Below are 55687 nucleotides of genomic sequence, written 5' to 3'. Positions count from 1 at the left end.
CCTGGAAGCCGCAGCCGATCACGGCCTGCCGGTGGCACGCTATGATCTGGCGGGCCTGCGCCGTGCGCTGGCCACGGCGCAGACTCATGGCGATCTGGGCCGCCTCGAAATCCGCATGAGTCGCGCCTATCTCGACTGGGCCAGCGACATGAGTGCGGGGGCGCTGATTCCGGCGCAGATCGACAAGACCATCGTGCGGGAAATCAGCCGCCCGGACCCGGTCCTGCTGCTGGACCGGATGGCCGCTGAACAGGATACGGCTGCAGTGCTGCGCAGTTTCATCCCGACCTCGGATGTCTATGTGCAGCTGATGAAGGCCCGTTTCGATCTTGAGGCAGAGATGGCATCGGGCGGCTGGGGAAATCCGGTTCCCAGCGGCCCTCTGGTCCCCGGCGATCAGGGCGAGCGGGTGGTCGCTTTGCGCGACCGTCTGATTGCGATGGGCTGGATGCGCCCGAATGCAACCGCCGTCTATGACCGCTCGTTGCAGGCGGCCGTGATGACCTTCCAGAAGGCGCATGGCTTGCCAGCTGATGGCGTCGCGGGCGGCGATACCCTGGCCGAGCTGAACAAAGGCCCCGAAGAGCGGATCAAATCGGTGCTGGTCGCCATGGAGCGCGAGCGCTGGCTGGATATCGACCGCACGGGCCGGATGATCTGGGTGAACCTGCCGGATTATTCGACCGAGATCATCGACGACGGGCGGGTGACCTTCCGCACCCGCTCGGTGATCGGGCGTGAGGATATGGATCGCCGCACCCCGGAATTTTCCGACATGATGGACCATATGGTCGTCAACCCGTCTTGGGGGGTGCCGCGCTCAATCATCGTGGGGGAATATCTGCCGCTTTTGCGCTCGAACCCCAATGCGGTCAGCCATATGCAGATCGTGGACAGGAATGGCCGCGTGGTCTCACGCGGGTCGGTGAATTTCGCCTCTTACACGGCGCGGACCTTCCCCTTTGGCATGCGCCAGCCGCCGGGCGACAATAACGCGCTTGGCAAGGTGAAGTTCATGTTCCCCAACAAGCACAATATCTATCTGCATGACACGCCCGCCAAGGCGCTGTTTGCCCATGACAAGCGCGCCTATAGCCACGGCTGCATCCGCCTTGCCGACCCCTTCGATTTTGCCCATGCACTGTTTCGCACCCAGTCGCCTGAGATTGAGGCCGAGTTCAATCAGACGCTGAAGGGCGGGCGCGAAACCCCGGTCAAGCTGCAGGTGAAAGTGCCGATCCATCTGGTCTATTTCACCGCCTATCCCGAGGGCAAAGGCGTCATGGGCTATCGCCGCGATGTCTATGGCCGCGACGCGAAACTGTGGTCGGCGCTGAGTGCCGAAGGGGTGGTCGCGCAATCGGTTTCGCAGTAGATATCTCTTTGGGCCGCCACATAATGGCGGGGCCCCAGGCGGTTTGGCCGGGGCGGTATCCGGGGATAACAGAGAGGCGCAGCGATGACCCATCACAGCATCGGTGAGATTGCAGCCGCACTTGGCGCAGAGGCGGCGGGCGATCTGTCGCTGACGGTCAGCGGCGCGGCAGAGCCGCATCTGGCAGGGCCTGCGCAACTGGCGCTGGCGATGGATCCGCGTTACGCCGCGAAGCTGGGCGAGGGCGCCGCTTTGGCCGCCGTTGTCTGGCCGGGGGCCGACTGGCAGGCTTTGGGCCTGAAGGCGGCGATCTTTGCGCCGCGCGGGCGACTTGCGATGGCGGGGCTGACGCAGATGCTGGATCCGGGGCCTGAAATTGCCCCGGGCGTTCACCCGATGGCGATTGTCGATCCGTCAGCGCAGATCGGGGCTGGGGCGCATATCGGGCCCTTCGTGGTGATCGGGCGCGGCGTGGTGGTCGGCGAGAATGCCCGGATCGCCAGCCATGTCTCGATTGCCGAGGGGGCGCAGATCGGCCCTGACGCGCTGATCCTGCAAGGCGCAAGGATCGGGGCGCGGGTTCGCATCGGGGCGCGGTTCATCTGCCAGCCCGGCGCGGTGATCGGCGCGGATGGGTTTTCCTTCGTCACGCCTGAGAAATCCGGCGTCGAAGAAATCCGCGAAACACTGGGCCAGCGCGATGTCCTGAATGCCCAAAGCTGGACCCGCATCCACTCGCTGGGCAGCGTGGCGATTGGCGATGATGTCGAGATCGGCGCGAATACGACGATTGATCGCGGCACCATCCGCGACACCTCTGTCGGGCGCGGCACCAAGCTCGATAACCTCGTTCATGTCGGCCATAACGTGCAGATCGGAGAGGATTCGCTGATCTGCGGCCAGGTGGGCATTGCGGGCTCGTCGAAGATCGGCAGCCGGGTTGTGCTGGCCGGGCAATGCGGCGTCAGCGACAATATCTTCGTTGGCGATGATGTGATCTGCGGCGGCGGCACCAAGATCTTCACCAATGCGCCTGCCGGGCGGGTGCTACTGGGCTATCCGGCGGTGAAGATGGAGAGCCATATCGAGATCCAGAAGTATCTGCGCCGCCTGCCGCGCCTGGCGGCCCGGGTCGCCGCGCTTGAGGCGCAGCTGATGCCGTCAGATGCTGCCCCCGATGGTGATGCAGACTGAGCGGCACCGCGTCATGAGCCTCACCGACCCCGTTCCGGATATCGCTGCAGAGGTGACCGCGATCCTTGCAGCCCAGGCGCTGGTTGACCCGTCGCAGGTGGATCCGGGGCAGACGCTGGATCAGCTGGGCCTCGACAGTCTTGGCCTGGTCGAGGCGGTATTTGCCATTGAGGAACGCTTTGACATCTCGGTGCCCTTCAACCCCAATGACCCGGGGGCGGCGGGGCCGGATGATCTGGATGTCTCTGATGTTGCAGGGATTATTCGCGGGGTGGAAGTGCTGGTGGCGGCGAAACAGGCCGCAAATCAGGCGGTGAGATGAGCCACCTGCCAACAGGCAACAGCCGCCGCGTGGTGATCACCGGCGCGGGCACGGTGAATGCGCTGGCCCATGATCTGCCGGGCACATATGCGGCGCTGGCGGCGGGGCGCTCGGGGATCGGCGCGCTGGAGTTCCGCGATGCAGACCGGCTTTCGATCAGGATCGGGGCGCAGATCCGCGGCTGGGAGGGCGCGGCGGATCTGACCCCGCAGCAGACCTCGCTTTACGATCCCTTCACCCGCTATGCGCTTGCCGCCGCCGCTGAGGCGCTGGCCATGGCGGGGACCGGCGCGGCGACGGGCGCTGGCGTGATCATCGGCTCGGCGGCGGGCGGCATCCAGACCTGGGAAGACAATTACCGCGCCGTCTATGCCGAGGGCAAAAACCGTGTGCCGCCTTTGACGGTGCCGCGTCTGATGATGAACGCGGCGGCCTCGCATATTGCGATGCGCCACGGGCTGCAGGGGCCTGCTTTCGCGGTGTCCTCGGCCTGCTCCAGCTCGAACCACGCGATTGGCCAGGCCTTCCGGCTGATCCGTGACGGCCATGCCGATGCCATGCTGGCGGGCGGGGCCGAGGCGATGCTGTGCTTCGGCGGCATCAAAGCCTGGGAGGGGTTGCGCGTTCTTTCGCCCGATGGCTGCCGTCCTTTTGCCGCCAGCCGCAACGGCATGGTGATGGGCGAGGGCGCCGCCGTCTTCATGCTGGAAGAGGCGGGCCGCGCAAAGGCGCGTGACGCCCGTGTGCTGGCCGAACTGGCAGGCTTTGGCATGACGGCGGATGCGGGTGATATTGTCGCGCCTTCGGTCCAGGGGGCGGCGGGCGCGATGCAGGCGGCGCTGCAAGAGGCGGGGCTGGGCCCGGGCGATATCGGCTATATCAACGCCCATGGCACTGGAACGCGGGTGAATGACCGCACCGAGGTTGCTGCGATCCGCGCGGTTTTTGGCGCGGATTCGGGGCGGCTGATGGTGTCCTCGACCAAGGCGATGCATGGCCATGCCATCGGTGCCACCGGCGCGCTGGAGCTGATCGCCTGCCTGATGGCGCTGGATCAGGGCATCATCGCGCCGACGATCAATTATGACGGGGCTGATCCCGAATGCGATCTGGACCACGTCCCGAATGAGGCACGCCGCGCCAGTATTGGCGCGGCGCTGTCGAATTCTTTCGCCTTTGGCGGGCTGAACGCGGTGCTGGCACTGCGTTCAGCCGACCAGGCTGCTGCCTGATTATTCTGCGGCGGCAGGGGCTGCGGGCGCTGCTGCGCGTGCGGCCGTGGCTGCGGCATCGGCCAGCTTGTTGGCCTCATGCATGGCGTCATAGCCTGCGGTGAAGCCCTTCAGCGAGACCGGCAGGTTCACTTTCTGATCGGGGGCCACGAAGGGCGAGATCGAGAAGGTCGCCGTCGCGCCTTTTTTGAAACCAGCGATTTCCTCGGCGGTGAAACCGATACGCGCCACGCAGCCGATCTGGGTGCAGACCGTGAAGGGATAGGCGCGCGGCTTGCCGGTATCGACGGTCAGCTGCATGCCCTCGGTCAGCAGGGTCTCCAGCGGTGCGATGAAATTCGCGCCGGCGACGGCCGGGCCGGGTGCGCCTTCGGGCAGGGTGAAGATTGCCAGTTCGGCAACCGGGCTGCCATCGGCGTCTTTCAGCAGTTGGTAAAGCTGGCAGGGATCGGCCTCAAGCCCGACCTTTTCGCAGCGCTGTTCCCAGGCCTCAAAGGTTGCTTTGGTATAGACCGAGCTTTCAGCCTGGCCACCGACATCCGAGCCCATCGACAGGTCAACCGCCGGAGCAGCAGGGGCCTCGGTGCTGGCCGGAGCCTCAGGGGCTGCTTCAGCAGTGGCGTCCTGGGCAAAAGCCGCAACCGGAGCGCCAAGCGCAACAACAAAAGCAAGAAGCGAGATACGCGATTTCAACATGTAGTCATGTCCTTTGAACGGTGACTGTAGCCGGTAGAAAATTGCCTGGCTGCCGGGGCGCTGCATAACATGCGAATTTGCCAGTGTCAGGTCTCATTTGCGCGATTGGCGGGCAGGCAAAGCCCGTCGGGCGGGGGATTGCCAATGCTGGCGGGCAGGCCTGGATCCAGGCGCGCCCAAAGCCAAAGAGGACCAGGCCCCGCACAGCAAGAGCACTGGCCCCGCGCAGGGGCGGCATTCGCACCAGGCTAAAGCAAGTCAGATGCCAGTAAGAGGTGCCGGTAAGAAGGAAAGTGCGAGGTGACGACAGCGGCTAAAAAGGATGCGCCAGGAAAAGGATGTGCCAGGAAAAGGATCCGGGCAAAAAATAAAGGGCCGGAGCAACCGGCCCTTTATTTGCCTTCCCGGCATATCCAGGACTGGCTTATTGTTTTTTGCTCCCTGTCGGACTGGCCGACTTCACATTCAGGGACGCTATGCAGCTTTCTGACTTGCGTCAACAGGAAAACTGTTACGCCACGGCGTTCTGCGCAGAGAAAACATTCCGCTTGCCGGGTTTTTCAGCAAATGCCGAATGCCCTGCTGCGGCGCCGCCGGAAGGCTGTTTTTCAGGTATTTCGGATACCGGATTTCTGGTGCTCTTGCAGGGGCCTGGCGCTGTGACGCCGGGCAGGGTGGCGGGCCGGGCAGGGTGATGGGCCGGGCAGGGTGATGGGCACGGCATGTGGCGGGCAGGGCGGGGTGGCGGGCCTGCCCGGGGCAGCTCAAAGCCCCGCGCAGACCCTTTCGCAGGGCTGGCATCGCGGCGCGAAATCTTTATGGTCGCCACAACAGATTGCAGACCGATGAACAGGAGTATCCGGTGACCGGACAAAGCCCTCCCCCCCCGCCGCCCCCCGTTCCGCCCGTGCCCGCAGCCAGCGCCGCAGGCGATGCTCTGGCGGATCGGATCATGCTGGGCGGCGGCGGCGAGGGCTATGCGCAGGCGCAGTCGCTTTTGCTGAAATATGGCAACCGCCACGGGCTGATCGCGGGCGCGACCGGCACCGGCAAAACGGTGACGCTGCAGGTGCTGGCCGAGGGCTTTGCCGCCGCCGGGGTTCCGGTATTCCTGTCGGATATCAAAGGCGATCTTTCGGGGATCTGCGAGCCTGGCGATCCGACCGCAAAGACCCATACAGCCTTTGCCAGCCGCGCTGAGACCATCGGCGTTGATCTGGTCTATCGCGCCTTCCCGGTGCTGTTCTGGGATCTTTTCGGCGAGCGCGGCCATCCGGTGCGCACCACCATCGCCGAGATGGGGCCGCTGCTTTTGTCCAGGCTGCTGGAGCTTAGCGAGGTGCAGGAGGGGGTGATGAATGTCGCCTTCCGGCTGGCCGATACCGAGAAGCTGGCGCTTTTGGATCTGAAGGATCTGAGGGCGCTTCTGACCTTCATGGCCGCCAATTCGGAACGGATTTCGGCGGAATACGGGCTGGTTTCCTCGCAATCAATTGGCGCGATCCAGCGCCGTCTGCTGGTCCTGGAAAACGAGGGCGCGGAAAAACTGTTCGGAGAGCCCGCGCTGGAGCTGGCCGATCTGATGACGGTTGCGCCCGATGGCACCGGGCGGATCTCGATCCTGGTGGCGGATAAGCTGATCAACAGCACGCGCCTCTATGCGACCTTCCTTTTGTGGCTGCTGTCCGAGCTGTTCGAGACCCTGCCCGAGGTCGGTGATCCCGAAAAGCCAAAGCTGGTTTTCTTCTTCGACGAGGCGCATCTTCTGTTCAATGACGCGCCCAAAGCCCTGATCTCGCGGATCGAGCAGGTGGCGCGGCTGATCCGCTCGAAAGGGGTGGGCGTCTATTTTATCACGCAAAATCCGGCAGATGTGCCGGATACGGTGCTGGGACAGCTGGGCAATCGGGTGCAGCATGCGCTGCGCGCCTTTACCGCCAAAGACCAGGCCGATCTGGCCCGCGCCGCCCGCACCTATCGCGCCAATCCGCGTTTTGGCATCGAAGAGGCGATCCGTGAGGTCGGCACGGGGGAGGCGGTGACCTCGCTGCTTGAGGCCAAAGGCGTGCCCGGCATGGCCGAGCGCACCCTGGTCCGCCCGCCCTTCAGCCGCCTTGGCGTTGCATCCGAGGCGGGCCGGGCCGCAGCCTTCGCGGCCTCGCCTTTCGCGGGCAAATATGACACCGAAATCGACCGCGAAAGCGCGTTTGAGATCCTGCGCGACCGCGCCGACAAGGCCGCCGCCGAAGCGCAGCGCCAGGAAGAGGCCGCCGCGCCTCAGGCCGATCCGGCAGAGGATGACGGCTTCAGCCGGGGCAGGCGCTATGGCGGTGAGAATTCATCGCGGCGCTATGAGGCACCAAAGGCTCCGGCCCCGAAAAAGCGTGCTGGCTCGTCGTCGCGCTCAGATTCGGTGACCGATGCTTTCGCCAAGAGTTTCGCGCGGCAGCTGGGCACCAAAGGCGGCCAGGCGGTGGTGCGCGGCATTCTTGGCACGCTGTTTGGAAAGCGCTGATTTTAGGTGACAGATGACCGTCGCGGGCAGACAGCTGCCTGCGGCGGGTCTTAGCCCTTTTTGGCCAGCGGATGGTGGTTCAGCACCAGCTCTTTCATCTCATCTTCCAGCACATGGGTGTAGATTTCCGTCGTGCCCAGATCGGCATGGCCCAAAAGCGTCTGGATCACCCGCAGATCAGCGCCGCCCGCCAGCAGATGCGTTGCAAAAGCATGGCGCAGCACATGCGGCGTGACTTTGGCAGGCGAGATCCCCGCCTTTACCGCCAGCGCCTTGACCATCACGAAAAAGCTTTGCCGGGTGATATGCCCCTCTGAGCCGCCGCCGGGAAACAGCGCCTTTGGCGCGGGGCCAGAACCGGGCCGGATCGCCGCCAGTTTGGCATCCAGCGCCGCAAGCCAGTCGGCCACCGCTGCCCGCGCCGGGGGGGACAGCGGCACAAGCCGCTCTTTGTTGCCTTTGCCGCGCACGAGGATCATCGCCGGATCGCCCCGCACCGCCGCCTGGGGCAGGGTGACCAGCTCTGTCACCCGCATGCCGGTGGCGTATAACAGCTCCATCATCGCGGTGTTGCGAAGGCGGTCTTCCTGGCTGCGCCCATGCTGGCGCGCCGCGTCCAGAAGGCGCAGGATCTCATCTTGCGAAAGGGTTTTCGGCAGCGACTGGCTTTTGCCGGGGCCAGAGATGCGCAGGGCGGGATTGTCCTTGCGCCAGCCCTCTTCAAAGGCGAAGCGAAACAGCTGCCGCAAAGAGGAAAGGCGGCGGGCGCGGGTGGCTTTTGACAGGCCCTGGGCGTCGCAAAAGACCAGATAGGCCTCAACCTCTTCGCGCCCGAGGGTGGCAATGTCATGGCCCCGGTCGGCGGCCCATTCGGCGAAATCCTTCAGATCGCGGCCATAGGCCAGGCTGGTGTTTCGCGCTGCCCCCGTCTCGGCGGCGATGGCGTCAAGAAAGGTCGAGATCCAGCGCCAGGTCGTCTGCTGCGCGGCAGAGACGGGCTTTGCCTCTTTTTCCTGGCTGCGGGGCCGGGTGCTGCGCGGCATGATCAGCCCCGCCGTTCCAGGATCATCAGCTCCAGCGCGGTGCGGCGGGCGACATTTTCCAGCCTGACCTTGCGCAAAAGCGAAAGGCCACGGGTGACGCCATTCGGATTGCCCTCAACGCCGCGCTGAATATCTTCGATCGACAATAACAGCGCCTCGCCCAGCCGCATGCCGCCGATCAGCATCTGCGCCTCATCGGAAAGCACCGGGTCAAGGAAGGCGGGCGCAATGGCGCGGCCCATCGCATCAGGCGGGCGCAGCCCCTCGATCTGGCCAAGCGCCAGGCCTGCGAGGAAGCGCTCGGTCTCATCGGTGGGGGTATGGCTGCGGGCGATCTGTTCGAACTGCGGCGAGAGCAGCCCGATGCGGAAGGCCAGGGGCGCGGCATCAGGTGGCAGATCAAGGGCAGCAAGGGCCGGGCCGTAAAGCACGGCAAAGGGCACTTCCAGCTCTGCCTCCTGCATCCGCGTCCAGGCGGCGGGCAGGGCGGCGGCGATACGGGCAGGATCCTGCGACTGCATGGCGGCGTCAAAGGCCTGGAAGGCGCGAACCCGCTCCCAGACACTGCCCGAGGCGGCCGGGTCACGCTCGGTATAAAGGCCCAGGAGCACATTCGGCGCGATGGTGCCGGCGCGGGTCAGACGCTCGGCGGCCTCGATCTGCGCCTTCCAGCCCGCCTGGGGGCCGATCTCGGCATAGGCGAAGGCGATGGGCAGGCGCCCGGTCGGGATGGTCTCGCCAATGGCCTCGTATAGTTTCCAGTCGAGCGGCGTCACCGGATTGGGCGGCGGCGGCACGGTATCGGCCTCGAAGAGATCGGGGTCGAGGAAGCGCGACAAAAGCGCGGTCTGGCCCTTGTCGACATCGCCCAGCGTCTCGGCGCTGGTCAGGGTCAGGGCGGCGGTGTCCCAGTCGCCGCCACGGGCCAGGCAAAAGACGCGGGCAGGCAGGGTGGGCGCAAGGCCGGGGGCTTTTTGCATCCGCTCGCAGGCTTTGTCTTCGCGCCCGGTCAGGATCGCAATATCGAAGGCGCGGCGAAACAGATCGGGCGTGTCATCGCCCGCAATGTCGATCAGCGCCGCCGCCTGTTCAAGGCCGCCGATCAGCAGAAGCTTGTCGATCCGCGCCTGCAAAAGCCGCCCCTTGCCGCCGCTGTCGGCGGGAGGATCGGCCTCGGCCAGCAGCATGGTCAGAAACAGCTGGCGCAGCGCGGGCAGGCTTTCCATCCGGTCGCGGATGATGGCGCGTGAAATCTCATCGGTCAGGCCATTGCCCCAGAGATTGCGCGGCAGGCCCGAGACATTGGGCGTAATCAGCCCGACCGCATCCCGCGAAAACCCGTCAAGCGGCGTCGAGGCCACTTCAACCGGCAACGCACCACCGCTGGTGATAGGGGGCTCTGCGGGCTTTGCGGGTGCGGATGTGCTGCGTGCAGCGCCGGGCCCGCTGACCGATTGCGAAAGCCAGTCAATCGCCGACATCGGATCATCGCCTGCGGCCTGCGCCGGGCCTGGCAAGCCCAGATGCAGGGCCACAGCCAGGCCTGCGGCCAGCGCGGTTCCATGCGGGCTGACGCGCCGCCTATAGCGCCTGAGCGCGTGTTCAGTTGGCATCCAGCGTCACCGGCCGCGTTACCTCGGTGGGTTCGGGGGTCATATCAACAAGATAAGCATAACCGGCCAGCGCTGCGAAGCCCAGAATTGCCAGCAAGAGCACCGTTTTGAAGATCCGCCCCATGGTCCTGTCCTTTGTAACTGCTCTGCCAGCCTGGCATGGTAATTGCTTTTGTTGCGGGGGAGATTTGCACGCCTCCGCATTTGTTTGGCCCCCGAACGGATGATTTTCCTGCCGTCTCGCCTGCCCTGGGGCTGAATATATATGGCTTTTCGCCTAAGATCACGCCATTGAGGCACGAAAAGCGCGGCTGTTTTCCTGATCCATGCCGCGTTCACGCGATGGTGAAGGCCGCGATGGTGAAGGCGATGTACCGACTGAAGAAGACCGTTGCCATGGTCGGCATGATGGGGGCGGGGAAAACCGCCGTCGGCACCCAGCTGGCAAAGCTGCTGAAGGTGCCTTTCGTTGATTCGGATGAAGAAATCGTCAAAGCCGCCGATCGCAGCATCGCCGAGATTTTCGAACGCGATGGCGAGGCGTTTTTCCGCGACCGCGAATTTGAGGTGATCGGGCGTCTGCTGCGTGCGCGCCCGGCCATTCTCTCGACGGGGGGCGGGGCCTTTCTGGCCCCCCGCAACCGCGAGCAGATCGCGGGCCATGGCGTCTCGGTCTGGCTGCGGGCCGAGCCAGAGCTGCTGTGGCAAAGGGTGCGCCACAAGACGACGCGGCCGCTTTTGCGCACCGCCAATCCGCGCCAGACCCTGCTGGACCTGCACGCCGCCCGCGAGCCCGCCTATAGCCTGGCGGATCTGGCGGTGGATACGGCGGCGGAATACTCGGTCGAGCAAATGGCGATCCGGGTCGCCGAGGCGCTGAAATCGCGCGCAGACGTGTTGGAAGAGGTCTGAGGAAAATGTTGAATATTGTGCCGGTCAATCTGGGCGAACGCTCGTATGAGGTGCGGATCGGCTTTGGCCTGATCGAGACCGCCGGTGCAGCAATCCTGCCCTTGCTGCGCAGAAAAAAAGTGGCGATTGTCACCGACCACACGGTGGCGGCGCTGCATCTGGAACGGCTGCTTGCTGGCTTAAGCGCCGAAGGCATTGAGGCGACACATCTTTCCCTGCCGCCGGGCGAGGGCACCAAGTCCTGGCCGCATCTGTCGCAAACCGTGGAATGGCTGCTTGAACAAAAGGTCGAGCGCAAGGATGTGGTGATCGCATTCGGCGGTGGCGTGATTGGTGACCTGGTGGGCTTCGCTGCGTCCATTCTGCGGCGCGGCGTTCGATTTGTGCAAATCCCGACCTCGCTGCTGGCCCAGGTTGACAGTTCTGTCGGCGGAAAAACCGGGATCAATTCGCCCCATGGCAAGAACCTGGTCGGCGCCTTTCATCAGCCCTCGCTGGTGCTGGCGGATGTCGGTGTTCTCGACACGCTGACGCCGCGGGACTTCCTCGCGGGCTATGGCGAGGTGGTGAAATACGGCCTGCTGGGCGATCCTTTGTTCTTCGAATGGCTTGAGGCTGAGGGGCCGGAGCTGGCCCGCACCGATGGCGATCTGACCCGGCGCAAGGCCGCGCGGCTGCGGGCGGTCACCCGCTCGGTCGAGATGAAGGCGGGGATCGTCGAGCGCGATGAGACCGAAGAGGGCGAGCGGGCGCTTCTGAACCTGGGCCATACCTTCTGCCATGCGCTGGAAAGTGCCACCGGCTATTCCGACCGGCTTTTGCATGGTGAGGGCGTGGCGATCGGCTGTGCGCTGGCTTTTGAACTGTCGCAGCGTCTGGGCCTTTGCGCGCAAGAGGCCCCCAGCCGGGTGCGGGCGCATCTGAAGGCGATGGGCATGAAAACCGATCTGGCTGACATAAAGGGCGATCTGCCCGATGCGGCGGGGCTGTTGCAGCTGATGGGGCAGGACAAAAAGGTTGTCGATGGCAAGCTGCGCTTTATCCTGGCACGGGGCATCGGTGAGGCCTTTGTCTCGGGCGATGTGCCCGGGGATGCGGTACTGGCGGTGCTGAATGAGGCCCTTGCGCGACGCTGAGGCGGCGCCGCGGACTGCTCCGCGCTAAAGGGGGCGGGGATGGCTTTACCCCGGCCCCTTTGGCGTTCTATATTTGCAGACATATCGACCTGACCGCTGTGGACTGCCATGACCGATGCCGCTTCTGACACTGTGACCGACACCATCCGGCTGGGCTATATCGCCGCCGGCCCCGAGGGTGAGACCGATCTTTTGCTGCGTGCGGTGTCGGATCGGCTGATCGCAGCCGGGCTGTCGCTGGCGGGCACGGTGCAGATCAACACGCTGCAACCGGGCCGCAGCAAAAGCGATATGGATCTGTTTTTGCTGCCCCAGGGGCCGCAGATCCGCATCAGCCTGGACCGGGGTGACGCGGCCAAAGGCTGTCGCCTTGACACCTCGGCGCTGGAAGAGGCGGCAGTGATCGTCGCGCAGCGCCTTGAAGCGGCCGATGTGCTGATGGTCAATAAATTCGGCAAGCAAGAGGCCGATGGTCATGGGCTGGCCGACAGCGTGGCTGCGGCATTGACCGATGGAAAACCCGTGCTCTGCGGCATGGCGGACCATTTTCTTGAGGGCTTTCTGAACTACGCCTCTGGCCATGCGACAGAGCTGCCGCGTGACGCCGATCAGGTCTTTGACTGGGTGCTGACAGGGCATCGCGCAAGGCTGGCTGGCTGAGCTGACAGCGGGCCAGCAGCTGCAAAATTGCTGCCATTGACAGGGTTTGATTCTCAACTGGAGGTTTCCATCTGAGAACTGGCATGGTATGATGCGGCTATGAAAACAAAACACCATGACCAGGCCACCCGTATGACCCAGGCGTTGCGCGATGGCGGCGTCAGGGTGACGCGCCAGCGCGAGGCGCTGCTGCGGGTGCTAAGCGAATCGGCAGACCATCCCGATGCGACCGAGCTGCATCGCCGCGCCCAGCTGATCGACAACACCGTCTCTCTGGCCACCGTTTACCGGACCTTAACGGTGCTGGAGCGTGAGGGCGTGATCCATCGTCATTCCTTTGAAAATGGCTCGTCGCGCTTTGAGGTGGCGGCCCCTGGCCATCACGATCACATCGTCGATCTCGACAGCGGTGATATCATCGAGTTTCACAGCGAAAAGATTGAGGAATTACAGCGCCGTATCGCGGCTGAGATGGGCTATGAGATCGTCCATCACCGGCTGGAGCTTTACTGCCGCAAGGTCTGAGCGCCGGGTCGTAAACAGCGCTTCGCATGATGTCTGGCGCAACCTCTTTTGAACAAAAAAGCCGGGCGCAGGCCCGGCTTTGTTAATTTTAAGGATCTTCGCGGCGCAGGTGGCCCATATCAGAGCCTTGCCGTCAGAGCTTTGCCTTGCCTGAACACCAGGGCTGCGCGGCGCTCCAGGCGGCCATCTCGGCGCGTTTGTCAGACTTGCGGAACGGGCCCCAGTCGCGGCCGATGCCCTGATTTCCGGCACCCGCAACCACACCATCACGCGCCACGCTTTTTGAGAAGATCTCAACGGCGCAGGTCAGGTTCTCGCCACCATCTTTCAGCGCGGCTGCCGATTTCGCGTTGCAGTCATGGGCGGCGGCGGTGCGCGGCGAGATCTGCATCAGACCGATATAGCGCCCGCCCGCGCCCGAGGCTTTGGGGTTCCAGGTGCTTTCATGCTTGGCCACCGCATGCATCATGCCAACCCAGAAGGCGCGGCGCTGTTCAAGCGGGGCGGCCTCATAGGCGGGGCACCAGGTTTTGATATCTGCAGGCACCCGGGCCGACAGCAGCGCGTCTTTCTCAGACACCGCCTGCAGGGCCTCATAGGTCCATTCTTTAGAGCCAGAATACTGTTCCCAGCCCATGGATGAGCGGGAGATGAAGCTCTCGGCCGGGACTGCTTTCGCGCTTTCTTTGGCCCCCACACATGCGCCGAGGGAAAGTGCGGCTGTCAGCGCCACAAGGACGCGCAGACCCAGTCTGGAGTTACTCATGCTTTCTTGCCTTCAATGGCCTCGGGACAATGCCGAACGGGCAAACCTGGCTAATCGACCGTGCGCCAATTAGCGGCGATCGGGTGCGATGGCCAGTTCTGTGCAAATAAACAGGCGAAATCTCGCCACCCGGGATTGCAGCAACCAGGCGGGGTTTTGCCAAATGGGGCGAAAAAGTGGCTTCTCCCGGCGGGCAGGGGCGCTTTGGCGGCGATAATCCGGGGCTTGCGCATCGGATCGCGCGGCGCAGAGGGGGGCGGCTCTTGCTCTGGGCGGCTCTGCGGCCTAAGAACCAGTGAAATCCGCCAGCTGCATCCCGGGCCGTCCGCCGGGCGTCTGTGCGGAAGGATTTTGCCGTTGCGACCCATTTCTGCCAGCATCGAAGGTATAGCATGCTTGACCTGACCTATACGCCGCCCGCCCCCAAAGTCATCGCCGGTGCGAAACATGACTGGGAGCTGGTGATCGGCATGGAAATCCACGCCCAGGTCGCCTCGAATGCGAAGCTTTTCTCGGGTGCCTCGACCACTTTCGGCGCCGAGCCGAACACCAATGTCAGCTTTGTTGACTGCGCGATGCCGGGGATGCTGCCGGTCATCAATGAGTTCTGCGTCGAACAGGCCGTGCGCACGGGCCTTGGCCTGAAAGCGGGGATCAACCTGCGCTCGGCCTTTGACCGCAAGAATTATTTCTACCCCGATCTGCCGCAGGGCTATCAGATCAGCCAGCTTTACCACCCGATCGTGGGCGAGGGCGAAGTGCTGGTCGAGATGGGGCCGGGCGTCGCGCGTCTGGTGCGGATCGAGCGCATCCACCTTGAACAGGATGCGGGCAAGTCGATCCATGACATCGACCCGAACCTCTCGTTCGTCGATTTCAACCGCACGGGCGTCGCGCTGATGGAGATCGTCTCGCGCCCCGATATCCGCGGGCCAGAGGAAGCCGCAGCCTATGTCGCCAAGATGCGCCAGATCCTGCGCTACCTCGGCACCTGTGACGGCAATATGCAAAACGGCAATCTGCGCGCGGACGTCAACGTCTCGGTCTGCCGCCCCGGCCAATATGAGAAATACCAGGCGACCCAGGATTTCAGCCATCTCGGCACGCGCTGCGAGCTGAAGAATATGAACTCGATGCGCTTCATCCAGGCCGCGATTGATTTCGAGGCCCGGCGTCAGATCGCCATTCTCGAAGATGGCGGCGAGGTGGTGCAGGAAACCCGCCTCTACGATCCCGACAAGAACGAGACCCGTTCGATGCGCTCGAAAGAAGAGGCGCATGATTACCGCTATTTCCCCGATCCCGACCTGCTGCCGCTGGAAATCGAGCAGGCCTGGGTTGACGGGATTGCAGCCACGATGCCGGAACTGCCAGACGCCAAAAAGGCGCGTTTCATGGCGGATTACGGTCTGACCGATTACGACGCATCGGTGCTGACGGCGGAACTGGAAAACGCCAGCTATTTCGATGCGGTGGCGAAAGGGCGTGATGGCAAGCTCTCGGCCAATTGGGTGATCAATGAGCTGTTCGGCCGGCTGAAAAAAGAGGGCCAGGAGATTGGGGAAAGCCCGGTCACGGCGGCGCAGCTGGGGGGCATTGTCGATCTGATTTCCTCGAATGTCATTTCTGGCAAGATCGCCAAGGATCTCTTTGAGATCGTCTGGACCGAGGGCGGCGATCCGGCAGCCCTGGTCGAAGAGCGTGGCATGAAGCAGGTGACCGACACTGGCGCCATTGAGGCCGCCGTCGATCAGATCATCGCGGATAACCCCGCCCAGGTCGAAAAAGCCAAGCAAAACCCGAAACTTGCGGGCTGGTTCGTGGGGCAGGTGATGAAAGCCACAGGCGGCAAGGCGGCCCCTGCGGCGGTCAATGATCTGGTGATGAAAAAGCTGGGCCTCTGATCCCGCGATCTGGCTGAATGCCTCTGCCCCCCATCCTGTGGCCGGGGCAGAGCGCTGACCGCCAGGGGTTGGCGGGAGGGACGCGACAGCAGGGCCTTGTGGCGCTGCTGAGCGGCTGCTTGACCGATAAAGCACTTATGCTATCGTTAACCATTGGCCGCCGGGCTGCGGAAACTGCGCCCCGCCATGGCGCAGGGACGACCCTGTCGCTGCACCATGATCCGGGACGACCCGGTTTGCAGGAGACAGGCCAGATGGCATGGATCTATCTGATTATCGCCGGGCTGCTTGAGATCGTCTGGGCCTATAGTATGAAGCTTTCCGAAGGGTTTACAAAACCCGCGCCAACCATCGTGACACTTGTCGCCATGGTGTTCAGTTTTGGCCTTTTGTCGCTGTCGATGCGGGTGCTGCCGCTGGGCACCGCCTATACGATCTGGACCGGAATCGGCGCGGTCGGTGCCTTTGTTGTCGGCATTATGATCCTTAATGAACCCGCCACCGCGATGCGGATCGTTGCAGCCTGCCTGATCATCGGCGGGCTGGTGCTGATGAAAATCTCCTCCTGAGATCAGCCTGACAACGATATCCTGGGGCGGCTGCGGGCCTTTCTGCCAGATAGGCCCGCAGCTGTGGCCGCAGTTCTGGTTTCTGTCATTGTCCCGGTCTGGGGGCTGACAGGTATTTCCTGAAAAACGTTTTGTGATTTGGACTTAGCGGGCGTTCTTCATTAAACTGTTCCCCAGAGGCAAATCACAAAGCGGAATAAGAAATGCAACGGTTTGAGTATAAGGTTGTTCCGGCGCCGCGCCGTGGCGAAAAGGCCCGGGGCGTCAAAACCTCGGAAGACCGTTTCGCTCTGGCGCTGAGCAATCTGATGAATGAGCTGGCCGCCGAAGGGTGGGACTATGTTCGCGCCGATTCCTTGCCCTGCGATGAACGCTCGGGTCTGACGGGCACCAAAACCACGCATCAGAACATGCTGGTGTTCCGGCGCGAGCTGGCGCTGCGCTCGGCCGCACCGCTGGTCTCGCCTGCGGTGGCAGTTCATACCACTGGTGCGAAAGAGGCAGCCGTTGCGGTTGCTGCCGCTGAGACAGGTCAGAATGAGGCAAGCCAGAACCCGCTGGCAAAGCCCGGCGTGGCTGCAGTTGGCCCTGCCATCGGGGCCGCGACCGGCGCCCCAGCATTGGGTGCGGCATCTGCCCCGGCGTCACGCGCGCCCTCGGTTGGCCCGGCCCGCTCAGGGGGCGCGGCCGAGTAATCGTATCCGCGCCGCAGGAAAAAGGTTGGCCATGGCGGCAGGGGATCAGTCTTTCCTGCCCCGGGCCGCCAGGGTGGGGCCGCTTTGCCGTTTCCGAAGCATCATCCCCTTGCCGCAGCCAGGGCCTCTGGCAGGATTTCAGCCACCAGATCCATCATTTCCGGCGGGCCCAGGCTGACCCGGATGCAGCGATCCAGCGGTGCGACACCTGGCATGCGAATGAAAAGGCCGCGCTTTTCAGCTTCGGCCAGCACGCGGCGGGCAAAATCGCCATCGCTCTGGCAATCCATCGTTACGAAATTGGTGGCCGAGGGCAGGGGGATCAGCCCGTTCTGCCCGGCAATCTCTGCCATGCGCAGCCGCGCAGCCGCCAGTTTCACCCGCAATTCCGGCAGCCAGCTGTCATCTTGCAGCGAGGCCAGCGCCCCCGCGAGGCTGACCCGGCCCATGCCAAAATGATCACGGATCCGGTCAAAAGCCTGGGCCAGCTCTGGTGCGGCGATCGCATACCCGACCCGCGCCCCGGCAAGGCCCCAGGCCTTGGAAAAGCTGCGCAACCGGATCACCTGCGGGTGATCGGCGGGGATGTCGGGGATTGCGTCATCCGGGGCCAGCTCGGCATAGGCCTCATCGAGAACCAGCAGGGTGCCGGCCGGCAGCCTGTCGGCCAGATCGCGGATCACATGGCCGGGATGATGGCTTCCCATCGGGTTGTCGGGATTGGCCAGATACAAAAGGCGCGCCCCCCTGTCGCGGGCGGCTTGCAAAAGGGCCTCGGGGTCCTCGTGATTGCCGCTATAGGGCACGCGGATCAGCCCGGCCCCGGCATTGGTCACATGGAAGGCAAAGGTCGGATAGGCCCCGAGGCTGGTGACCACATTCACGCCCGGCTCCAGCACCATACGGCACAAAAGGCCCAGCAGCGTATCCACGCCGGCGGCGATGGCGATATGCGCGGGGCTGCAGCTGTGACGCCGTGCAAGCGCCTGTTTCAGATCGTAATTTTCCGGGTCTGCATACATCCAGACCTCATCCAGCGCGGCCTGCATCGCCTGTCTGGCAAGGGGCGAGGGGCCGAAGGCGCTTTCATTCGCACCCAGACGGGCGCGGAAAGGCTGCTGATTGCGCCGCTCCAGCGTTTCGGGCCCGGTAAAGGGAACGGTGGCGGAGAGGGCGGCGATACGGGCGGTGAGGAACTTGCTCATGATCGGCGCAAAATGGCCTGTCGCAGGCTGCGCCGCAAGAGGCTGAAAAGCGGGGCGCAGAAGGGCGGTTTTCCTGGGCCTTGGCCGCAGCCCGGACCCGTCAGGATCCGGGGGGATCTGTCAGCCTGGGTATGCGGATTTGCTCAGTTACGCATGATTTTTGCGAGCTGGCTGAAGATCTGCTCATTGGTGGCAATGACCGAGCCGCTGGCAAGCGGATCCTGATCTTCGCGGATGCCTTCGACCAGGCCGCCCGCCTCTTTGACCAGCAAGACGCCTGCGGCCATATCCCAGGGCTTCAGCTCACGCTGGAAGCAGCCCTCATAGCGGCCTGCCGCGACCCAGGCCAGATCCAGCGCGGAAGAGCCGGAAGAGCGCACGCCCGCCGTGCCGGGGCTGACCAGCGACAGGTCTTTCAGCGTGGCGGGCAGGGTCTTTTGCGCACCATGCGGGATGCCGGTGACAAAGAGCGCCTCATGCAGGCTGCGGCGGCCCGAAACGCGCAGACGGCGGTTGTCATTCAGCCAGCATCCTGCGCCTTTTTCGGCATAGAACATCTCGTCCTTGGGGGCGTCATAGACCACCGCCGAGACGATTTCGCCTTTATGTTCCAATGCGATAGAGATCGACCAATGCGGGATCCCGTGCAGGAAGTTGTTGGTCCCGTCAAGCGGGTCGACGATCCAGCGGCGGGTCGGGTCCTGCCCCTCGGTCTCGCCGGTTTCCTCACCGATCCAGCCATAAGAGGGGCGGGCCTCCATCAGGTCGGTCTTGATGATCCGCTCTGCCTCGCGGTCGGCTTTCGAGACGAAGTCGCCTGGACCTTTGGCCGAAACCTGGAGGTTCTCGACCTCGCGGAAGTCCTTGATCAGCGAGCGGGCAGCCTTGCGGGCGGCCTTGATCATCAGGTTCAGGTTGGCGCTTCCCTGCATGGGCGGACTCCGGTTCGGTATTCGGGGCTTCGGTCTTTGGTATGGGCTGGAACGCATGGGCCTTACAGGGAAAGCCGGGAGAAGGAAAGGGCTGGCAATGCCACATACAGCTGCAAATTGCAGGTTGCCTGCCACCATTCTCGCCTGATCATGCGCCTGATGCCATGAGATTTGCGGCAGCGCATGCTGGCTTTGCGATCAGCCAGAGGCCCCTGATCCAGATCGGGGAGCTGGTCGGGGATCTAGTCGAGGATTTCGACCTTCATTTTCGATTTCCCCTCTTGCTGCACCATCGCAAACAGGATTTTCGCATTGGCGCGGCTTAGCCGCACGCAGCCCGCAGAGGCCGGACGGCCCAGCTTCGATTCCTGATCGGTGCCATGGATGGCGTAATTGCCGGAATAGAAGATCGAATAGGGCATCGGCGCGTTGTTGTAGAGCGAGGACTTGTGGTTCTTCGACAGCCATTGCGGCTTATAGCTGCCGCGCGGCGTGATCTTGCCTTTTCGGGCGGTTGAGACCGGCCATTCATGGATCATCTCGCCGTGATACCAGACCTCCATCATTTGCTGCGAGACCGAGACCCGCACCTCAATGGTTTCGCGCTGCAGCTCGGCCAGGGTTTCGGCGGCGACTTTCGCGCCCGCATTGGCCATTTCCAGTGCCAGCTCGGGCGCGAGGCCCGGCATAGTGTCTGGCGCGGTGTCGGGCGCAGCATCGGGCGCGATCATCGGCAGGGAAGGATCGCCGGCCCCGGACTTTGCCACCTCTGCGGCAGCGGCACTGTCATCCGCATCAGGGGCGGCATCTGGCACGGATTGGCTGGCGTTTGTGGCGGTGGACAGGATCTGCTCGGCCAGGGTCATCTGCTGCGGCGGGCTGTCGGGCGCGACAGAAGGGGCGGCACTGGTGTCAGAGCCTGTTTCCGTCTGTGATGAGGCCGTGAACGGGATGAGAATACCAACGGCCAATGTCAAAGCCAGAACCGGAGGGACCATCTTCGCGCGCATCGTCTTTCCTGTCGTCGAAACACTACCAGTATCTATCAGGGTAAACCTGTTGATCGCAGACAGCTTTTGGCCGGTGCGCTGATTAGTCAACGTCGATTCGGTCAATATAGGGTTATGAATTCCGCAGTTTTCCGGCGCAAATCTGCTTATGGGTGGAAAAGTTGCACATCAGCCACGTTGCAGCCGCACCGCCTCGACCCTGGCCAGCCGCAGGAAATGCGCCATATAGGGGCGGGTGCTGTCCTCGTCGCGGGTGGCGGCATACATGCGTTTTTGCACCGGAACGGGCCCCAGGGGGCGGGTGACATAGTCGGATGAGCTGCGCACCTCGCGCATCACCCAGTCGGGCAGCACCGCCACACCCCGGTTCGATCCGACCAGCATCAGGATCACCGCTGTCAGCTCGGCCGTGCGGTGGCCGCGGGGCTCTACCCGGGCAGGCGTCAGCACCTCGGTGAACAGATCCAGGCGGTCGCGGCTGACGGGATAGGTGATGACGACCTGATCGCGGAAATCCTCGGCGCAGATCATCTCTTTCGCGGCCAGCGGGTTTTGCGATGAGGCGACGAAGGTCGGGTGATAATCAAACAGCGGGTTGAAGGTGATGCCGTTCTGCGCGCCTGGATCCGAGGTGATCACCAGATCCACCTCTTCGCGGTTCAGCGCGGGCATGGCGTCAAAGGCAAGGCCTGCGCGGATGTCCACGTCCACCTCGGGCCAGGCGCGGCGAAACATCTCAAGCACCGGGAACAGCCAGTCATAGCAGGCGTGGCACTCCAGCGTGATATGCAGCCGCCCGGTCTTGCCCGATCGCAGCGCCTTGAACTCTTCCTCCAGCGCGTCGATCTCGGGCAGGATGCGGTCGGCGATGCGCAGCATGCGAAACCCCGCCGCCGAAAGCCGCATCGGCTTTGAGCGGCGCACGAACAGCTCCATCCCGGCCTGATCCTCCAGATTGGCCACCTGATGCGACAGGGCAGACTGGGTCATATTCATCATCTCGGCTGCGCGCGCGAGGCCGCCCGCCTGGTGGATCGCCCGGATGGTGCGCAGATGTTTAAGCTCGATATACATGCGATGAATTCATAAAGATGCTGAGGTTTATGAAATTGTCTCACGTTATCTTTTCTGCGACAAGGGCATTGTTCACGGAGTTCCATCATGTCGAAATCGCCCCGCATCTCGTTTGAATTCTTCCCGCCGCAGGGGCTTGATGCCTCGTTCCGGCTTTGGGAAACGGTGCAGGCGCTGGCCCCGATGCAGCCGGAATTTGTCTCGGTGACCTATGGGGCGGGCGGCACGACGCGCAAGCTGACCCATGAGGCCGTGGGCACCATTCACCGCCATTACGGGCTGAATGTGGCAGCGCATCTGACCTGCGTTGACGCCTCAAAGGCCGAGACGATGGAGATTGTCGACGCCTATTATGAGGCGGGCGTGCGCGAAATCGTGGCGCTGCGCGGTGATGCGCCGAAAGGGGCAAGCCATTGGGAAAAGCACCCCGAGGGCTTTGCCTCATCGGTTGAACTGGTCGGGGCGATTGCAAAGACCGGCAAGTTCAAAGTCCGCGTCGGCGCCTACCCCGAGCGTCACCCCGACAGCGCCTCAACGGCCGCAGATGTCGAGTTCCTCAAGCGCAAGATTGATGCGGGTGCGACCTCGGCGATCACCCAGTTCTTCTTTGAGGCGGATACGTTCTTTCGCTTCCGCGATGCCTGCGTGAAGGCGGGGATCGAGGCGGCGATCATTCCGGGTATCCTGCCGATCACCTCCTGGGAGGGGACGAAGAAATTCGCCGCGCGTTGCGGCACCCAGGTGCCCGCGCGGCTGGATGAGGCCTTTACCCGCGCCCTGCGTGATGGCCGCCAGGAGTTGTTTGCGCTGGCGCAATGCACCCAGCTTTGCGACCGGCTGATCGAGGGCGGCGTCGAAGACCTGCATTTCTACACGCTGAACCGCCCCGATCTGACCCGTGAAGTGGTCCGCGCCCTGGGGGTTCAGACGCAGCCGGTGCTGGAAAACGTCGCCTGAACGCGGGGCGTTCCTGATACCGCTGCCTCTAACGGCGGCACAGAAGATCTCTCTCAGATCTCCCTGGCGGCCCGTGGTTTCTGCTTTCACCCACCATCAGGTGGGCCCGCAGAAACCCGGGCCGCTTTTTTTGCTCTGCTCACGCGGCTGGCTGCGCCGGGCGTAAGGGGTGCAAGGCGCAGGCGTTCTCGTATATAAGCCCAGGGATATGGCTTTGCCCGCAGCGATTGCGGTGCATTGCGCGTGGCAAGGATTATCGTGATGACCAGACGTGTCACCCTGTTGAACGGGCCCAATCTGAACCTTCTGGGCAAGCGCCAGCCCGAGATTTATGGCCATGAGACCCTCTCGGATATTGAGACCGCGCTGACCCGCCAGGGCGCAGAGCTGGGGCTTGAGGTGGTCGCCTTCCAGTCGAACCATGAGGGCGTGCTGGTCGATCAGATCCAGGCCGCGCGTGAGGGATCGGCGGCGATCATCATCAATCCGGGGGCCTATTCGCATACTTCGGTGGCGATCCTGGATGCGCTGAATGCCTTTGAGGGCCTGGTGATCGAGGTGCATATCTCGAATATCCACAAGCGTGAGGCCTTCCGGCACCACTCTTTCGTCTCGGCGCGGGCGGATGCGGTGATCGCGGGCTGCGGGGCCCAGGGCTATCAGCTGGCGCTGCAGCGCATCGCGGCGCTTTTGGGCTGAGAGGCTGGGCTGAGAGGTCGGGCGATCTGCCGGAAAGCGGCCGCGATACTGCGGTCCCTGAAATGAATGACGCCCGGAACAGCGCTGTGTTCCGGGCGTTTCATTGTGGCCGGGGGCGTCAGACGGCCCCCCGGCCCCGGGCCGGGTTCAGGCCCGCGACATCAATACGCCGGGGCGGGCCTTTGCCAGCGAGGCGGTGATCAGCCCGGCCAGCACGACCTTGATCACGTCGCCCGGCAGATAGGCCGCGCAGAGGAAGGCCGCCCGCGACAGCGAGATGTCCAGCGTCCAGGCCATGACCGGAAGGCCGATTGCATAAAGCACCGCAATCCCGCCGATTGCCGAGGCCGCGCCTGCAGCAAAGCCCACGGGCAGGGTGGTGCGCTCGACCAGCCAGCCGATCACGAAGGCGGCGATCGGATAGCCGATCAGGAACCCGGCGCCCGGTTTGGTGAAAGGCACATAGCCGGAGGCGCCGCCCGCAAAGATCGGCAGGCCCGCAAGACCCAGCAGCAGATAAAGCACCACCGCCAGAAAGCCGTTCCTCGCCCCCAGAACCGTGCCGCACAGCATGATGCCCAAAGAGGTTGCAGTGATCGGGATCCCCGAAGTCAGCGCGATTTGCGGCATCAGCGCCAGCACCGAGACGACGGCGGCCATCAGGGCGATATGGGTCAGACTGCGTTCCACTGCGCTCTCCTTTTTCAAAGCTGCGGCAAGCTATGCTGCATCACAGCATGGCCGCAAGGATTCGCTGAGGGCGGGGGCAGGGGCTGGCCCTTGCTCCCGCCCTTGCCGCCCTCAGGCCTTCTCTGCGGGCAGGGGCTGCGGCTTCTTAGCATCCGCGTTGCCAATACCATCGACCCCGCCCCTGGCCCGCAGTGCCTCGGCGGTGTGATCGGCATTGTCCAGCGCGGACAGCAGCACCGGCACCACGATCCGCCAGCCGGGGCGCCGCCGCGACCTGGCCCGCCAGGCATCGCGCAGCCGCTGCAGGGTGGTGCCCATCTCGGGCACAAAGCGGATCACCAGCGCGAAGGCCAGCGCCAGCCTGCGCGGCGGGATGAAGCGGGAAAAGGGCCGCGCCAGGGTCTCAAACACCACCAGCATTTCCGACAGCGGCGTGGTCATCGTCACCAGATTGGCGGCTGCCACCATCACGCCCAGCCGCAGGCTGACCAGAGTGGCCTGGGCCATGCGCCCATCCCACCAGCCCCAGATCAGCAGCATCCCCAGAAACGGCCAAAGCGACAGCAGCGCCCTGAGCGCAAGCCGCATCACCGCAGGGCCGCAAAAGAGGTAAAGCATGATCACCACCGCCGCCGCGACCAGCAAGGGGCCCGGGCTTTGCGCCCACATGACTGCGATGCCAAAGCCCATCATCAGAGCCATTTTCAGCCCCGCAGGCAGGCGGTGAAACGGCGTCTTAACTGGCGAGGTCAGTGTCAGCATCACGCTCTCCGGCCCTGATCATCGTCTCGGTAAAGACCGGCAGTACCGTCTCTGGCGGGCCGTCCATCTGCACGCGCCCGGCCTCAAACCACAGAACGCGGGTGCAATCACCCAGCTCGCGCGGGTCATGGCCGATGGTGATCAGTTGCTGCGGCAGCTGCGCCAGCCGCCGGCGCAGCCTGAGCGCGGTGGGCATATCAAGGCCCGAGAAGGGCTCATCCAGCAAAAGGCATTGCGGCTGCATCATAAGGATGGCCAGCAGGCACAGATATTGCTTTTGCCCGCCGGAAAGCGTGGCGGTCGAGGCATCGACCCAATGGCTGCGCCCCTCGACCTGCAGGCGGCGGGCGACCTCGGCCTCGGCCTCTTTGCGCGCCATGCCCTTCTGGATCAGGCCAAAGGCCAGCTCTTCGGTGACGGTCGGCATCAGGATCTGATGATCAGGGTTCTGAAACAGGATGCCGATCTGCGTCAGCGCGGCGCGGCGGTCTTTGTACATATCTGCGCCCTGCAGGGTAACCGCCCCATGATCGGCACGGATCAGCCCTGCCAGCAGCCGCATGAAGCTGGTCTTGCCCGAGCCGTTGCGCCCGATCACCGCGATGCGCCGCTCGCTGAGTTGCAGATCCAGGGGCTGCAGGATGACGCGCCCGCCCGGCATGGTCACCGGGCCGGTGCGGATGGTGATCGCGGCATGTGGCTGGTCGGTCATGGCGGCGCGGGCATCCTGGAATGAACAGGCGGCCAAAGGGCGCGGCAGCCTTCAACGCGATAGGGGGCCGCAGCGGCTGCGGTCTTTGGCAGGCTTTCATAGGCATGCAGGATTGCAAAGCCAAGCCCCGGGGCGCGCGGGGGCCTGTCGCGCATATGAGGACGGCCCCGAAGCAAGCTCCGGGGCCGTATGATGTCTGTATGTGCGGTGATGCCCCGCCTCGCTGGACCCGCCTTGCTGGACCCGTCTTGCTGGGCCCGCCTTGCTGAACCCGTTTTGCAGGTCCGCAATCGCTGGCGCGCCTTGCAGCCCCGGCAATCGCTGGCCCGGCAATCGCCGACTTAGCAGGCGGCGACGTAGCGCTGGCCTGCCGCGTTGCGATAGTAGCACTGACCTGCGGTCGAGGTCTGGCCCAGATAGGTGCCGGCTGCCGCGCCAAGCGCTGCGCCGATCAGGGCGCCCTTGGCCATGTCACCGCTGGAAGAGACTGCAGCACCGGCGGCTGCGCCACCAACCGCACCCATGACGGTGTTTTGCGTCGGGGTGGTCTCTACGCAGGCAGAGAGCGCCAGCGCCGAGACCGAAAGAGCAAGAATGATCGCTTTCATGACAACCTCATTTGAATTTGCGCCGCTTTACAGTGCGACGGTTTCTGTGCGCCCATTTGCCAGGCCACTGGTTCATAACCGTTCCGAACCCCGGGCCTGACCCTTCACTGATACAGCGCCCTGCCGGGGGCGGCCACTGCCTGACGCAATCCGGCGGGTTCTGCGGCGTAATTTCGCAAGTGGCCGTCAATTCCGGCGCGGGGCCCAATTTCGACAGGCCTTTCCAGTTCCGAAACCACCAGCCCCCCAAAAACCACCGGCCCCCCCAAACGTAAAACAGCGGGCTGCATGGTTAACGCAGCCCGCTGTCATCAGGTTCCCTGGAAAAGGGAAAGTATCACTTCACGCTTTTGCCAGCGGCTCAGGCCTTGCGTGCGGCTGCCACCGAGGCCTCTAGGATCCCGAGGGCTTCGGTGAAATGCGCCTCGGCGATGGTCAGCGGTGCAAGGAAGCGCACCACATTGCCGTAGACGCCGCAGGACAGCAGGATCAGGCCGCGCTTCAGCGCCTCGGCGATGATGCGCTTGACGATCTCACCATCGGGCTCGGTGGTGCCGGGCTTGCCGAATTCCGCCGCGATCATGAAGCCGGGGCCGCGAATGTCGATCAGCTCGGGCGTGGTGGCGCGGATCTCTTCCAGCTTTTGCTTCAGACGCGAGCCGAACTCATTGGCGCGGGCGCTGAGGCCTTCCTCTTCGACCACATCCAGCACCGCATTGGCCGCAGCCACCGCCAGCGGGTTGCCCGCATAGGTGCCGCCAAGGCCGCCGGGCTGGCTGGCATCCATCAGATCGGCGCGGCCAGTGACCGCCGAGATCGGGAAGCCGCCGCCAAGACCCTTGGCCATGGTGGTCAGATCTGCCGCAACGCCATGCGCTTCCATTGCGAAAAGCGTGCCGGTGCGGGCGATGCCGGTCTGCACCTCATCGGCGATCAGCACGATGCCGTGCTTGTCGGCCAGCTCGCGCAGGGCTTTGATCAGATCGGTCGGCAGCGGGTAGAAGCCGCCTTCGCCCTGGACGGGTTCAAAGATGATCGCGGCGACGCGGTCAGGATCGACGTCGTTCTTGAACAGCTTCTGGATCCCATCCAGCGTGTCTTTGGTGGTGATGCCGTGGATTTCCTGCGGGCAGGGGACGTGGAAGACATCGGGCATCATCGCGCCGAAGCCCTTCTTATAGGGCTCGACCTTGCCGGTCAGGGTCATGCCCATGAAGGTGCGGCCATGGAAGGCGCCGCCAAGCGCGATCACCGCATTGCGGCCGGTGGCGCGGCGGGCGATTTTGATGGCGTTTTCAACGGCTTCGGCGCCGGTGGTCACGAAGATGGTTTTCTTCGGGAAGTTGCCCGGGACTTTTTCGTTCAGGCGCTCGGCCAGGCGGATGTAGCTTTCATAGGGCAGCACCTGGTGGCAGGTATGGGTGAAACGGTCCAGCTGCGCCTTGACGGCCTCGATCACTTTGGGGTGACGGTGCCCGGTATTGACCACCGCGATCCCGGCGGCAAAGTCGATATAGCGGTTGCCCTCAATATCCCAGACTTCGGCGTTTTCGGCGCGATCTGCGTAGATCTGCGTCGACATGCCGACGCCCCGCGAGATGGCGTTTTCGCGGCGCTTGGCGACTTCGGCGTTCTTCATAACTGGCTCCTGGATGCGCAGAGTGATGCAAAATGGTCAAAGCGGTGGCCGCCGGGCGGATTTGCCGAAACGGTCTGCCTTCTGCGGCGCATTCGATCAGATCGGCGTGGCGCTGGCAATCAAACCCATAAGGCCAGATGCGGGCATTCCTTCGCGCCAGTAGGACCAGATCAGCCGCAGATGCTGCGCCTGAAGACTGTGATTTGTGACCGGGGCAGGTTGGGCGGGGGGCGGCTGGGCAGGAAAAATCACGCCCGGCGGATTTTTTCTGAAATCTTTAGGTTTCGTTAACCACCCGTGCGCATTGTCGAAGCTGCGAATGAGGCGAGGTGCTATGGCGGACGGTCAGCTTTCGAACCCCACACACCCCACCCCACCCCGTACGGAGGAGGAACGTCTTTCGGTTCTTCGCCTCATTCGTTCCCGCAGGGTTGGCGCGGTGACGTTTCATCGGCTGATGGCCGAACATGGCTCGGCCCAGGCGGCATTGCAGGCGCTGCCCGCGCTTGCCCGCAGCTCTGGCGTTGAGGGCTATGAACCCTGCTCTGAACGCCAGGCCCAGGCAGAGATGGCGGCGGGCCGCCGGGCCGGGGCGGTACCGCTTTTTCACGGTGATCCTGGCTATCCGGCGGCGCTGGCAACTATACCCGATGCGCCGGGCATGCTTTGGGCGAAGGGGGATCTCAGCCTGCTGAACCGCCCGCTGATCGCGCTGATCGGGGCGCGAAATGCCTCGTCCCTTGGGGTGCGGATGGCGCGGCGTCTGGCCTGTGATCTGGGCGCGGCGGGGCTTTGCGTGGTCTCTGGCCTGGCGCGTGGCATCGACGCCGAGGCGCATAGCGCTGCCCTGGCGACCGGAACCATTGCCGTTCAGGCGGGTGGCATCGACGTGATCTATCCCGGTGAAAACAGCGATCTGGCCGCGCGGATTGCATCCGAGGGCTTGATTTTGGCCGAAAATCCCCCCGGTTTGCAGCTCCAGGCCCGCCACTTCCCGATGCGCAACCGGATCATCACCGGCCTCAGCCGCGCGGTTATGGTGGTTGAGGCTGCCGCCCGTTCTGGCTCGCTGGGGACGGCGCGGATCGCGCTGGAACAGGGGCGCGAGGTGATGGCGGTTCCCGGCCATCCGTTCGATGCCCGCTCGGCCGGGTGCAATCAGCTGATCAGCGATGGCGCACTGCTTTTGCGCCATGCAGGCGACGCGCTTGAGGCGCTTGGCATTGCGCAGGGCCATGCGGGAAAGCCGGATCAGGCCAGCGAAATCGCAGCAATGCCAGAATCTGCGGTGAACCACGTGCCAGAAATCCACAGGCCAGAGAACCACAGGTCAGAGAACCACAGGCCAGAGGTAGCGGCCCCTGTCGTGCCGTCCCCGGCTCTGGCGCCGACCATCCTCAGCGAAACGACCCGCATCCATAGTCTGATCCTTGACCGTCTGGGCCCCAGCCCTTTGGCCGAGGATCAGCTTTTGCGCGATCTGGCCATGCCCACCGCCAGGCTGATCCCGGAACTGCTGACGCTGGAACTTGAGGGCAGGATCATGCGCCAGTCCGGGGGGCTTTTGTCGCGGCGATAGCTGCGTCCTGGCATCTGCCCATCACTGTTTTGGCGTCAAGGTTGACAAACTCCCCCTTTCGCCCACATCTGAGCCCGCCATATTGTAATTAGCGGATAAGCCGTTCCGGAAAGGGATTCATGCCTGTCGTCGTTGTAGAATCTCCTGCCAAGGCCAAGACAATCAATAAATATCTGGGCCCCGATTACACGGTTCTCGCCTCATATGGTCACGTGCGTGACCTGCCGCCCAAGGATGGTTCGGTCGATACCGAACACGATTTCGCGATGAAATGGGAGGTGGCAGCCGAAAGCAAAAAGCATGTTCGCGCCATCGCCGAGGCGTTGAAAACCGATGACACGCTGATTCTCGCCACCGACCCTGATCGTGAGGGGGAGGCGATTTCCTGGCACCTGAAAGAGGCGCTGGCCTCATCCCTGAAAAAGGGCAAGACGGTCAGCCGGGTGACCTTCAACGCGATCACCAAAGATGCGGTGACCCGCGCGATGAAAGAACCGCGTGAGGTCGATGAGCCGCTGGTCCATGCCTATCTGGCACGCCGCGCGCTGGATTATCTGGTCGGCTTCACGCTGTCGCCGGTGCTGTGGCGCAAGCTGCCCGGCGCGAAATCGGCGGGGCGGGTGCAATCGGTCTGTCTGCGCCTGATCGTCGAGCGCGAGATGGAGATCGAGGCCTTCAAGGCCCGCGAATACTGGACGGTGAAGGCGGTGTTCACCACGCCGCGCGGCCAGGAATTCGAGGCGACGCTGGTCACGCTGGCTGGCTCAAAGCTGCAGAAGTTCGACATCCCGACGCTGGCTGCGGCGGAGATGGCGGTTCATGCGGTCACCTCGCGGCAATTCGCGGTCGAGGGCGTCGAAAGCAAACCCGCCAGCCGCAACCCCTGGCCGCCCTTCATGACCTCGACCCTGCAGCAAGAGGCCAGCCGCAAATTCGGCATGGGTGCGAAGCAATGTATGAATGCGGCGCAGCGCCTCTATGAGGCGGGCTATATCACCTATATGCGGACCGACGGCATCGACATGGCGCCAGAGGCGGTGATGGCCGCCCGGGCCGAGATCGGTCGCCGTTTTGGCGATGCCTATGTGCCCAAAAGCCCGCGCATGTATAAGAACAAGGCGAAAAACGCCCAGGAAGCGCATGAATGTATCCGCCCGACCGATATGTCGATGGATCCGGGCAAGCTGCGCGTCGAAGAGGATCAGCGCCGGGTCTATGACCTGATCTGGAAGCGCACCATCGCCAGCCAGATGGAAGCCGCCCGGATGGAACGGACGGTCGTCGACATCACTTCGCCCGATGGCCAGGTGGGGCTGCGCGCCAATGGTCAGGTCGTGCTGTTTGACGGCTTCCTGCGCGTCTATGACCAGGGCCGCGACGATGAGGATGAGGATGAGGGCCGCCTGCCGCAGATCATGCAGGGCGAAAAGGTTGCCCCTGCTGCGGGTTCGCTGAAAGAGGCCTTTGGCAAGGCTGCGTCCAGGTCTGCGGGCGATGGCGAGGACCGTGTCTCTTCGGCGGTGCTGGGCGAGGGCGGCGGCGTCATGGCCGCGCAAAGCTTCACCCAGCCGCCCGCCCGCTATACCGAGGCGACGCTGGTCAAGCGGATGGAGGAACTGGGCATCGGGCGGCCATCGACCTATGCCTCGATCCTGACGACGATTGTCGACCGCGAATATGTGCGCAAAGATAAAAACCGCCTGATCCCCGAGGATAAGGGGCGGCTGGTGACGGCGTTCCTGTCGAATTTCTTCCATCGCTATGTGGAATATGATTTCACCGCTGCGCTGGAAGGCGAGCTGGATGATGTCTCGGCGGGCGAGCGTGATTACAAGGATGTGCTGGCGCGGTTCTGGCATGATTTCTCGGCGGCGGTGGCCGAGACGGCGGATCTGCGGATCAGCGAAGTGCTTGATAAGCTGGACGATTTCCTTGCGCCGCACCTTTATCCGCCGCGTGCGGATGGGTCTGATCCGCGCATCTGCCCGACCTGTGGCACGGGCCGCCTGCATCTGAAAACCGCGCGTTCGGGCGGGGCTTTCATCGGCTGCGGCAATTACCCGGAATGCCGTTACACGCGGCCCATCGCGGGCGATGCGGAATCGGCGGCCTCGGATGGGCGTATTCTGGGGCAGGACGATCAGGGCAATGAGATCAGCCTGCGCGCCGGGCGTTTCGGCCCCTATGTGCAGCGCGGCGAGGCGACTGAGGCGCAACCCAAACCCGACCGCTCCAGCCTGCCGAAGGGCTGGACGCCGGACAGCCTGACGCTGGATCGCGCGTTGCAGCTTTTGTCGCTGCCGCGCCAGATCGGCACCCACCCCGAGGATGGCGAGACGGTGGAAACCAATCTCGGCCGCTTTGGCCCCTATGTGAAACACGGCAAGACCTATGCCAATCTCGCGGATGCCGAAGAGGTGTTCACATTGGGGATGAACCGTGCGGTGGAACTGCTCGCTTTGAAAAAGGCGCGTGGGCCGGGGGCGCGGGGCGCTGCGGCGCAGCCGTTGAAAACGGTGGGCAAGCATCCCGATGGCGGTGAGATCCAGGTCATGCCGGGGCGTTACGGGCCCTATGTGAAATGGGGCAAGGTCAATGCCACATTGCCCAAAGACATCGCGCCTGAGGCGGTGACGCTGGAAGAGGCGCTGGCGCTGGTGGCCGAGAAAGTCGCCAAATCGCCGGGCAAAAAGACCGCGAAAAAGGCTGCCCCAAAAGCTGCGGCCGCCAAAAAGGCAGCCCCGAAAAAGGCGGCAACCAAAGCCACGGCAACCAAAGCCACAGCCACGAAAGCTGCGGCCAAAACGACGACCGCCAAAACGGCAGCTGCCAAAACCACGGCAGCGAAAAAGCCTGCTGCGAAAAAGCCCGCAAAGGCTGCCGCCGAAGAATAAGGGGCAGGGTCTCCCGCCCCATATATTGACGAAAAAGGCCGGGCGCATTGCCCGGCCTTTTCATTTCTGCCGCTTCGCAAAACAGGCGCCGCTATATCGGGCAAAGAAAAAGGGCGCCCCGATTGGGACGCCCTTTTTCGTGCAATATCAACAGGTCAGAGCAGGGCCTTAACCTTTGTCACAGTGGCCTCGGCGGTGATGCCGAACTCTTTGTAAAGGCGATCATAGGGGGCCGAGGCACCGAAAGACGACATGCCGACGAAATCGGCCTTTGCTTCTTTGCCACGCTCGCCCAGAAGCCAGCGATCCCAGCCCTGACGCACGCCTGCCTCAATGGCCACGCGCACCGGACCTGCGGGCAGAACCTTCTTGCGCCATGCCTCATCCTGCTGGGCAAACAGCTCCATCGACGGGATCGAGACGACGCGGGTGCCAATGCCCTCAGCCTGCAGAAGGTCACGCGCCTTCATGGCGATTTCCACTTCCGAGCCGGTCGCCATCAGGATCGCCTGACGCTTGCCCTCGGCCTCTGCCAGGATATAGCCGCCTTTGGCGGTCATATTCTGGTTGGTATGGGTCTTGCGCACCGCGACCAGGTTCTGACGCGACAGCGCCATGACCGAAGGCGTGGTTTTCTGCGTAAAGGCGATTTCCCAGGCCTCGGCCACCTCGGTCAGATCGGCCGGACGGAACACCATCGTGTTGGGCGTCGAGCGCGAGATTGCCAGATGCTCGACCGGCTGGTGGGTCGGGCCGTCTTCGCCAAGCCCGATGGAGTCGTGGGTCATCACATAGACGACCGGCAGACCCATCAGCGCCGACAGGCGCATCGCCGGGCGGGCATAGTCGGTAAAGGCCATGAAGGTGCCCGAATAGGGGCGAACACCGCCATGCAGCGCCATGCCGTTCATCGCCGAGGACATGCCGTGCTCGCGGATGCCCCAATACATATAGCGGCCCTTGCGGCTGTCGATATCGAACACGCCCAGATCAGCGGTCTTGGTATTGTTCGAGCCGGTCAGGTCAGCCGAGCCGCCGAAGGTCTCGGTCAGGATCGGGTTGATGACGTTCAGTACTTTTTCAGAGGCCGAGCGGGTCGCCAGTTTCGGTTGCTCTTCGGCGGCCTGCTTTTTCAGCGTGCGGATGGCGCCAGCCAGTTTCGCGGGCACGTCGAGGGCGAAGCTGCGCTCGAAATCGGCCTTTTTGGCCGCAGGAAGGGCGGCGAGGCGGGCTTCCCATTCGGCACGCGCACCTGCGCCGGGCTGACCCAGCGATTCCCACCAGGATTTGATCTCGGCGGGGATGGTGAAGGGGGCAGCGGTCCAGCCATAGGCGGCTTTTGCGGCCTCAAGCTGGGCCTTGTCGGTCAGCGCACCATGACCTTTCGAGGTGTCCTGGGCGGCATGGCCAAGCGCGATATGGGTCTTGCAGTCTATCAGCGCCGGGCGGGGCGATTTCTTCGCCGCCGTGATGGCGCGGTCGATGTCCTCGGGGTCATGGCCGTCGCAATGGAACACGTCCCAGCCGCTTGCCGCGAAACGGGCGCGCTGGTCGGTCACGTCCGAGAGCGAAACCTTGCCGTCGATGGTGATGTCGTTGTTGTCCCAAAGCACGATAAGGCGCGACAGCTTCTGGCGGCCTGCGATGCCGATCGCCTCTTGCGACACGCCTTCCATCAGGCAGCCGTCGCCGGCGATCACATAGGTATAATGGTCCTGGACTTTCGCACCATATTTGGCGCGCAGGTGCTCTTCGGCCATGGCGAAACCGACCGAGTTTGCGATGCCCTGGCCCAGCGGCCCGGTGGTGGTCTCAACGCCCGAGACATGGCCATATTCCGGGTGGCCTGCGGTGATCGCGCCCCATTGGCGGAAGTTTTTGATCTGATCCAGCGTCACATCGGCATAGCCGGTCAGATAAAGCAGCGAATAGATCAGCATCGAGCCGTGGCCGGCCGAGAGGATAAAGCGGTCCCGGTCCGGCCAGCGCGGCGCTTTGGGATCGAATTTCAGATGCTTTGAGAAAAGCACGGTCGCAACATCGGCCATGCCGATCGGCATGCCCGAATGGCCCGAATTTGCGGCTGCCACCGCGTCGAGGGTCAGCGTGCGGATGGCGGCGGCGCGCATCCAGTGATCAGGGTGACGGGCGCGAAGGGCTGCGATGTCCACGTGGGAAATCCTCTGCAATGATAGCGGGAACATCAGCGGCATAGTCTCCGCCCGGGCCAAGATCAAGCGTTGCGGCGGGCTGATTTGGCAAACCTATGTCCGAAAAGGGGAAATAAGCCCGGCATGGGGCCGCAGAAATCCCGCTAATCTGGCGCAGGGGGCTTTCGCCTGCGATTCGTGCAGGTTATCGTTATCCCAAGACCAAAAGCCGGTGAGGGCGGTATGCAGGATATTGTGGGGTTTGAGCGCCGTATTTCGGTTGCGCTGAAACGCATTGAGACGGGTTTCGACCGGGTCGAGACCGAGCGGCTTGCGGCACGGCGCGAGGTTGAGGCGGTCACCGCGCAGTTGCGCAAGGCCGAGGATGCGCGTGAGGCTGCCGAGCGCGCCCGTGATGCGCAGGTCGCGCGGGCCTCAGGGGCCAGCGAAATGGCTGAACGTGCAGCGCGGCAGACCGCCGATGAGATCCGCGCCGCCCGCGCCGAGGCCCGGGCAGAGGCCCAGGCCGGTTTTGAGGCCGATAAGCAGGCTCTGATCGGGGCCCAGGCCGAGGCGCTTGCCGCTGCTGTGGCTGCAGCCAGGGCTGAAGGACAGGCTGAGGCCCAGCTTGCGGCACAGGCCGCAGCGCTGGCGGCGGCCCCGCCAGAACGCGAAGAGCCAACCCTTGCCCGCATGCGTGAACGTCTGGCCCAGGCCCGCGAGCAAGAGGCCGATCTGCGCAGCCGTCATGAAGCCGAAGTCGCCGCGCTGCATGAGCAACTGGATCTGCAGGGGCTGGAGCTGTCCCGGATGCAGCGCAATGCGCAAACCCTGCGCGAGGAACTGCGCCGCCTGCATGAGGCGGTGGCAGGCGGTCTTGCGGATGCGGCCGGGATCAATCGTGCGATGCTTGCGGAACTGGAATCCCTGCGGGCAACGCGCCTTGCGGAAATGGCAGAGCTGGCAGAGATCGCCACCGCGCTCGACGCCCAGATCGGAGAGGCCGAAGATGCCTGATATTGAAGTCACCATCGGTGGTCGCGGTTTTCTGGTGGCCTGCCAGCCGGGCGAAGAGCATTTTCTGCGCTCGGCTGCGGCGCAGCTTGATCTTGAGGCGCAGCCGCTGATCGCCTCGATGGGGCGCATGCCCGAGGTGCGGATGCTGCTGATGGCGGGGCTGATGCTGGCCGACCGCACGGCCGCGCTGGATGATGAGATGCGGCAGCTGCGCGAAAAGATTGCAGCGCTTGAGGCGCGGCCCACGCCCGAACCCGTGCGCATCGAGGTGCCGGTGATCCCGCCTCAGGTACCCGAGACCTTTGCCGAACTGTCGGCGCGGATCGAGGCGATCGCCGAGCGGATAGAGGAAAAAGCCTCAGGGCCGAAGGCGCTGGTGTTGGGGCCAGAAACTGTCTCCGGCCCCGAGAATGCATCCGGGCCAGAGAGAACGTCCGGGCCTGTGAAAACTGGGCCAGAAAATCTTAAGCCAGAAGATTCCGGGTCCGGGAATAAGAGCGGTTCCGAAGACAAATCTGCGCCCCCAAAGATGTCTGGTGCTGACTTGCCCGGGGTGTCGCAGCCTGTGGGAACAGACACCCCTTCCGCAATCTCTCCCAAAGCCATGTCAGCAGCTTTGGCGGATGATCTGGCAGAGAATGCAGGGGTTTCCGCGCTTTACTCTGATGTGACGGATTTCGCCGAAGACCGCAGCGCAGAGGCGGGCGCTGATCTGGCAGGAGATAGCGACAGCAAACCCTTCAGCTTCGCCGACGATCCTGTTCCTGAGGGCCCCGTTTCCGAAGAGGCCGGGCCCGAAGATGCGGCTGAATCCAGTGCGAAGCCCGCTCCTCTTGCGCGTGCTCCGGGGGGCGGCGACTGACGCCCCCGCCTTCGGAACCGTTCCATGCTGTGCGATGGGGCCTGGCCAGCCTTAATTGTTCAGGCACGCCTCTGGTGGATGAGGTTCAGGATGAATCTGTCGGGCTATGATGCCCGGATCCTGCAGATGTATTCCTAAGGCGTAAGGCCGCCGAGGGTCTTCAGCCTGCGTGCGAAATTGCAGGCCGCCATGAAGTCCCCCGGGTGGGGGCGAAGCCGCTTATGGCTGTCTTAATGGAAGCGCTTGATGGTGGCTTCCCTGACCGTGCGGTTCACCCCTTCGACCTTGCATTGGTTCAGAGGGGGGGGCTTTGTCAGGCGGTGCTCAACACCATTGGCTTCGCAGATCATGTCGAAGCGCATCGACCAGGAGACGGTCGTGTTCCTGTTCCGCGGCCTCTCTGCGGCCTGGATCCCGTTGACCGTGAGAATAGTATGGACCCGACAGGGCACGGTTTCGAGCACATGCTGAAGGAACTCCCAGGCTGTCTTCTTCTCGGCCTTGTCGACGAGCCCAGGTCACGGCGTATTATTTGCTCGTGTGCTTGATGCCTGCGAACAAATATAATTTTTTTTAGCGGCTTGTGCCTCGGCGATGTCGAAATGGAAGAACTCTATGGGGGAGCGTTTGAGCTTCGACCGCTTCGGTTTCACTCCTTATCTGACCGAGGACATGCGCATCGTGTCTGTTTGGGGTGTCGGACCCCATCGAGATCTGGGGCCTCGAGAACCATCGTCTGCTCTGTGCGACGGGGTCAATACAACCTGCCGGGAGCCCTGATTGCCCCTTCCAAGACACCGATCAGAGACTGGGTGGTTGCTTCATCTTGGTAAGGTGTTGATATTTATATATAATGCCTGGGTCGAGCCAAAACTGGCACGCAATCACCTTGTTTATGGTCGCCGAAAACCCGGAAATGGGCCTTAATCGGCTGATATTTCAAATGTAACACCAGCCAATTGAGGCCCACATGATTGCGAAAATCTGTTTTTTTTCAATGGGTGTATTTGGCGGCGGCGGCCACCACGACCATTTTGCAAGGTCATTCGCGACCATCGAAAGATAGTGGCTGGGCAACAAAAAAGCCGCCCGGAAGGGCGGCTGACAGGTCTGATTGGCGATATGCGTCAGAGTTCTGATCTTCGGTAGAATCGATAGCTGCCGCTTGTGGAAATATTGACCGGGTCAATCCCGCGCGCAGTCAGGACCGTGGCCATAGCAGAAGGGGTCGTAACGTTGTCTTCTGCGATTTTCACCAGCGTGACATGTTCGGCCTGAAACTCGGCGAAATCCTTTTCAAGGAGATGTCACCGGTTACGCCCTTTGCCCGACATAGGCTGAACCCGGCGAATGAGGGGGGATCCATCTTGGCGCGCCGCCCGCATCAGCAGGTCTACGGTATGAAGATCAACGCCGAGTTGAGCGGCGGCCTGATCTCTGGTGAGGCAGGGGGGCAGCGGCGGCGCACTGAGGATCCAGCGAAAGTCCTGCCGATCGACACAGAGTGCGCCGAATTCACGCCGATTGCGCAGGCGGACGAGCGGGACTTTCCCCGCACGAACGAGCCGAATGATCCGATCCGCCTGCCAGTGCAGGTGTTTTGCAGCCTTGCCGATGGGCTCAACATACAAGGACAGGTCGTCAATCGGTGTGGCGCGCTCGAGCATTCGTGCCATGAAAACGTCCAGCGAGGCGATCGTCACCCGCTGAATGGCATTGGCGCACCGGCTTTCCGACCGCGGAATCTCCGCAAAGATCCGGGTCGCATGTCCATCTGCCAGGATCGCCGCCGCCGTATTATCGTCGCAGCCAAGATAGCCGGCGACCGCGTTGGCGGGAATAGAGTCCATGCTCTCACCAAAGCCGAAGCCCGGCACGACCGCCACATCTTCATGCTCGAGAAGGCTCCTGGCAAAACTCTCTCCCGTCAGGCCGGTTTTCGACACATCGACCAATACGAACATGCCGCCGGCCGGGGTGTTGAAGGTCAGCAATCGCCGGTCAAGTCCGTTGATCAACGCCTTCCGGCGGGCGCGAAGGTGGTGAACCGGCGCAGTAAATGCGTCATTGCGCGGTCGTTCCCAGGAAAAGATGTGCCAGGTGTCATTCAGACGCTCGAGGACACCGGAGGCAAAGCCGGACCAGAGGGGGCGAGGGTGAGGCTTGAACTTCGGCACGGTGGTAAGCTCCCTTCAGGATGAAGTTCACTGGTCCGAAAAGCGGGCGCTTATCGGTTCGGGTGAATGATGAATGTTGGAGGCTGGGACAGTCGTGCCTGGAAAAGCCGGCCTGATCTTTAGCGAGTGAGCGTCAGGTTGGCGAGAGGGGAGTTCAGCGTCAAGCGATGCTGCCGGAGACCTGGGGAGCGCTGCTCATGGTGGCTATGGATGCAGTGCCGCAAGGCGGGTTTTTCTAGTGCATTGAAATGTAACAATATAAGTTGGTTTCGGCGAAAAATGGTCGTTAATCACCTTGTTTATGGTCGCCGAAAACCCGGAAATGGGCCTTAATCGGCTGGTATTTCAAAATCACAACACCTTCGGGCTCTGGGGGCGGCACAGGTGACGGTGGAGTTTGCTGTTATGCAATTAGCAGTTACCGTACCGCGACATATTTGCAAATTTTCGAAGTTTCGTTTTTCTTTCCCGCGGCGCAATATTATTCTTCTCTCGATTCTCGGGGAGGTGCGCCATGAAAGATATCCTGCAGGAGCTTGAAAACCGTCGTGCCGTGGCGCGGGCAGGGGGTGGGCAGCGTCGGATCGACGCGCAGCATGCCAAGGGCAAGCTGACCGCACGCGAACGTATCGAGCTGTTGCTTGATGACGGTTCCTTCGAAGAATTCGATATGTTCGTCGCGCATCGCTGTACCGATTTCGGGATGGAGCAGGATCGCCCGCCGGGCGATGGTGTCGTCACCGGCTGGGGCACGATCAATGGCCGTATGGTCTATGTGTTCAGCCAGGATTTTACCGTCTTTGGCGGCTCTCTTTCTGAGACGCATGCGAAAAAGATCTGCAAGATCATGGATATGGCGATCCAGAATGGCGCACCGGTGATCGGGATCAACGACTCGGGCGGGGCGCGGATCCAGGAGGGGGTCGCCTCGCTGGCGGGCTATGCCGATGTGTTCCAGCGCAATGTTCTGGCCTCGGGCGTGGTGCCGCAGATCTCGCTGATCATGGGGCCCTGCGCGGGTGGCGCGGTCTATTCGCCTGCCATGACCGACTTCATCTTCATGGTGAAGGACACCTCTTATATGTTCGTGACCGGGCCTGACGTGGTCAAAACGGTCACCAATGAGGTGGTGACGGCTGAGGAACTCGGCGGTGCCTCGACCCATACGAAGAAATCCTCGGTGGCAGATGGCGCCTTCGAGAATGACGTCGAGGCCCTGGCCGAGATCCGCCGCCTCTTCGATTTCCTGCCGCTTAACAACCGCGAAAAGGCACCCGTTCGTCCCTTCTTTGACGAGCCTGCCCGGATCGAGCAAAGCCTGGACACGCTGATCCCGGACAATCCCAACCAGCCTTATGATATGAAGGAACTCATCGTGAAACTCGCCGATGAGGGCGATTTCTATGAGATCCAGAAGGATTATGCCGGGAATATCATCATCGGCTTTATTCGCCTTGAAGGGCAGACGGTCGGCGTGGTGGCGAACCAGCCGATGGTGCTGGCGGGCTGTCTGGACATTGACTCCAGCCGCAAAGCGGCGCGGTTCGTGCGTTTCTGCGATGCGTTCGAGATCCCGCTGCTGACCCTGGTGGACGTGCCGGGCTTCCTGCCGGGGACGTCTCAGGAATATGGCGGCGTGATCAAACATGGTGCGAAACTGCTGTTTGCCTATGGCGAGGCGACGGTGCCGAAGGTGACGGTGATCACCCGCAAGGCCTATGGCGGCGCCTATGATGTGATGTCGTCGAAACATCTGCGCGGCGATTTCAACTATGCCTGGCCCACCGCTGAAATCGCGGTGATGGGGGCGAAGGGCGCGGTTGAGATCCTTTATCGTTCGGAGCTGGGTGATAAGGAAAAGATCGCCGAGCGCACCCGCGACTATGAGGACCGTTTCGCCAATCCTTTCGTCGCCGCCGAGAAGGGCTTTATCGATGAGGTGATCCAGCCGCGCTCGACCCGCAGACGGGTGACACGGGCTTTTGCAAGCCTGCGGCACAAGAAACTCTCGAACCCCTGGAAGAAGCACGACAATATCCCGCTGTAATCTTTCCGTATCAGGGGGTGGAAATGTCTGCAGCGGCGCGTCGGGTTCTAATCGCTTTTGCACTCAGTCTCGGGCTTGCGGCCGGAAGCTGTGATGAGGAACAGCCTGCCCCTGAGGGCGGGGATGCGGCGCTGCCTGCAGGGGACGCAGCCGCGGGGGCAGGGGCAGAGCGCCTGACGCTGCCCTCGGGGGCGCAGGTGGAATGGCTGGACGTGCTGAATGACACGGCCGGCGTGCAGGGCGCGACTGCAAGGTTCCGCTTTGTCGACGAAAATCTGAAACCAGGCGAGGACCGCGGCGCGGATATGCAGGCTCTTTGTGACACATTTGCGCTGACACGGGTGGAGGGCATGGTGCCGCCGCCACGCCAGATTGTGATCGCTTTGGCTGATCGCCCGGTTGCCTTTGGCCAGACCGACCCTGACGCCGTGCAGCTTTTTGAGGCCTATCGCCTGGAAAACGCCGCCTGCATCTGGGAGATGTTCTGAAGATGCCACCAGATATGGTTGTTAACGCAGGGGAAATGCCCGCTTCTGATGTAACGCGGTCACAGGATTGCAACTTGCAGTCAGACGCGTGTCTTTTGGGCCTGGATTCCGCTATTCTTCCCTTGGGTCACATGCCAGTGGCCCATGCCCCGCAAAGGGGTACCTCGCACAGGGGCGGGGCTGGCATCGGGCCAGCTCAAAGATCCCTGGATAAAAGGAGAAGAGGATGTCGGGCACCGTTCGTATTATCGTCGCACTTGCTTTCGTTGGCACCATTGCTGCCTGCGCGAAGAAGGTCGAAGAAGAAGTCGTCTATATCGACGAGCCGGTTTCGGTTGAGCCGGTCTATACCGGCAAATACAAGTAAGCCGGCTGATCTTCAGCCGACAGGGCGGCCCGTCCGTTGCGGACGGGCTGAGCCCCTGATCGGATTGGGCGGGCCGTCCGGCCGCAGCCCGACCGTCACAGATTGCGGCCGCATTTTCGCCGCGCCAGTCAGATCACCTGCGCCATCACCTGCGTCTGGGCAATGCCCCCTCGCGGCTTTTTCTGCTTGGCCCCATTCTCCGATTCACTTTGCTATGCGGGCACCATATGGTGCGCTGCATAACCCTGATTCGCACCGGAGATTGTCATGCGGACCACTGCCATCATCGCCCTCATCGCTCTTTCGACCCTGGCCGCCTGCGCCAAGAAAACCACTGAGACCGTTGCCGTCGAAGCGGTCACTGTCGAGCCGACCTACACCGGCAAATACAAGTAAGCCTATCGCTGAGCGGCTGGCCCCGATCGGGCTGGCCGCACGGCCTCTGACTGAGGCACCCGGCCTGTGGATGACAGGCAGCGCTGGTGCCAGGCCCGACTTCGCTGCTAAAGGCGGTTCCGTAACGAAAGGAACCGCGCCATGCTGAAGCACAGGGGCTTTCCCAGCCGTCTTACTGGGACCGATTTTCAATTCACGATCCGCCGCGCCAACCACAAGGATGGCCCCGCGAAGATCATCCGCCGCGAGCGTTTCAAAGATCGCAAATTCGTCGACCGCAAAGCGGATGAGGCCTTTATGGCCGCGCTTTGGCAGTATTTCGGCGAAGAGACCTTCGAGCGCGGCAATCTTGATGCCGGCCGTCTGTCCTGGCTTTTTGGCCGCGAAGTTGTGCCTGCCGAAGATCCCTTTGACCCGGCCAGCTATGAAGCGCTGCTGAAAATCGACGCGAAACGCGCCGAGGCGGCCTTTCCTGCGGTCTTTGCGCCTGATGCGCCCCCGCAATCCTTTGACGAGGATGAGGAGGAGGATTGGTAAACGCGGCTTCCTTCACGCGGGCATATCCCGAATGGGCCCTGCTGCCATGGGTCAGGGCGCGGCTTTCGCGCCCGGTGGCGGGTTTCAGCCGCTCGGGCAATCGCTTTGTTGTGAAGGCGCGTGTGCACTCTTTTGTTGCACCTGGATATGCGCTAGAATCGGCCTCAATAAAAACAAACCGAGGCAGTATCTCATGCGTAAACTTGTCCTGCTCTTCCCAATTCTGGCTTTGCCGCTGGCTGGCTGCGTCAACAATGGCGGCGGCTATAACAACGGCTATGGCAGCTCTTCGCCCATGGACAGCGCCGCTGTGCGCACCATCGGCGGCGCGGCTGCTGGCGCTCTCATCGCTGATGCAACCGGCGGCTCGAAAACCAAGGGCGCACTTATCGGTGCGGTCGCTGGCGGCGGTTCCTGCATGGTGCCGGGCGTCAACAACTGTAACTGATCAGACCGCATTCCTGACCACCGCAATCGCGGGGCAGGGGCGTTCATCTGATTGTCTGAAACGGGGTCTTCCGGCTGCTGCCGGAGGGCCCCTTTTGCATTTCGGCCCAGCTGGCCAGGGCCGGGACTGAGGGAGAGCCATGTTCAAGAAGATCCTGATTGCGAACCGGGGCGAGATCGCCTGCCGTGTCATCAAGACCGCGCGGAAAATGGGCATCAAGACGGTGGCCGTCTATTCCGATGCCGATCGCAACGCGCTGCATGTGAAGATGGCGGATGAGGCGGTCCATATCGGGCCTGCGCCTGCGAACCAGTCCTATATCGTGATCGACAAAATCCTGGATGCGATCCGCCAGACCGGCGCCGAGGCCGTGCATCCGGGCTATGGCTTCCTGTCCGAGCGGATGGATTTTGCTGCCGCGCTGGAAAAGATGGGCGTGGTTTTCATCGGCCCGCCCAGCCCCGCGATTGAGAAGATGGGCGACAAGATCACCTCGAAGAAGCTGGCGCAAGAGGCCGGGGTCTCGACTGTGCCGGGCTATATGGGGCTGATCGCCGACGCGGATGAGGCGGTGAAGATCTCGGATCAGATCGGCTATCCGGTGATGATCAAGGCAAGCGCGGGCGGCGGCGGCAAGGGGATGCGGATCGCCTGGAATGCGGCCGAGGCGCGCGAAGGGTTTGAGAGTTCAAAGAACGAGGCCGCGAACAGCTTCGGCGATGATCGTATTTTCATTGAAAAATTTGTGACGCAACCGCGCCATATCGAGATCCAGGTCCTGGCCGACAGCCACGGCAATACCGTCTATCTGCATGAGCGCGAATGCTCGATCCAGCGCCGGAACCAAAAGGTGATCGAAGAGGCGCCTTCGCCCTTCCTCGACGCGGAAACCCGCAAGGCGATGGGCGAGCAGGCCTGCGCATTGGCGAAAGCGGTGGGCTATACCAGCGCGGGCACGGTTGAATTCATCGTCGACGGCAGCCGCAATTTCTACTTCCTTGAGATGAACACCCGCCTGCAGGTGGAACACCCCGTCACCGAGCTGATCACCGGCATCGACCTTGTCGAGCAGATGATCCGGGTGGCCGCGGGCGAGAAGCTGCCCTTCGCGCAGGCCGATCTGAAGATCAACGGCTGGGCGATGGAAAGCCGCCTTTACGCCGAGGATCCCTATCGCAACTTCCTGCCCTCTATCGGGCGTCTGACCCGTTATCGCCCGCCTGTTGAGGGGCAGACCCCGCGCGGCGGTGTGGTGCGAAACGATACGGGCGTCTTTGAGGGCGGCGAGATCTCGATGTATTACGACCCGATGATCGCCAAGCTCTGCACCTGGGCGCCCACCCGTGAGGCGGCAATTGAAGAGATGCGGGTCGCGCTGGACACCTTCGAGGTGGAGGGGATCGGCCATAACCTGCCCTTCGTCGCTGCCGTGATGGATCATCCGAAGTTTGTCGCCGGCGACATCACCACCGCCTTTATCGCCGAAGAATATCCCGAGGGTTTCCAGGGGGCCTCGCTGCCGCAGGACGCGCTGAAGCGCATCGCCGCTGCCGCCGCCGCGATGGAGCGCGTGGCCGAGATCCGGCGCACCCGTATTTCGGGCACCATGGACAACCATCAGCGCCGGGTGGGCGATGACTGGGTGGTCAGCCTGGGCGGCCAGGATTTCGCGGTCACGATTGCCGCTGACAAAGAGGGCTCGACCATCACTTTCGCCGATGGCAGCGCGATGCGTGTCAGCTCTGACTGGGTGCCGGGGCAGTCGCTGGCGCGGCTTTCTGTTGCGGGCACGCCTTTGGTGATGAAGGTCGACAAGATCCCGATGGGCTTTCGCCTGCGCGCGCGCGGTGCCGATCTGAAGGTTCATATCCGCACGCCGCGCGCCGCCGAGCTGGCGAAACTGATGCCAGAGAAACTGCCGCCCGACACCTCGCGCTTCCTTCTGTGCCCGATGCCGGGGCTGGTGGTGAAGATCCAGGTCGAGGAAGGCCAGGAGGTCCAGGAAGGCCAGGCGCTGGCCACCGTCGAGGCGATGAAGATGGAGAACATCCTCAAGGCCGAAAAGCGCGGCGTGGTGAAGCTGATCAAAGCGAAACCCGGCGAAAGCCTGCGCGTTGATGACGTGATCATGGAGTTTGAATGACCATGGCCCGCATTGAGCAGCTTACGGAACGAAAGCCTGCCCGTGTTTCGGTGCAAAATACGGTCGAGGCAGGCTATACCCTGTTCTCAGATGCGGGAAATTCTTACCTGCAAATCGTAACATACGGCTCGCAGACGCGGGAGATGAAGGGGGTTGTCAGTCAGACAATCCAGTTCGGACCTGAGGGCATCACCGCCCTCAGGGAAATCCTGGCACAACTGCCGTGAGCGCTTACCGCCCCGCCGGGTTCCTCTCCAGCGCCTCGGTGCGGGCGATGGGCATCTTGTCGATGGTGTTGATGATCTCGCGTGCGGCGCGGGGGCTGGGGCGGCGGACCGGAGACTTCCAGTCCTTGTCCATCATCACCAGCGAAAAGCCACGCGGGCGCAGCTTGCGGCGGATCTCTGACGGGTTGGCCGGATCGGTGTCGGTGATCAGCACCACATCGCGGGCGGCGAGCTGGGGGTAAAGCTCGGGCAGGATTTCAAGCTGCCGGATGAAATTGGGGTCGTGCGGATTGTCAGCAAAGACGATCACCGGGCGACGCAGATAAAGCTCAGCTGCCTCGGATATCTCTGCGGCAGGCTGGGGCCCGAAAACAGGAGCAGGCGCCTCTGGGGCGGGTATATCCGCCACCGACGCGCCTGACGGGGCTTCCTGGGCGTGCAGAAGGCCGGGCAGGAAACCGGGGACAAGGCCGAGACTTGCGGCCATGAGAATGAGGGAACGGCGGTCGAGCTTTTGATCCATGTCCTTGAATATAGGGCAGGACGGGCGAAACCCCAAGCGGCGAGATGGCCTTCGGGTCACTCTCGTTAACGGAGTGGAAAAATGAGCGATCAGAAGAATCCTGCGCAGCAAAATCCCGATCTGGCGAAATGGGCCGATCTTGCCAGCAAAGAGCTGAAGGGCAAGGATCCGTCCATCCTGAACTGGCAGACGCTGGAAGGGATCGAGGTCAAGCCGCTTTACACTGCCGAGGACGTCAAAGGCCTGCCGCAAATGGGCGAGCTGCCAGGGGTTGCTCCCTTCACCCGTGGCCCCAGGGCGACGATGTATGCGGGCCGTCCCTGGACGATCCGGCAATATGCGGGCTTTTCCACCGCCGAGGAAAGCAACGCCTTTTACCGCAAGAACCTGGCGGCGGGGCAGCAGGGCGTCTCGGTCGCTTTCGACCTGGCGACGCACCGGGGCTATGACAGCGATCATCCGCGCGTGGTGGGTGACGTGGGCAAGGCCGGTGTGGCGATTGATTCCGTCGAGGATATGAAGATCCTTTTCGACGGCATCCCGCTGGATAAAGTCAGCGTTTCCATGACGATGAATGGCGCGGTGATCCCGATCCTTGCCAGCTTTATCGTCGCGGGCGAGGAACAGGGCCATTCGCGCGCGCTCCTGTCGGGGACCATTCAGAACGACATTCTGAAAGAGTTCATGGTCCGCAACACCTATATCTATCCGCCCGAACCCAGCATGCGGATCATCGCGGATATCATCGAATATACCTCGAAAGAGATGCCGAAGTTCAATTCGATCTCGATCTCCGGCTATCACATGCAGGAGGCGGGGGCGAACCTCGTCCAGGAGCTGGCCTATACGCTGGCGGACGGGCGCGAATATGTCCGCGCGGCGCTGGCGGCCGGGATGAATGTCGACGATTTCGCAGGACGGCTGAGCTTCTTCTTCGCCATCGGCATGAATTTCTTCATGGAGGTGGCGAAACTGCGCGCCGCCCGCATGCTCTGGACCCGCATCATGCAGGAGTTCGAGCCGAAGAAGCAGGGCTCGCTGATGCTGCGCACCCATTGCCAGACCTCGGGGGTTTCGCTGCAAGAGGCAGACCCCTATAACAACGTCATCCGCACCGCCTATGAGGCGATGTCGGCAGCTTTGGGCGGCACGCAGTCGCTGCACACGAATGCGCTGGATGAGGCGATTGCGCTCCCCACCGAATTCAGCGCAAGGATCGCCAGGAATACCCAGCTGATCCTGCAGGAAGAGACCGGCATCACCCATGTCGTCGATCCGCTGGCGGGGTCTTACTATGTCGAAAGCCTGACCGCGCAGCTGGCCGAAGAGGCCTGGAAGCTGATCGAAGAGGTCGAGGCTATGGGCGGGATGACCAAGGCCGTGGCGACCGGCATGCCGAAACTGCGGATTGAGGAAACTGCGGCCCGGCGTCAGGCGATGATCGACCGCGGCGAAGAGGTCGTGGTCGGCGTCAACAAATACCGCAAGGCGAAAGAGGATGCGATCGACATCCTGGAAATCGACAATGTGGCGGTGCGCGACAGCCAGATTGCGCGGCTGAACCAGATCCGCGCCAGCCGCGACCAGGTGGCCTGCGATGCTGCGCTCTTGGAACTGGGGCGGCGCACGGTTGAGGGCGGCAATCTGCTGGAAGCGGCCGTCGAATGCGCCCGGGCGCGGGCGACCCTGGGCGAGATCAGCCTTGCGATGGAAGGCACATTCGGGCGTCACCGGGCGGAGGTTAAGACATTGGCAGGTGTTTACGGGGCCGCCTATGAGGGCGATGAGGGCTTTGCGGCGATCCAGCGCGATGTCGAGGCCTTTGCCGAAGAAGAGGGCCGCCGCCCGCGTATGCTGGTGGTGAAAATGGGCCAGGACGGCCATGATCGCGGCGCGAAAGTAATCGCCACCGCCTTCGCCGATATCGGTTTCGACGTTGATGTCGGGCCTCTGTTCCAGACCCCGGAAGAGGCCGCCCAGGACGCCATCGACAATGACGTGCATATCGTCGGCATCTCAAGCCAGGCGGCGGGGCATAAGACGCTGGCGCCTTTGCTGATCGAGGCGCTGAACAAGGCGGGCGCTGGCGATATCATGGTGATCTGCGGCGGTGTTATCCCGCAACAGGATTACGATTATCTGAAGAATGCCGGGGTGAAGGCGATTTTCGGGCCGGGCACCAATATCCCCGATGCGGCGAAAGAGATCCTCGATCTGATCCGCGCTTCGCGCCGCTGATACAGGCGCTATGATCCGGCGAAGGGGGGCGATTCCGTCCCCCTTTTCCATTCGGAGTTTGCACCTTGCGTTTTGCGGCCCCAGTCATTTTGTCCCTTGGCCTGACTTTTCTTGCGCCAATGCCCGCTCCGGCGGAACCCCCGGATGCAGAGACTGCGCGCGCCGGAACATCACTTGCCGATTTTCTTGGCCGCGAAGCCTGCGCCATCGGCCCTGGCACCCGGGCGAAAGCGCTGGCCGCCGGAATCGACGCCGCAGAGTTTGACCGCTTTTCTCAGGTGAGCGCGACCTCAGTCGCAGCGAAACGGGAAGGGGATTGGCTGTTGCTCCCGGATAGCGCCTGCAAGATCCTGATGCCGCAGATCAGCTCAGAGCTGTCTTTCGCCGATCCGGAACTTGTTGCAAATCGGCTCATGATCGAGGACGGCGACGAATACAGCGCAGCGGGTTGCTATGTCGGGGCAACATTTGACGTTGTGCCAGCCCTGATGAAAAGCCGGGGCTGGGATGAGGCAAAGGCCAATCGCGCATATTTCCGCCTGATTGGCGCGGGCCTCGTCTCGGGTGAGGTTGCCTTTTACGGCACCAGCCCTTTGGCCACGCCACCTGGCTGGCGCTATCTGGGCGAGGGATGTGACCAGGGCCGCGATATCGCCGCAATCCGGGCCAGCCAGGCCTTTCTGGCCGAAAATTTCAGTGAGATTATCAGAACGACAGGCCAATATGTCGCCTGCAAAGAGGGGGAGACCATCTTCTCGGGGCTGATCGGGCCGCAGATGCAGGCCTGGACGGATCGCGGGGCGACCAATGTCTGGTTTGGGCTGGAGGTTCTCGTCATCGCGATGGCGGCAGACTGGCATCAGGACTGGGATCATCGGCAAAAAGGCGCTCCGCGCCCGCCTCTGTGCCGGGAGACCCCGATCCCTGTTGTCGATGCCTTGCCGGAATAGGCGGCCGGGGCATTTCACACAGTGAACAGAAAAGGGCCAGAGCGTAAGCTCTGGCCCCCCGTCACTAATAGGCGAGTTGGCTCAGTTGCGGGCCTTGTCGACCATTTTGCCTTTCGAGATCCAGGGCATCATCTCGCGCAGTTTTGCGCCGACCTGCTCGATCTGGTGCTCGTCATTGGCGCGGCGCGAGGCCTTGATGGTCGGCTGACCAACCGCATTTTCCAGCATGAAGTCGCGCACGAACTTGCCGCGCTGGATGTCCTGGAGGACTTCTTTCATGCGGGCTTTGGTCTCGTCATATTTCAGAATGCGCGGGCCGGTGACGTATTGGCCGTATTCTGCGGTGTTCGAGATCGAGTAATCCATATTGGCGATACCGCCTTCATAGATCAGGTCGACGATCAGTTTCACTTCGTGCAGGCACTCGAAATAGGCCATTTCCGGCGCATAGCCAGCCTCGACCAGGGTCTCAAAGCCGCAACGGATCAGCTCGACCAGGCCGCCGCAGAGGACTGCCTGCTCGCCGAAGAGGTCGGTTTCGCATTCTTCGCGGAAGTTGGTTTCGATGATGCCCGAGCGGCCGCCACCGATGGCCGAGCAATAGGACAGGCCGATTTCCAGCGCCTTGCCCGAAGCATTGGTGTGAACCGCCACCAGGCAGGGCACGCCGCCGCCTTTGGTGTATTCGCCGCGCACGGTGTGGCCCGGGCCTTTCGGAGCCATCATGATGACGTCGACGCCGGCTTTCGGCTCGATCAGGCCGAAGTGCACGTTCAGACCGTGGGCGAATGCGATGGCAGCGCCTTCACGGATATTGTCGTGGACGTATTTTTTGTAGGTTTCAGCCTGCAGCTCGTCGGGCATGGTGAACATGATCACGTCGGCCCAGGCGGCTGCCTCGGCGATGCCCATGACTTTCAGGCCTTCGCCTTCGGCTTTCTTCGCGGAAGGGCTGCCTTCGCGCAGGGCGACGACCAGGTTTTTCGCACCCGAATCGCGCAGGTTCAGCGCATGGGCATGGCCCTGGCTGCCATAGCCCAGGATGGCCACTTTCAGGTTCTTGATCAGGTTAACGTCGCAGTCACGATCATAATAGACGCGCATAACAGCACTCCTTTGCCGAATTTGGGGGCAGAATAAGAATATTTCTCGCGTTCTGCGTTCGAAATTCGCCGGATATGCTGTCACAATGAAAATATCATTCTCATTTCATCGTCTATGTGAGATGATAATGTGATGAATGCGATTTCTCTCGATGATACTGACAGGCGCATCCTGCGTCACTGGCTGGCAGAGCCGGATTTGCCGCGCGCAGAACTGGCCGAGCGGGCAGGGGTGACCCAGGCCACGCTTTGGCGCCGGATCGAGCGGCTGCGTGAGACGGGTGTGGTGCGGGCCGAGACGCTGGTGATCGACTGGCGGGCGCTTGGCTATGAGGTTGAGGTCTCTTTGCGCTTCACGCTGGACAAGACCGACCCGCGCGCCTTTGACGAATTCATCGAGGCCGCGCGGGATGTGCCCGAGGTGCTGGCGATTGAGACTTTCCTCGGCCGTGTTGACGTGCGCCTGAATGTGATCGCCCGCGATATGGGCCATTGGACCACGATTTACCGCGAGCGGATCCTGGTGCTGCCCCATATCGCCGAGGTCGACGCGCTGATGCTGATCTCGACCATCCGCGATGAGGCGGGGCTGCCGCTGTGAGGGCGATGGCATGAGTGAGGGGCTTGACGGAACCGACCGCGCGATCCTGCGCGAGATGGCGGCGGATGCGACGATGGGCGCGGGTGAGATCGGGCGCAGGCTGGGCCTGTCGCAGCCCGCGACCTGGCGGCGGATAAGGCGGCTGGAAGAGGCAGGGGTGATCCTTGGGCGCCGGATCGAGGTTGATCGCGCCGCCCTTGGCTTTGGCGTCACCGTCTTTCTGGGGATCAAACTGGCGACAAAAGGCCGCGTCAGCCTGGAGGATTTCGAACGCGCAGCGGCTGCGATCCCTGAGGTGCAGATGGTTCAGCACGTGCTGGGGCTGTTTGATTACCGCCTGCGCGTTGTCGCCCGCGATCTGGCGGATTTTGAGCGTGTGCTGCGCCGCCGGGTGATGACGTTGCCCGGGGTCGGCAATGTAGAGGCCAATGTCGTCCTGACCGAAGAGCGTCGGCCGGGGCCGTTTGGCTGAGGGGCAGGGGCAGGCCCCCCCCACACACCCGGTGGATATTTCTGCAAAGCAGCAGATCCGGGTTGGCGCGGCTGCGGCGCGGCGATAGCTTTGGCCCGCAACATCAGGGGGCGCTCCAGGGGCGCTCTCAGGGCCCGGAGGAATAAGATGAAACTGCCGCATGACCATATCGACCCCGATGGGCTGGAAGAATTCTCGGTCGTCTTTACGGATCGCTCGCTGAACCATATGTCGACGCGGTTCCAGCAGGTGATGCGCGATGTCTCTGGGATGCTCTGCGAGGTTTACCAGGGCGCGGGCGTGGCCCTGGTGCCAGGCGGTGGCACCTATGGGATGGAGGCGGTGGCGCGGCAATTCGGCCAGGGCCGGGCGCTGGTGATCCGCAACGGGTTCTTCTCATTCCGCTGGAGCCAGATCTTCGACATGGGCGGCTTTGCCAATGAGGTCCAGGTGGTCATGGCCCGCGCAGGGGGCAATAGCCCCACCGCAGGTTTCGCGCCGCCCCCTGTCGAAGAGGTGGTGGCAAAGATCCGTGAGATGCGCCCCGATGCGGTCTTTGCGCCCCATGTCGAAACCGCCTCGGGGATTATTCTGCCCGATGATTACATCCGCCGGATCGGCGAGGCGGCGCGAGAGGTCGACGCGCTTTTCGTGCTGGATTGCATCGCCTCGGGCACGATCTGGGTCGATATGGCGGCCAATCTGGTCGATGTGCTGATCTCGGCGCCGCAAAAGGGCTGGTCGGCCTCGCCCTCGGTGGGGATCGTGGTGCTGGGCCCGCGCGGTGAGGCGCGGCTGGCCGAGACCACCTCGAACAGCTTCGCGCTGGATCTGAAGAAATGGCGGGCGATCATGCAGGCCTATCTCGACGGCGGCCATGCCTATCACGCCACCATGCCGACCGATGCGATCCTCGGGCTGCGCGATGCGATGAATGAGACCAAAGCGATGGGCTTTGAGGCGGCGCGGGCGGCACAATGGCAGCTGGGGCGCGAGGTGCGGGCGCTCTTGGCGGCGCGTGGCATTGCCTCGGTCGCGGCCGATGGCTTTGGCGCGCCTGGCGTGGTGGTCAGCTATACCGATGACCCGGCGATCCAGAACGGCGCGAAATTCCGCGAACTGGGCGTGCAGATTGCCGCCGGTGTGCCCTTGCAGATCAATGAGGGCGAGGCGTTTCGCAGCTTCCGCCTTGGGCTCTTTGGTCTCGACAAGCTGAAAGACGTTGGCGGCACGGTGGCGCGTCTGACCCGGGCGCTTGATCAGGTGTTCTGACGATCAGGGGGCCAGAAGGCCCCCTTTTCTTACGACTTCAGGCCGGTTTCGCGCAAAAGACCGCGCCTTTTGGCCTCATAATAATAGCCCTTCGCATACCACATCTCTGCCCGGTCATGGCTGCCATCCGAGACCATCCAGGCCCCGCGCAGATATTTGCCCGCATATTGCAGATTGGTTTCGGCATTCAGCAGACCCTCGGGCGGGCCGTTGTAGCCCATGGTCTTTGCGGTCTGCGGATGGATCTGCAGCAGCCCGTAATAGGGGCCATTGCGGGCTGCGGGATTGTAGCCGCTTTCGCGTTTGATCATCCGGTGCAGCAGGCTTTCGGGTATGTCATGGGCGGCGGCATATTTGCGGATCAGCGCCCGCATCTCTGGCGTCTCACCGGCGTTCAGGTTGGCCGGGGCCGATGACGGCGCGGCCGCCTCGCCTTTCCGCCGGGAACAGGCGCCAAGCGCCAGCGGCGCCACCAGGGCAAGGGAAAGGAAAGCACGGCGGGAGGGCTGCATCATGGGGCCTCGGTCATTGGGTCTTATGCGCTTTAGGCGCAGTCTGGCAGTCGGGCAAGAGTGCGGCTGATCGCCTGGCAATCCGGTGCCAGGCACAAGGCTGTATGCGTAAGGGGTGCATGCGTAAGGGCGGAATGCACGGCACGGGAAGGGGCGCACAATGTCAGGCGCAAGGCTATGGGTCGGGCTATGTCATGCTCTTGTTTCGCAGGCCTGTCACCAAGGCCGTAATCCCAGGCTCGTCGAGCCATTCCCAGGGCTTGCACCGTTATCGCGTCGTTATATAGTCACCCTGTTCGATGGGTAGGCTGCAAAGGCCGCACCCTTGTGACGACCGGGCCCGATTGCGGTGCGGCCAGACCAGCTGAAGGCAGGAGCCGACGGATATGGAAGGCAGAAGTCCCGATTGTGAACGAGGTGGACCGGGTTTCCCGGCGCGGCGCGATATGGCCTGCGGCCCCGGGCCTGACCACCATTGCGACGGTATCGGCAGCACCGGGGTGAGGCTGTCGGATCCCCCGGTTTTGCATGCCATAAGCCTGACCGCTGCCACGGGGCCATTGCCCTGGCGGCGGCATCAGAGCGTTGCAAAATTCAGGCCTTTTGTCCCGGCGCGTGTGCTGCACGCGCCGTTTTTGTTTCCGCCAGACGCGGTTGAAAATCCCGGGGTCCGCGTCAGCCCTGACCATAGGGCAGGGGCGGCTCGCGCGATCTGCGCCCCGGCAGCCCCGACTGGCTTTGATGCGGGGGCAAGGCCTGCGCTGCTTTGCCCTGCCGTATCTTACCTGTGCATCAGCATGCAGTTTCAGAGGTTTCTTATGACAGTCCAGTATGTTGGCCGAATGTGCAGCGGCCGGATCACCGCAGGTCACAGGCCGTTCCGCACCGCTGGCCTCTTTGGCGGAGGCTGCTGATGGTGCAGGTCTCAAATCTGCGGACGCTGGTTTTGAATGCCGATATGCAGCCGCTCAGCTGGGCCCCCCTTTCCGTCTGGAGCTGGCAACAGGCGTTGGTGGCCATTTTGCAAGATCGGGTGACGCAGCTGAAAGCCTATGAGGATGTGCGTGTGCACTCGGCCTCGCGTCCCTTCGAGGTGCCGGCGGTGGTTGCGCTGAAAAGCTATCGCAAACAGCGCAAGGTCTCTTTCACGCGCTATCACGTGTTTTTGCGCGATGAGTTCACCTGTCAGTATTGCGGCAAGCGCTTTGCCGCGAAGGATCTGACCTTTGATCATGTGATGCCGCGCAGCCGGGCGGGCGGATCGCGGTGGGACAATATCGTCACCTCCTGCGGTCCCGACAATCACCGCAAGGGCAACCGCACCCCACGCGAGGCCGGGATGCGCCTGCTGCGCCCCCCGTTTGAGCCAACCGCCCGGCAACTGGACGCAGCGGCGCGGCGTCTGCCCTGGGTAAGAGGCGACCTGCATCAGACGTGGATGGACTTCCTCTATTGGGGAAGTGAACTGGACGAATAGAGGCTGGCTTTGGCTTTCGTTGTAAATTCTAACACGAAAAGCACCAAAACGGGGTTTCTGTTAGTTGTGACTATGCATCGGATTCACAAGTTGCCGGTTTTCGGAAAATTTGTCGGAGGGCCTGCAAGGAAATGTCCGTGGTGCTGATCGGCTCAGCCGGTCAGTCACGGCGGCTTACGAACCGCATAAACCTGTGCCCCCGAGGAGCGAATCCCTTAACTATGGTTCGCCCATCGCAGCGCGGTGGCTTTCCGAAGATCGGCAACGCGGATCGGCAAATCAAGTAGTCCCAAAGCACGTTATCTTTTTTGTATCAGATGGTTGCGCGCCTTCGGAGATCGGCAGAATTTCGGTCAAAACAGCGGCAGGATCACCAGCATTGTGCGGTGATATTCTAGTCCTCGGCCTCAAAGTCGTCGAAGCCCACAAGGATCTCAGCAGTTCGGATCCGCGCCATCGTAACCTCGATAGCCTCGCTTGAGCTGCCTGGCGGAATATGGTGCCGTATGGCGTCATAGTGCTTGCGCGCAGCAACCCTCGACACCGCTCGTGTCAGATGGAGCCGCACCGCTAGGCTTTCCGGACTGTCGCATCCCTCTCTGACCGCCCCACTCAGTGCCGCCAACACGCTGGAGACAGGCGATTCATCGTCGGCGGCGCGCAATCGCGCCGCGACCAGTCGGCCAGGAAGGCCCGCAAGAAACGCAAGCTCGGGCACAAGCCTTGAGGCAAACACACGCGCATTTCTGCACTTTTTGAGATTAGCAGTGGGTCCGAGGAATGCTCTTTCGATCTCGCACAAAGGGGCGCCGGACATCCAGACTGGCCAAAGCTTTCGAAGCCATTGCAGCGCGTGCTTTCCGCGCGCCTCGTCGTCGGTGCAGCTTTTGTAGGGGGTGCCGAACATCTCCTCCAGGCTCTCAGGTCGCACCAGGTTGAGCAACTGGCTGGGACGGGTATCTAGCCAGTCGAGCAATCCTTTGATTACTTCCAGTGTCGTTCCAGAAAAGACATCGGCATCAATTCGTTCCACTATCTGTTGAAGTAATGACACGGGAAGCCCAGTTGCCCCGGCGACCTGCTCTAGCCAACGATCAGATTCCGGCAGGTCGATCGCCGTCCTGGCTGCCAGGGCGGATGCAATCCGCGTGCTCACCCAGTCGGCATCATTGGCGACCGTTGCGCGATACGCGCTGAAGCTCTTGCCGAGCAACACCGCCGCAGGGTCGCTTTCTGCTTCCGCAATAGACAGCGGAAGCTTGCTTAGCAGGTAAGCTGATGAGCCGGCCTCTGTCACCCCGTCATGGATACGATCGAGCACCACCTTCAGCGGGTCATCAATGATAAGACACTGGTCAGCCTGCTCAAAGATTGACTGCAACTCCATCCAATGCCCACTGATCTGATTATTCTTGTCATCGAAGTCGATGACTTTGCTGGGAACCAGCAGGACAAAACCCTGCGCTCCCTCTCCGGCCCGGCCAGCTCGCCCGGCTGCGTTCAAGAGCTCATGTGCTTCGAGCTTTTGCATCTTGTCGGCTTCTGGGTCGAACCGGCTGTCGCCAGAAATTATGACCGCCTCGCTTGGCAGGTTCATCCCTTGCGCAAGGGTCGAGGTCGCGAAAAGCACCTTGATGTTGTTTCTCACCCAGAACTGAGCCGTTTAAGGGCATAATTTTCACTGAGAACTGAGCCATGTGAACCTTCCTCCAAAGCGGTGAGCGGCGGGGGCAACGGAGTGATCCACATGGGACTTTTGAAC

The 55687-nt window shown here is 62.7% G+C and carries 52 protein-coding genes and 1 pseudogene (1 of these 53 cut by a window edge); 33 read left to right on the top strand and 20 right to left on the bottom strand.

Going from position 1 to position 55687, the window contains the following annotated elements; translation table 11 throughout:
• From HOY34_RS00255 to HOY34_RS00240, 4 genes are all read left to right on the top strand, one after another.
• Window positions 1-1375: the 3' portion of a L,D-transpeptidase family protein gene (locus tag HOY34_RS00255; protein WP_172359318.1), read on the top strand. It extends 260 nt beyond the left edge of the window; 1375 of the gene's 1635 nt are visible here — the last part of the coding sequence; its start codon lies beyond the left edge, outside the window; its stop codon occupies window positions 1373-1375.
• Between the two features lie 84 nt (window positions 1376-1459).
• Window positions 1460-2569 carry a UDP-3-O-(3-hydroxymyristoyl)glucosamine N-acyltransferase gene (gene lpxD, locus HOY34_RS00250; RefSeq protein WP_172359317.1) on the top strand — a complete coding sequence of 370 codons (1110 nt, stop codon included), beginning with the start codon at window positions 1460-1462 and terminating at the stop codon, window positions 2567-2569.
• A 13-nt stretch (window positions 2570-2582) separates the two neighbouring features.
• Window positions 2583-2891 (top strand): acyl carrier protein, encoded by a 309-nt coding sequence (locus HOY34_RS00245; RefSeq protein WP_172359316.1) that lies wholly within the window; start codon window positions 2583-2585, stop codon window positions 2889-2891.
• Window positions 2888-4123 (top strand): beta-ketoacyl-[acyl-carrier-protein] synthase family protein, encoded by a 1236-nt coding sequence (locus HOY34_RS00240; RefSeq protein WP_172359315.1) that lies wholly within the window; start codon window positions 2888-2890, stop codon window positions 4121-4123. Before HOY34_RS00245 ends, HOY34_RS00240 begins: the two co-directional genes overlap by 4 nt.
• Here HOY34_RS00240 and HOY34_RS00235 read toward each other — a convergent pair whose 3' ends face one another.
• Window positions 4124-4819, bottom strand: coding sequence for an invasion associated locus B family protein (locus tag HOY34_RS00235; protein WP_172359314.1), 696 nt, complete (start codon window positions 4817-4819; stop codon window positions 4124-4126). It abuts the gene before it with no gap.
• A 476-nt stretch (window positions 4820-5295) separates the two neighbouring features.
• On the opposite strand from HOY34_RS00235, the gene HOY34_RS00230 reads away from it, so the two are divergent.
• Together HOY34_RS00230 and HOY34_RS00225 are read left to right on the top strand one after the other, a co-directional pair.
• The gene (locus HOY34_RS00230) at window positions 5296-5514 is read left to right on the top strand and encodes a hypothetical protein (protein WP_172359313.1); all 219 of its coding nucleotides are present in this window, start codon (window positions 5296-5298) and stop codon (window positions 5512-5514) included.
• A gap of 257 nt (window positions 5515-5771) precedes the next feature.
• Entirely contained in the window at window positions 5772-7334 is a 1563-nt protein-coding gene (locus HOY34_RS00225; RefSeq protein WP_172359623.1) for a helicase HerA-like domain-containing protein, read from the top strand.
• A 50-nt stretch (window positions 7335-7384) separates the two neighbouring features.
• Here HOY34_RS00225 and HOY34_RS00220 read toward each other — a convergent pair whose 3' ends face one another.
• From HOY34_RS00220 to HOY34_RS22270, 3 genes are read right to left on the bottom strand one after another with little or no spacing between them, the layout of a single operon-like run.
• The gene (locus HOY34_RS00220) at window positions 7385-8377 is read right to left on the bottom strand and encodes a site-specific tyrosine recombinase XerD (protein WP_172359312.1); all 993 of its coding nucleotides are present in this window, start codon (window positions 8375-8377) and stop codon (window positions 7385-7387) included.
• 2 nt (window positions 8378-8379) lie between these two features.
• Entirely contained in the window at window positions 8380-9990 is a 1611-nt protein-coding gene (locus HOY34_RS00215) for a hypothetical protein (protein ID WP_172359311.1), read from the bottom strand.
• A complete protein-coding gene (locus tag HOY34_RS22270) occupies window positions 9980-10114 on the bottom strand; it encodes a hypothetical protein (RefSeq protein ID WP_301538870.1) in 135 nt (44 codons plus the stop codon). The genes HOY34_RS00215 and HOY34_RS22270 overlap by 11 nt, the downstream gene beginning before the upstream one ends.
• 245 nt (window positions 10115-10359) lie before the next feature.
• Here HOY34_RS22270 and HOY34_RS00210 point away from each other — a divergent pair, with 245 nt between their 5' ends.
• The 4 genes from HOY34_RS00210 (at window position 10360) to HOY34_RS00195 (ending at window position 13223) form a co-directional block, all read left to right on the top strand.
• Window positions 10360-10902: a shikimate kinase gene (locus HOY34_RS00210; protein WP_172359310.1), complete on the top strand. Its 543-nt coding sequence runs from the start codon at window positions 10360-10362 to the stop codon at window positions 10900-10902.
• Between the two features lie 5 nt (window positions 10903-10907).
• A complete protein-coding gene (aroB, locus tag HOY34_RS00205) occupies window positions 10908-12038 on the top strand; it encodes a 3-dehydroquinate synthase (RefSeq protein ID WP_172359309.1) in 1131 nt (376 codons plus the stop codon).
• 108 nt (window positions 12039-12146) lie between these two features.
• Complete coding sequence (locus HOY34_RS00200) at window positions 12147-12698, top strand: DUF2478 domain-containing protein (RefSeq protein ID WP_172359308.1); 552 nt, start codon at window positions 12147-12149, stop codon at window positions 12696-12698.
• 99 nt (window positions 12699-12797) lie between these two features.
• Window positions 12798-13223, top strand: a complete 426-nt coding sequence (locus HOY34_RS00195; RefSeq protein WP_216654593.1) for a Fur family transcriptional regulator — start codon at window positions 12798-12800, stop codon at window positions 13221-13223.
• 133 nt (window positions 13224-13356) lie between these two features.
• Here the strand turns inward: HOY34_RS00195 and HOY34_RS00190 are convergent, their stop codons facing one another.
• A complete protein-coding gene (locus HOY34_RS00190; RefSeq protein ID WP_172359307.1) occupies window positions 13357-13989 on the bottom strand; it encodes a lytic transglycosylase domain-containing protein in 633 nt (210 codons plus the stop codon).
• A gap of 392 nt (window positions 13990-14381) precedes the next feature.
• On the opposite strand from HOY34_RS00190, the gene gatB reads away from it, so the two are divergent.
• The 3 genes from gatB (at window position 14382) to HOY34_RS00175 (ending at window position 17157) form a co-directional block, all read left to right on the top strand.
• Window positions 14382-15893, top strand: a complete 1512-nt coding sequence (gene gatB, locus HOY34_RS00185) for an Asp-tRNA(Asn)/Glu-tRNA(Gln) amidotransferase subunit GatB (RefSeq protein ID WP_172359306.1) — start codon at window positions 14382-14384, stop codon at window positions 15891-15893.
• Window positions 15894-16147: 254 nt separating this feature from the next.
• Window positions 16148-16462, top strand: coding sequence for a DMT family transporter (locus HOY34_RS00180; RefSeq protein WP_172359305.1), 315 nt, complete (start codon window positions 16148-16150; stop codon window positions 16460-16462).
• A 203-nt stretch (window positions 16463-16665) separates the two neighbouring features.
• Window positions 16666-17157, top strand: a complete 492-nt coding sequence (locus HOY34_RS00175) for a DUF4177 domain-containing protein (RefSeq protein WP_172359304.1) — start codon at window positions 16666-16668, stop codon at window positions 17155-17157.
• A 101-nt stretch (window positions 17158-17258) separates the two neighbouring features.
• On the opposite strand, the gene HOY34_RS00170 is transcribed toward HOY34_RS00175, so the two are convergent.
• From HOY34_RS00170 to HOY34_RS00155, 4 genes are all read right to left on the bottom strand, one after another.
• Window positions 17259-18362 (bottom strand): pyridoxal phosphate-dependent aminotransferase, encoded by a 1104-nt coding sequence (locus HOY34_RS00170; RefSeq protein ID WP_172359303.1) that lies wholly within the window; start codon window positions 18360-18362, stop codon window positions 17259-17261.
• Window positions 18363-18505: 143 nt separating this feature from the next.
• Complete coding sequence (locus tag HOY34_RS00165) at window positions 18506-19294, bottom strand: inositol monophosphatase family protein (protein ID WP_172359302.1); 789 nt, start codon at window positions 19292-19294, stop codon at window positions 18506-18508.
• A 242-nt stretch (window positions 19295-19536) separates the two neighbouring features.
• Window positions 19537-20304 carry a L,D-transpeptidase gene (locus HOY34_RS21940; RefSeq protein ID WP_253944102.1) on the bottom strand — a complete coding sequence of 256 codons (768 nt, stop codon included), beginning with the start codon at window positions 20302-20304 and terminating at the stop codon, window positions 19537-19539.
• 168 nt (window positions 20305-20472) lie between these two features.
• Window positions 20473-21378 carry a LysR family transcriptional regulator gene (locus HOY34_RS00155; protein ID WP_172359301.1) on the bottom strand — a complete coding sequence of 302 codons (906 nt, stop codon included), beginning with the start codon at window positions 21376-21378 and terminating at the stop codon, window positions 20473-20475.
• Window positions 21379-21465: 87 nt separating this feature from the next.
• On the opposite strand from HOY34_RS00155, the gene metF reads away from it, so the two are divergent.
• Window positions 21466-22335: a methylenetetrahydrofolate reductase [NAD(P)H] gene (gene metF / locus HOY34_RS00150; RefSeq protein ID WP_172359300.1), complete on the top strand. Its 870-nt coding sequence runs from the start codon at window positions 21466-21468 to the stop codon at window positions 22333-22335.
• 261 nt (window positions 22336-22596) lie between these two features.
• Entirely contained in the window at window positions 22597-23034 is a 438-nt protein-coding gene (gene aroQ / locus HOY34_RS00145) for a type II 3-dehydroquinate dehydratase (RefSeq protein WP_172359299.1), read from the top strand.
• A gap of 147 nt (window positions 23035-23181) precedes the next feature.
• Here the strand turns inward: aroQ and HOY34_RS00140 are convergent, their stop codons facing one another.
• From HOY34_RS00140 to HOY34_RS00120, 5 genes are all read right to left on the bottom strand, one after another.
• Entirely contained in the window at window positions 23182-23724 is a 543-nt protein-coding gene (locus tag HOY34_RS00140) for a biotin transporter BioY (RefSeq protein ID WP_172359298.1), read from the bottom strand.
• A 111-nt stretch (window positions 23725-23835) separates the two neighbouring features.
• Window positions 23836-24486: an energy-coupling factor transporter transmembrane component T family protein gene (locus tag HOY34_RS00135; protein ID WP_172359297.1), complete on the bottom strand. Its 651-nt coding sequence runs from the start codon at window positions 24484-24486 to the stop codon at window positions 23836-23838.
• On the bottom strand, window positions 24461-25198 hold the full coding sequence (locus HOY34_RS00130; protein WP_172359296.1) for an energy-coupling factor ABC transporter ATP-binding protein: 738 nt from the start codon (window positions 25196-25198) through the stop codon (window positions 24461-24463). The genes HOY34_RS00135 and HOY34_RS00130 overlap by 26 nt, the downstream gene beginning before the upstream one ends.
• 341 nt (window positions 25199-25539) lie before the next feature.
• A complete protein-coding gene (locus tag HOY34_RS00125; RefSeq protein WP_172359295.1) occupies window positions 25540-25806 on the bottom strand; it encodes a YMGG-like glycine zipper-containing protein in 267 nt (88 codons plus the stop codon).
• 361 nt (window positions 25807-26167) lie between these two features.
• Window positions 26168-27445 (bottom strand): 4-aminobutyrate--2-oxoglutarate transaminase, encoded by a 1278-nt coding sequence (locus tag HOY34_RS00120; RefSeq protein ID WP_172359294.1) that lies wholly within the window; start codon window positions 27443-27445, stop codon window positions 26168-26170.
• A gap of 334 nt (window positions 27446-27779) precedes the next feature.
• Here HOY34_RS00120 and dprA point away from each other — a divergent pair, with 334 nt between their 5' ends.
• Both dprA and topA read left to right on the top strand, forming a co-directional pair.
• A complete protein-coding gene (dprA, locus tag HOY34_RS00115; protein ID WP_436644937.1) occupies window positions 27780-29024 on the top strand; it encodes a DNA-processing protein DprA in 1245 nt (414 codons plus the stop codon).
• Between the two features lie 119 nt (window positions 29025-29143).
• On the top strand, window positions 29144-31918 hold the full coding sequence (gene topA, locus HOY34_RS00110) for a type I DNA topoisomerase (RefSeq protein ID WP_172359292.1): 2775 nt from the start codon (window positions 29144-29146) through the stop codon (window positions 31916-31918).
• A gap of 155 nt (window positions 31919-32073) precedes the next feature.
• Here the strand turns inward: topA and tkt are convergent, their stop codons facing one another.
• Window positions 32074-34089: a transketolase gene (tkt, locus tag HOY34_RS00105; RefSeq protein ID WP_172359291.1), complete on the bottom strand. Its 2016-nt coding sequence runs from the start codon at window positions 34087-34089 to the stop codon at window positions 32074-32076.
• Window positions 34090-34311: 222 nt separating this feature from the next.
• Here tkt and HOY34_RS00100 point away from each other — a divergent pair, with 222 nt between their 5' ends.
• On the top strand, window positions 34312-35085 hold the full coding sequence (locus HOY34_RS00100) for a hypothetical protein (RefSeq protein WP_172359290.1): 774 nt from the start codon (window positions 34312-34314) through the stop codon (window positions 35083-35085).
• A pseudogene (locus tag HOY34_RS21935) lies at window positions 35078-35443 on the top strand (cell division protein ZapA); the annotation flags it as partial. The gene HOY34_RS00100 and the pseudogene HOY34_RS21935, both read left to right, overlap by 8 nt.
• 1811 nt (window positions 35444-37254) lie before the next feature.
• Here HOY34_RS21935 and HOY34_RS00090 read toward each other — a convergent pair.
• Window positions 37255-38124 (bottom strand): aminotransferase class I/II-fold pyridoxal phosphate-dependent enzyme, encoded by an 870-nt coding sequence (locus tag HOY34_RS00090; RefSeq protein ID WP_172359288.1) that lies wholly within the window; start codon window positions 38122-38124, stop codon window positions 37255-37257.
• A 514-nt stretch (window positions 38125-38638) separates the two neighbouring features.
• Here HOY34_RS00090 and HOY34_RS00085 point away from each other — a divergent pair.
• From HOY34_RS00085 to HOY34_RS00055, 8 genes are all read left to right on the top strand, one after another.
• Window positions 38639-40171, top strand: a complete 1533-nt coding sequence (locus HOY34_RS00085) for an acyl-CoA carboxylase subunit beta (protein WP_172359287.1) — start codon at window positions 38639-38641, stop codon at window positions 40169-40171.
• Between the two features lie 23 nt (window positions 40172-40194).
• Window positions 40195-40659 carry a DUF6497 family protein gene (locus HOY34_RS00080; RefSeq protein ID WP_253944101.1) on the top strand — a complete coding sequence of 155 codons (465 nt, stop codon included), beginning with the start codon at window positions 40195-40197 and terminating at the stop codon, window positions 40657-40659.
• A 226-nt stretch (window positions 40660-40885) separates the two neighbouring features.
• Window positions 40886-41026 (top strand): hypothetical protein, encoded by a 141-nt coding sequence (locus HOY34_RS00075; RefSeq protein WP_172359286.1) that lies wholly within the window; start codon window positions 40886-40888, stop codon window positions 41024-41026.
• A gap of 267 nt (window positions 41027-41293) precedes the next feature.
• Window positions 41294-41422 carry a hypothetical protein gene (locus HOY34_RS22265; RefSeq protein ID WP_301538869.1) on the top strand — a complete coding sequence of 43 codons (129 nt, stop codon included), beginning with the start codon at window positions 41294-41296 and terminating at the stop codon, window positions 41420-41422.
• Between the two features lie 141 nt (window positions 41423-41563).
• Entirely contained in the window at window positions 41564-41959 is a 396-nt protein-coding gene (locus HOY34_RS00070) for a hypothetical protein (RefSeq protein WP_172359285.1), read from the top strand.
• A 193-nt stretch (window positions 41960-42152) separates the two neighbouring features.
• Window positions 42153-42407, top strand: a complete 255-nt coding sequence (locus HOY34_RS00065) for a YMGG-like glycine zipper-containing protein (protein WP_172359275.1) — start codon at window positions 42153-42155, stop codon at window positions 42405-42407.
• A gap of 139 nt (window positions 42408-42546) precedes the next feature.
• Complete coding sequence (locus tag HOY34_RS00060; protein ID WP_172359284.1) at window positions 42547-44550, top strand: acetyl-CoA carboxylase biotin carboxylase subunit; 2004 nt, start codon at window positions 42547-42549, stop codon at window positions 44548-44550.
• Window positions 44547-44777 carry a hypothetical protein gene (locus HOY34_RS00055; protein WP_172359283.1) on the top strand — a complete coding sequence of 77 codons (231 nt, stop codon included), beginning with the start codon at window positions 44547-44549 and terminating at the stop codon, window positions 44775-44777. The genes HOY34_RS00060 and HOY34_RS00055 overlap by 4 nt, the downstream gene beginning before the upstream one ends.
• A gap of 4 nt (window positions 44778-44781) precedes the next feature.
• Here HOY34_RS00055 and HOY34_RS21795 read toward each other — a convergent pair whose 3' ends face one another.
• Window positions 44782-45300, bottom strand: a complete 519-nt coding sequence (locus HOY34_RS21795; RefSeq protein ID WP_253944100.1) for a DUF4174 domain-containing protein — start codon at window positions 45298-45300, stop codon at window positions 44782-44784.
• A gap of 81 nt (window positions 45301-45381) precedes the next feature.
• On the opposite strand from HOY34_RS21795, the gene scpA reads away from it, so the two are divergent.
• Both scpA and HOY34_RS00040 read left to right on the top strand, forming a co-directional pair.
• Window positions 45382-47538, top strand: a complete 2157-nt coding sequence (scpA, locus tag HOY34_RS00045; RefSeq protein ID WP_172359282.1) for a methylmalonyl-CoA mutase — start codon at window positions 45382-45384, stop codon at window positions 47536-47538.
• Window positions 47539-47891: 353 nt separating this feature from the next.
• On the top strand, window positions 47892-48488 hold the full coding sequence (locus HOY34_RS00040; protein ID WP_172359281.1) for a hypothetical protein: 597 nt from the start codon (window positions 47892-47894) through the stop codon (window positions 48486-48488).
• An 81-nt stretch (window positions 48489-48569) separates the two neighbouring features.
• Here the strand turns inward: HOY34_RS00040 and ilvC are convergent, their stop codons facing one another.
• Window positions 48570-49592, bottom strand: a complete 1023-nt coding sequence (gene ilvC, locus HOY34_RS00035) for a ketol-acid reductoisomerase (protein ID WP_172359280.1) — start codon at window positions 49590-49592, stop codon at window positions 48570-48572.
• Between the two features lie 132 nt (window positions 49593-49724).
• On the opposite strand from ilvC, the gene HOY34_RS00030 reads away from it, so the two are divergent.
• From HOY34_RS00030 to HOY34_RS00020, 3 genes are all read left to right on the top strand, one after another.
• Window positions 49725-50192 (top strand): Lrp/AsnC family transcriptional regulator, encoded by a 468-nt coding sequence (locus tag HOY34_RS00030; protein WP_172359279.1) that lies wholly within the window; start codon window positions 49725-49727, stop codon window positions 50190-50192.
• 10 nt (window positions 50193-50202) lie between these two features.
• On the top strand, window positions 50203-50664 hold the full coding sequence (locus HOY34_RS00025) for an Lrp/AsnC family transcriptional regulator (protein WP_172359278.1): 462 nt from the start codon (window positions 50203-50205) through the stop codon (window positions 50662-50664).
• Window positions 50665-50811: 147 nt separating this feature from the next.
• Entirely contained in the window at window positions 50812-51936 is a 1125-nt protein-coding gene (locus HOY34_RS00020) for an aminotransferase class V-fold PLP-dependent enzyme (protein WP_172359277.1), read from the top strand.
• Between the two features lie 29 nt (window positions 51937-51965).
• Here HOY34_RS00020 and HOY34_RS00015 read toward each other — a convergent pair whose 3' ends face one another.
• On the bottom strand, window positions 51966-52451 hold the full coding sequence (locus HOY34_RS00015; protein WP_172359276.1) for a lytic transglycosylase domain-containing protein: 486 nt from the start codon (window positions 52449-52451) through the stop codon (window positions 51966-51968).
• A 907-nt stretch (window positions 52452-53358) separates the two neighbouring features.
• Here HOY34_RS00015 and HOY34_RS00010 point away from each other — a divergent pair.
• Window positions 53359-53925 carry an HNH endonuclease gene (locus HOY34_RS00010; RefSeq protein ID WP_172359618.1) on the top strand — a complete coding sequence of 189 codons (567 nt, stop codon included), beginning with the start codon at window positions 53359-53361 and terminating at the stop codon, window positions 53923-53925.
• A gap of 394 nt (window positions 53926-54319) precedes the next feature.
• Here HOY34_RS00010 and HOY34_RS00005 read toward each other — a convergent pair whose 3' ends face one another.
• Window positions 54320-55573, bottom strand: coding sequence for a P-loop NTPase family protein (locus HOY34_RS00005; protein ID WP_216654591.1), 1254 nt, complete (start codon window positions 55571-55573; stop codon window positions 54320-54322).
• Between the last annotated feature and the right edge of the window lie 114 nt (window positions 55574-55687).

This window comes from Pseudogemmobacter hezensis (genome assembly GCF_013155295.1).
In the GTDB taxonomy this organism is placed as follows: domain Bacteria; phylum Pseudomonadota; class Alphaproteobacteria; order Rhodobacterales; family Rhodobacteraceae; genus Pseudogemmobacter; species Pseudogemmobacter hezensis.
The sequence above is the reverse complement of the archived record's forward strand: the minus strand, read 5'-3'. Positions and strand labels throughout refer to the sequence as shown.

Bases quoted from the DNA above. Each gene is read 5' to 3' on its own strand.
- HOY34_RS00215 (WP_172359311.1), bottom strand. From the start codon at position 9,990: ATGCCAACTGAACACGCGCTCAGGCGCTATAGGCGGCGCGTCAGCCCG.
- HOY34_RS00225 (WP_172359623.1), top strand. From the start codon at position 5,772: ATGCTGGGCGGCGGCGGCGAGGGCTATGCGCAGGCGCAGTCGCTTTTG.
- lpxD (WP_172359317.1), top strand. From the start codon at position 1,460: ATGACCCATCACAGCATCGGTGAGATTGCAGCCGCACTTGGCGCAGAG.
- HOY34_RS21940 (WP_253944102.1), bottom strand. From the start codon at position 20,304: ATGCGCGCGAAGATGGTCCCTCCGGTTCTGGCTTTGACATTGGCCGTT.
- aroB (WP_172359309.1), top strand. From the start codon at position 10,908: ATGTTGAATATTGTGCCGGTCAATCTGGGCGAACGCTCGTATGAGGTG.
- HOY34_RS00195 (WP_216654593.1), top strand. From the start codon at position 12,798: ATGAAAACAAAACACCATGACCAGGCCACCCGTATGACCCAGGCGTTG.
- HOY34_RS00230 (WP_172359313.1), top strand. From the start codon at position 5,296: ATGCAGCTTTCTGACTTGCGTCAACAGGAAAACTGTTACGCCACGGCG.
- HOY34_RS22265 (WP_301538869.1), top strand. From the start codon at position 41,294: ATGCGGACCACTGCCATCATCGCCCTCATCGCTCTTTCGACCCTGGCC.
- ilvC (WP_172359280.1), bottom strand. From the start codon at position 49,592: ATGCGCGTCTATTATGATCGTGACTGCGACGTTAACCTGATCAAGAAC.
- HOY34_RS00065 (WP_172359275.1), top strand. From the start codon at position 42,153: ATGCGTAAACTTGTCCTGCTCTTCCCAATTCTGGCTTTGCCGCTGGCT.
- HOY34_RS00125 (WP_172359295.1), bottom strand. From the start codon at position 25,806: ATGAAAGCGATCATTCTTGCTCTTTCGGTCTCGGCGCTGGCGCTCTCT.
- HOY34_RS00190 (WP_172359307.1), bottom strand. From the start codon at position 13,989: ATGAGTAACTCCAGACTGGGTCTGCGCGTCCTTGTGGCGCTGACAGCC.
- HOY34_RS00100 (WP_172359290.1), top strand. From the start codon at position 34,312: ATGCAGGATATTGTGGGGTTTGAGCGCCGTATTTCGGTTGCGCTGAAA.
- HOY34_RS21795 (WP_253944100.1), bottom strand. From the start codon at position 45,300: ATGGATCAAAAGCTCGACCGCCGTTCCCTCATTCTCATGGCCGCAAGT.
- HOY34_RS00180 (WP_172359305.1), top strand. From the start codon at position 16,148: ATGGCATGGATCTATCTGATTATCGCCGGGCTGCTTGAGATCGTCTGG.
- HOY34_RS00120 (WP_172359294.1), bottom strand. From the start codon at position 27,445: ATGAAGAACGCCGAAGTCGCCAAGCGCCGCGAAAACGCCATCTCGCGG.
- HOY34_RS00055 (WP_172359283.1), top strand. From the start codon at position 44,547: ATGACCATGGCCCGCATTGAGCAGCTTACGGAACGAAAGCCTGCCCGT.
- HOY34_RS00175 (WP_172359304.1), top strand. From the start codon at position 16,666: ATGCAACGGTTTGAGTATAAGGTTGTTCCGGCGCCGCGCCGTGGCGAA.
- metF (WP_172359300.1), top strand. From the start codon at position 21,466: ATGTCGAAATCGCCCCGCATCTCGTTTGAATTCTTCCCGCCGCAGGGG.
- HOY34_RS00235 (WP_172359314.1), bottom strand. From the start codon at position 4,819: ATGTTGAAATCGCGTATCTCGCTTCTTGCTTTTGTTGTTGCGCTTGGC.
- HOY34_RS00165 (WP_172359302.1), bottom strand. From the start codon at position 19,294: ATGCAGGGAAGCGCCAACCTGAACCTGATGATCAAGGCCGCCCGCAAG.
- HOY34_RS00085 (WP_172359287.1), top strand. From the start codon at position 38,639: ATGAAAGATATCCTGCAGGAGCTTGAAAACCGTCGTGCCGTGGCGCGG.
- HOY34_RS00245 (WP_172359316.1), top strand. From the start codon at position 2,583: ATGAGCCTCACCGACCCCGTTCCGGATATCGCTGCAGAGGTGACCGCG.
- HOY34_RS00070 (WP_172359285.1), top strand. From the start codon at position 41,564: ATGCTGAAGCACAGGGGCTTTCCCAGCCGTCTTACTGGGACCGATTTT.
- HOY34_RS00155 (WP_172359301.1), bottom strand. From the start codon at position 21,378: ATGTATATCGAGCTTAAACATCTGCGCACCATCCGGGCGATCCACCAG.
- HOY34_RS00020 (WP_172359277.1), top strand. From the start codon at position 50,812: ATGAAACTGCCGCATGACCATATCGACCCCGATGGGCTGGAAGAATTC.
- HOY34_RS00040 (WP_172359281.1), top strand. From the start codon at position 47,892: ATGCCGCAGATCAGCTCAGAGCTGTCTTTCGCCGATCCGGAACTTGTT.
- HOY34_RS00200 (WP_172359308.1), top strand. From the start codon at position 12,147: ATGACCGATGCCGCTTCTGACACTGTGACCGACACCATCCGGCTGGGC.
- gatB (WP_172359306.1), top strand. From the start codon at position 14,382: ATGCTTGACCTGACCTATACGCCGCCCGCCCCCAAAGTCATCGCCGGT.
- HOY34_RS00015 (WP_172359276.1), bottom strand. From the start codon at position 52,451: ATGATGCAGCCCTCCCGCCGTGCTTTCCTTTCCCTTGCCCTGGTGGCG.
- scpA (WP_172359282.1), top strand. From the start codon at position 45,382: ATGAGCGATCAGAAGAATCCTGCGCAGCAAAATCCCGATCTGGCGAAA.
- dprA (WP_436644937.1), top strand. From the start codon at position 27,780: ATGGCGGACGGTCAGCTTTCGAACCCCACACACCCCACCCCACCCCGT.
- HOY34_RS00130 (WP_172359296.1), bottom strand. From the start codon at position 25,198: ATGACCGACCAGCCACATGCCGCGATCACCATCCGCACCGGCCCGGTG.
- HOY34_RS00170 (WP_172359303.1), bottom strand. From the start codon at position 18,362: ATGAGCAAGTTCCTCACCGCCCGTATCGCCGCCCTCTCCGCCACCGTT.
- HOY34_RS00080 (WP_253944101.1), top strand. From the start codon at position 40,195: ATGTCTGCAGCGGCGCGTCGGGTTCTAATCGCTTTTGCACTCAGTCTC.
- topA (WP_172359292.1), top strand. From the start codon at position 29,144: ATGCCTGTCGTCGTTGTAGAATCTCCTGCCAAGGCCAAGACAATCAAT.
- HOY34_RS00060 (WP_172359284.1), top strand. From the start codon at position 42,547: ATGTTCAAGAAGATCCTGATTGCGAACCGGGGCGAGATCGCCTGCCGT.
- HOY34_RS00025 (WP_172359278.1), top strand. From the start codon at position 50,203: ATGAGTGAGGGGCTTGACGGAACCGACCGCGCGATCCTGCGCGAGATG.
- HOY34_RS00030 (WP_172359279.1), top strand. From the start codon at position 49,725: ATGAATGCGATTTCTCTCGATGATACTGACAGGCGCATCCTGCGTCAC.
- aroQ (WP_172359299.1), top strand. From the start codon at position 22,597: ATGACCAGACGTGTCACCCTGTTGAACGGGCCCAATCTGAACCTTCTG.
- HOY34_RS00220 (WP_172359312.1), bottom strand. From the start codon at position 8,377: ATGCCGCGCAGCACCCGGCCCCGCAGCCAGGAAAAAGAGGCAAAGCCC.
- HOY34_RS00135 (WP_172359297.1), bottom strand. From the start codon at position 24,486: ATGCTGACACTGACCTCGCCAGTTAAGACGCCGTTTCACCGCCTGCCT.
- HOY34_RS22270 (WP_301538870.1), bottom strand. From the start codon at position 10,114: ATGGGGCGGATCTTCAAAACGGTGCTCTTGCTGGCAATTCTGGGCTTC.
- HOY34_RS00240 (WP_172359315.1), top strand. From the start codon at position 2,888: ATGAGCCACCTGCCAACAGGCAACAGCCGCCGCGTGGTGATCACCGGC.
- HOY34_RS00075 (WP_172359286.1), top strand. From the start codon at position 40,886: ATGTCGGGCACCGTTCGTATTATCGTCGCACTTGCTTTCGTTGGCACC.
- HOY34_RS00210 (WP_172359310.1), top strand. From the start codon at position 10,360: ATGTACCGACTGAAGAAGACCGTTGCCATGGTCGGCATGATGGGGGCG.